This is a genomic window from Nocardia transvalensis NBRC 15921 (assembly GCF_000308875.1).
Classification (GTDB): Bacteria; Actinomycetota; Actinomycetes; order Mycobacteriales; family Mycobacteriaceae; genus Nocardia; species Nocardia transvalensis.
The window spans coordinates 112,717-168,259 of record NZ_BAGL01000070.1; the positions used below are offsets into that span (position 1 = coordinate 112,717).

56 protein-coding genes and 1 pseudogene (1 of these 57 cut by a window edge) are annotated in these 55,543 nt (G+C 68.4%); 29 read left to right on the forward strand and 28 right to left on the reverse strand.

The annotated features are described in order from the left end of the window. Positions 1–339 precede the first annotated feature (339 nt). From ON41_RS26035 to ON41_RS26050, 4 genes are read left to right on the forward strand one after another with little or no spacing between them, the layout of a single operon-like run. The gene (locus ON41_RS26035; RefSeq protein WP_218003557.1) at positions 340–657 is read left to right on the forward strand and encodes a hypothetical protein; all 318 of its coding nucleotides are present in this window, start codon (positions 340–342) and stop codon (positions 655–657) included. Next, the gene (locus ON41_RS26040) at positions 654–1,466 is read left to right on the forward strand and encodes a hypothetical protein (protein WP_040750413.1); all 813 of its coding nucleotides are present in this window, start codon (positions 654–656) and stop codon (positions 1,464–1,466) included. Before ON41_RS26035 ends, ON41_RS26040 begins: the two co-directional genes overlap by 4 nt. Positions 1,467–1,517: 51 nt before the next feature. Beyond that, complete coding sequence (locus ON41_RS26045) at positions 1,518–1,934, forward strand: roadblock/LC7 domain-containing protein (RefSeq protein WP_040750414.1); 417 nt, start codon at positions 1,518–1,520, stop codon at positions 1,932–1,934. A gap of 35 nt (positions 1,935–1,969) precedes the next feature. After that, positions 1,970–2,341: a hypothetical protein gene (locus ON41_RS26050; RefSeq protein ID WP_040750415.1), complete on the forward strand. Its 372-nt coding sequence runs from the start codon at positions 1,970–1,972 to the stop codon at positions 2,339–2,341. A 107-nt stretch (positions 2,342–2,448) separates the two neighbouring features. Here ON41_RS26050 and ON41_RS26055 read toward each other — a convergent pair whose 3' ends face one another. The 3 genes from ON41_RS26055 to ON41_RS26065 form a co-directional block, all read right to left on the reverse strand. Beyond that, entirely contained in the window at positions 2,449–3,297 is an 849-nt protein-coding gene (locus ON41_RS26055; RefSeq protein WP_051162492.1) for a carbohydrate ABC transporter permease, read from the reverse strand. A gap of 74 nt (positions 3,298–3,371) precedes the next feature. Then, entirely contained in the window at positions 3,372–4,298 is a 927-nt protein-coding gene (locus ON41_RS26060) for a carbohydrate ABC transporter permease (protein WP_051162493.1), read from the reverse strand. Then, the gene (locus ON41_RS26065; protein WP_040750416.1) at positions 4,295–5,593 is read right to left on the reverse strand and encodes an ABC transporter substrate-binding protein; all 1,299 of its coding nucleotides are present in this window, start codon (positions 5,591–5,593) and stop codon (positions 4,295–4,297) included. Before ON41_RS26065 ends, ON41_RS26060 begins: the two co-directional genes overlap by 4 nt. 497 nt (positions 5,594–6,090) lie before the next feature. Between ON41_RS26065 and ON41_RS26070 the strand changes: the two genes are divergently transcribed. The 4 genes from ON41_RS26070 (at position 6,091) to ON41_RS26085 (ending at position 11,008) form a co-directional block, all read left to right on the forward strand. Further along, entirely contained in the window at positions 6,091–8,379 is a 2,289-nt protein-coding gene (locus ON41_RS26070) for a carbon starvation CstA family protein (RefSeq protein WP_040750417.1), read from the forward strand. Then, complete coding sequence (locus tag ON41_RS43490; protein WP_040750418.1) at positions 8,376–8,609, forward strand: YbdD/YjiX family protein; 234 nt, start codon at positions 8,376–8,378, stop codon at positions 8,607–8,609. The genes ON41_RS26070 and ON41_RS43490 overlap by 4 nt, the downstream gene beginning before the upstream one ends. Before the next feature lie 366 nt (positions 8,610–8,975). Then, a complete protein-coding gene (locus ON41_RS26080; protein ID WP_040750419.1) occupies positions 8,976–10,484 on the forward strand; it encodes an AlkA N-terminal domain-containing protein in 1,509 nt (502 codons plus the stop codon). Then, entirely contained in the window at positions 10,481–11,008 is a 528-nt protein-coding gene (locus ON41_RS26085; protein WP_040750420.1) for a methylated-DNA--[protein]-cysteine S-methyltransferase, read from the forward strand. Before ON41_RS26080 ends, ON41_RS26085 begins: the two co-directional genes overlap by 4 nt. Before the next feature lie 261 nt (positions 11,009–11,269). Here ON41_RS26085 and ON41_RS26090 read toward each other — a convergent pair whose 3' ends face one another. Genes ON41_RS26090 through ON41_RS26100 form a run of 3 tightly spaced genes read right to left on the reverse strand, consistent with a single transcriptional unit; the run spans position 11,270 to position 16,534 of the window. Beyond that, positions 11,270–11,680 carry an ester cyclase gene (locus tag ON41_RS26090; protein WP_083905644.1) on the reverse strand — a complete coding sequence of 137 codons (411 nt, stop codon included), beginning with the start codon at positions 11,678–11,680 and terminating at the stop codon, positions 11,270–11,272. Between the two features lie 46 nt (positions 11,681–11,726). Further along, entirely contained in the window at positions 11,727–15,362 is a 3,636-nt protein-coding gene (locus ON41_RS26095) for an AAA family ATPase (RefSeq protein ID WP_040750421.1), read from the reverse strand. Next, positions 15,359–16,534: an exonuclease SbcCD subunit D gene (locus ON41_RS26100; protein WP_040750422.1), complete on the reverse strand. Its 1,176-nt coding sequence runs from the start codon at positions 16,532–16,534 to the stop codon at positions 15,359–15,361. Before ON41_RS26100 ends, ON41_RS26095 begins: the two co-directional genes overlap by 4 nt. A 280-nt stretch (positions 16,535–16,814) precedes the next feature. Here ON41_RS26100 and ON41_RS26105 point away from each other — a divergent pair, with 280 nt between their 5' ends. Further along, positions 16,815–17,951 carry a DNA recombination protein RmuC gene (locus tag ON41_RS26105; protein WP_040750423.1) on the forward strand — a complete coding sequence of 379 codons (1,137 nt, stop codon included), beginning with the start codon at positions 16,815–16,817 and terminating at the stop codon, positions 17,949–17,951. A gap of 58 nt (positions 17,952–18,009) precedes the next feature. After that, entirely contained in the window at positions 18,010–18,819 is an 810-nt protein-coding gene (locus tag ON41_RS26110; protein WP_184782123.1) for a DUF6542 domain-containing protein, read from the forward strand. 127 nt (positions 18,820–18,946) lie between these two features. Here ON41_RS26110 and ON41_RS26115 read toward each other — a convergent pair whose 3' ends face one another. Beyond that, on the reverse strand, positions 18,947–19,951 hold the full coding sequence (locus ON41_RS26115) for a 4-hydroxy-3-methylbut-2-enyl diphosphate reductase (protein WP_040750425.1): 1,005 nt from the start codon (positions 19,949–19,951) through the stop codon (positions 18,947–18,949). Between the two features lie 207 nt (positions 19,952–20,158). Here ON41_RS26115 and ON41_RS26120 point away from each other — a divergent pair, with 207 nt between their 5' ends. From ON41_RS26120 to ON41_RS26135, 4 genes are read left to right on the forward strand one after another with little or no spacing between them, the layout of a single operon-like run. Next, on the forward strand, positions 20,159–20,815 hold the full coding sequence (locus tag ON41_RS26120) for a lipid droplet-associated protein (RefSeq protein ID WP_040750520.1): 657 nt from the start codon (positions 20,159–20,161) through the stop codon (positions 20,813–20,815). Continuing rightward, positions 20,812–22,104, forward strand: coding sequence for an exodeoxyribonuclease VII large subunit (gene xseA, locus ON41_RS26125; RefSeq protein ID WP_040750426.1), 1,293 nt, complete (start codon positions 20,812–20,814; stop codon positions 22,102–22,104). Before ON41_RS26120 ends, xseA begins: the two co-directional genes overlap by 4 nt. Then, entirely contained in the window at positions 22,101–22,322 is a 222-nt protein-coding gene (locus ON41_RS26130; RefSeq protein ID WP_040750427.1) for an exodeoxyribonuclease VII small subunit, read from the forward strand. Before xseA ends, ON41_RS26130 begins: the two co-directional genes overlap by 4 nt. Before the next feature lie 2 nt (positions 22,323–22,324). Beyond that, entirely contained in the window at positions 22,325–22,669 is a 345-nt protein-coding gene (locus ON41_RS26135) for a VOC family protein (RefSeq protein WP_040750428.1), read from the forward strand. Here the strand turns inward: ON41_RS26135 and ON41_RS26140 are convergent. Both ON41_RS26140 and ON41_RS26145 read right to left on the reverse strand, forming a co-directional pair. Next, positions 22,666–23,559: a phosphotransferase family protein gene (locus ON41_RS26140; RefSeq protein ID WP_040750429.1), complete on the reverse strand. Its 894-nt coding sequence runs from the start codon at positions 23,557–23,559 to the stop codon at positions 22,666–22,668. The genes ON41_RS26135 and ON41_RS26140 overlap by 4 nt on opposite strands. A gap of 153 nt (positions 23,560–23,712) precedes the next feature. Then, the gene (locus tag ON41_RS26145; RefSeq protein ID WP_051162495.1) at positions 23,713–24,255 is read right to left on the reverse strand and encodes a DUF4245 domain-containing protein; all 543 of its coding nucleotides are present in this window, start codon (positions 24,253–24,255) and stop codon (positions 23,713–23,715) included. Between the two features lie 162 nt (positions 24,256–24,417). Here ON41_RS26145 and glpX point away from each other — a divergent pair, with 162 nt between their 5' ends. The 4 genes from glpX to ON41_RS26165 all read left to right on the forward strand — a co-directional run bounded on the left by glpX (position 24,418) and on the right by ON41_RS26165 (position 28,287). Continuing rightward, positions 24,418–25,461: a class II fructose-bisphosphatase gene (glpX, locus tag ON41_RS26150; RefSeq protein WP_040750432.1), complete on the forward strand. Its 1,044-nt coding sequence runs from the start codon at positions 24,418–24,420 to the stop codon at positions 25,459–25,461. Between the two features lie 5 nt (positions 25,462–25,466). After that, complete coding sequence (locus ON41_RS26155; protein WP_040750433.1) at positions 25,467–26,504, forward strand: phosphotransferase family protein; 1,038 nt, start codon at positions 25,467–25,469, stop codon at positions 26,502–26,504. A 51-nt stretch (positions 26,505–26,555) separates the two neighbouring features. Further along, on the forward strand, positions 26,556–26,804 hold the full coding sequence (locus ON41_RS26160; protein WP_083905645.1) for a TFIIB-type zinc ribbon-containing protein: 249 nt from the start codon (positions 26,556–26,558) through the stop codon (positions 26,802–26,804). A gap of 76 nt (positions 26,805–26,880) precedes the next feature. Then, a complete protein-coding gene (locus ON41_RS26165) occupies positions 26,881–28,287 on the forward strand; it encodes a class II fumarate hydratase (protein ID WP_040750435.1) in 1,407 nt (468 codons plus the stop codon). Positions 28,288–28,690: 403 nt separating this feature from the next. On the opposite strand, the gene ON41_RS26170 is transcribed toward ON41_RS26165, so the two are convergent. Further along, positions 28,691–29,893, reverse strand: a complete 1,203-nt coding sequence (locus ON41_RS26170) for an FAD-dependent monooxygenase (RefSeq protein ID WP_040750436.1) — start codon at positions 29,891–29,893, stop codon at positions 28,691–28,693. Positions 29,894–30,001: 108 nt separating this feature from the next. On the opposite strand from ON41_RS26170, the gene ON41_RS26175 reads away from it, so the two are divergent. Together ON41_RS26175 and ON41_RS26180 are read left to right on the forward strand one after the other, a co-directional pair. Further along, entirely contained in the window at positions 30,002–30,718 is a 717-nt protein-coding gene (locus ON41_RS26175; RefSeq protein WP_040750437.1) for a TetR/AcrR family transcriptional regulator, read from the forward strand. Positions 30,719–30,744: 26 nt separating this feature from the next. Continuing rightward, positions 30,745–31,185, forward strand: a complete 441-nt coding sequence (locus ON41_RS26180; protein WP_040750439.1) for a limonene-1,2-epoxide hydrolase family protein — start codon at positions 30,745–30,747, stop codon at positions 31,183–31,185. Positions 31,186–31,200: 15 nt separating this feature from the next. Here the strand turns inward: ON41_RS26180 and ON41_RS26185 are convergent, their stop codons facing one another. The 4 genes from ON41_RS26185 to ON41_RS26200 all read right to left on the reverse strand — a co-directional run bounded on the left by ON41_RS26185 (position 31,201) and on the right by ON41_RS26200 (position 35,018). After that, complete coding sequence (locus ON41_RS26185; protein WP_040750440.1) at positions 31,201–32,058, reverse strand: acyl-ACP desaturase; 858 nt, start codon at positions 32,056–32,058, stop codon at positions 31,201–31,203. A gap of 117 nt (positions 32,059–32,175) precedes the next feature. Beyond that, a complete protein-coding gene (locus tag ON41_RS26190) occupies positions 32,176–32,733 on the reverse strand; it encodes an LGFP repeat-containing protein (protein WP_040750521.1) in 558 nt (185 codons plus the stop codon). Positions 32,734–32,914: 181 nt separating this feature from the next. Further along, a complete protein-coding gene (gene phoH2 / locus ON41_RS26195) occupies positions 32,915–34,207 on the reverse strand; it encodes an RNA 5'-3' helicase PhoH2 (protein WP_040750522.1) in 1,293 nt (430 codons plus the stop codon). 439 nt (positions 34,208–34,646) lie between these two features. Further along, positions 34,647–35,018 carry a DUF488 domain-containing protein gene (locus ON41_RS26200; RefSeq protein WP_040750441.1) on the reverse strand — a complete coding sequence of 124 codons (372 nt, stop codon included), beginning with the start codon at positions 35,016–35,018 and terminating at the stop codon, positions 34,647–34,649. Between the two features lie 70 nt (positions 35,019–35,088). Here ON41_RS26200 and ON41_RS26205 point away from each other — a divergent pair, with 70 nt between their 5' ends. Together ON41_RS26205 and ON41_RS26210 are read left to right on the forward strand one after the other, a co-directional pair. Further along, positions 35,089–35,361 (forward strand): hypothetical protein, encoded by a 273-nt coding sequence (locus ON41_RS26205; RefSeq protein ID WP_040750442.1) that lies wholly within the window; start codon positions 35,089–35,091, stop codon positions 35,359–35,361. 48 nt (positions 35,362–35,409) lie between these two features. Further along, positions 35,410–36,399: an LLM class F420-dependent oxidoreductase gene (locus ON41_RS26210; protein WP_040750443.1), complete on the forward strand. Its 990-nt coding sequence runs from the start codon at positions 35,410–35,412 to the stop codon at positions 36,397–36,399. Between the two features lie 25 nt (positions 36,400–36,424). On the opposite strand, the pseudogene ON41_RS26215 reads toward ON41_RS26210, so the two are convergent. From ON41_RS26215 to ON41_RS41845, 5 genes and pseudogenes are all read right to left on the reverse strand, one after another. After that, positions 36,425–36,670: pseudogene (locus ON41_RS26215) on the reverse strand (DUF6879 family protein); the annotation flags it as partial. Between the two features lie 92 nt (positions 36,671–36,762). Next, the gene (locus tag ON41_RS41840; RefSeq protein WP_157185625.1) at positions 36,763–37,671 is read right to left on the reverse strand and encodes a hypothetical protein; all 909 of its coding nucleotides are present in this window, start codon (positions 37,669–37,671) and stop codon (positions 36,763–36,765) included. Positions 37,672–37,775: 104 nt separating this feature from the next. Then, positions 37,776–38,255 carry a hypothetical protein gene (locus ON41_RS26225; RefSeq protein WP_040750445.1) on the reverse strand — a complete coding sequence of 160 codons (480 nt, stop codon included), beginning with the start codon at positions 38,253–38,255 and terminating at the stop codon, positions 37,776–37,778. Between the two features lie 201 nt (positions 38,256–38,456). Then, positions 38,457–38,702, reverse strand: a complete 246-nt coding sequence (locus ON41_RS26230) for a hypothetical protein (protein ID WP_157185626.1) — start codon at positions 38,700–38,702, stop codon at positions 38,457–38,459. Positions 38,703–38,712: 10 nt separating this feature from the next. Beyond that, positions 38,713–39,387 (reverse strand): hypothetical protein, encoded by a 675-nt coding sequence (locus tag ON41_RS41845; RefSeq protein ID WP_218003558.1) that lies wholly within the window; start codon positions 39,385–39,387, stop codon positions 38,713–38,715. 215 nt (positions 39,388–39,602) lie between these two features. Between ON41_RS41845 and ON41_RS26240 the strand changes: the two genes are divergently transcribed. Both ON41_RS26240 and ON41_RS26245 read left to right on the forward strand, forming a co-directional pair. Continuing rightward, positions 39,603–40,832, forward strand: a complete 1,230-nt coding sequence (locus ON41_RS26240) for a helix-turn-helix domain-containing protein (RefSeq protein WP_157185628.1) — start codon at positions 39,603–39,605, stop codon at positions 40,830–40,832. A gap of 103 nt (positions 40,833–40,935) precedes the next feature. After that, positions 40,936–41,385 carry a hypothetical protein gene (locus ON41_RS26245; protein WP_157185629.1) on the forward strand — a complete coding sequence of 150 codons (450 nt, stop codon included), beginning with the start codon at positions 40,936–40,938 and terminating at the stop codon, positions 41,383–41,385. Between the two features lie 202 nt (positions 41,386–41,587). Here the strand turns inward: ON41_RS26245 and ON41_RS26250 are convergent, their stop codons facing one another. Then, positions 41,588–42,187 carry a TetR/AcrR family transcriptional regulator gene (locus ON41_RS26250; RefSeq protein ID WP_040750450.1) on the reverse strand — a complete coding sequence of 200 codons (600 nt, stop codon included), beginning with the start codon at positions 42,185–42,187 and terminating at the stop codon, positions 41,588–41,590. Between the two features lie 69 nt (positions 42,188–42,256). Here ON41_RS26250 and ON41_RS26255 point away from each other — a divergent pair, with 69 nt between their 5' ends. Then, the gene (locus ON41_RS26255; protein ID WP_040750451.1) at positions 42,257–43,006 is read left to right on the forward strand and encodes an MBL fold metallo-hydrolase; all 750 of its coding nucleotides are present in this window, start codon (positions 42,257–42,259) and stop codon (positions 43,004–43,006) included. Positions 43,007–43,009: 3 nt separating this feature from the next. Here the strand turns inward: ON41_RS26255 and glyA are convergent, their stop codons facing one another. Then, positions 43,010–44,308 carry a serine hydroxymethyltransferase gene (glyA, locus tag ON41_RS26260; protein WP_040750525.1) on the reverse strand — a complete coding sequence of 433 codons (1,299 nt, stop codon included), beginning with the start codon at positions 44,306–44,308 and terminating at the stop codon, positions 43,010–43,012. 194 nt (positions 44,309–44,502) lie between these two features. Beyond that, positions 44,503–45,702 (reverse strand): hypothetical protein, encoded by a 1,200-nt coding sequence (locus ON41_RS26265; RefSeq protein WP_040750526.1) that lies wholly within the window; start codon positions 45,700–45,702, stop codon positions 44,503–44,505. Positions 45,703–45,925: 223 nt separating this feature from the next. Between ON41_RS26265 and coaA the strand changes: the two genes are divergently transcribed. Next, the gene (coaA, locus tag ON41_RS26270) at positions 45,926–46,858 is read left to right on the forward strand and encodes a type I pantothenate kinase (RefSeq protein WP_040750453.1); all 933 of its coding nucleotides are present in this window, start codon (positions 45,926–45,928) and stop codon (positions 46,856–46,858) included. 7 nt (positions 46,859–46,865) lie between these two features. Here the strand turns inward: coaA and ON41_RS26275 are convergent, their stop codons facing one another. Continuing rightward, positions 46,866–47,462 carry a hypothetical protein gene (locus ON41_RS26275; RefSeq protein WP_051162502.1) on the reverse strand — a complete coding sequence of 199 codons (597 nt, stop codon included), beginning with the start codon at positions 47,460–47,462 and terminating at the stop codon, positions 46,866–46,868. Positions 47,463–47,674: 212 nt separating this feature from the next. Next, positions 47,675–48,454 carry an isoprenyl transferase gene (locus ON41_RS26280; RefSeq protein ID WP_040750454.1) on the reverse strand — a complete coding sequence of 260 codons (780 nt, stop codon included), beginning with the start codon at positions 48,452–48,454 and terminating at the stop codon, positions 47,675–47,677. Positions 48,455–48,703: 249 nt separating this feature from the next. Between ON41_RS26280 and trhA the strand changes: the two genes are divergently transcribed. Further along, complete coding sequence (gene trhA, locus ON41_RS26285; RefSeq protein WP_051162505.1) at positions 48,704–49,327, forward strand: PAQR family membrane homeostasis protein TrhA; 624 nt, start codon at positions 48,704–48,706, stop codon at positions 49,325–49,327. A gap of 121 nt (positions 49,328–49,448) precedes the next feature. Beyond that, entirely contained in the window at positions 49,449–50,951 is a 1,503-nt protein-coding gene (locus tag ON41_RS26290) for an adenylate/guanylate cyclase domain-containing protein (protein WP_040750456.1), read from the forward strand. Here ON41_RS26290 and ON41_RS26295 read toward each other — a convergent pair. The 3 genes from ON41_RS26295 to ON41_RS43160 all read right to left on the reverse strand — a co-directional run bounded on the left by ON41_RS26295 (position 50,935) and on the right by ON41_RS43160 (position 54,313). Further along, complete coding sequence (locus ON41_RS26295) at positions 50,935–51,528, reverse strand: LGFP repeat-containing protein (protein ID WP_246829608.1); 594 nt, start codon at positions 51,526–51,528, stop codon at positions 50,935–50,937. The genes ON41_RS26290 and ON41_RS26295 overlap by 17 nt on opposite strands. 182 nt (positions 51,529–51,710) lie before the next feature. Continuing rightward, positions 51,711–53,765, reverse strand: coding sequence for a thioredoxin domain-containing protein (locus ON41_RS26300; RefSeq protein WP_246829609.1), 2,055 nt, complete (start codon positions 53,763–53,765; stop codon positions 51,711–51,713). A gap of 119 nt (positions 53,766–53,884) precedes the next feature. Further along, positions 53,885–54,313, reverse strand: a complete 429-nt coding sequence (locus tag ON41_RS43160) for a hypothetical protein (protein ID WP_246460889.1) — start codon at positions 54,311–54,313, stop codon at positions 53,885–53,887. Between ON41_RS43160 and ON41_RS43165 the strand changes: the two genes are divergently transcribed. Beyond that, positions 54,312–54,518: a PASTA domain-containing protein gene (locus ON41_RS43165; protein ID WP_246460890.1), complete on the forward strand. Its 207-nt coding sequence runs from the start codon at positions 54,312–54,314 to the stop codon at positions 54,516–54,518. The genes ON41_RS43160 and ON41_RS43165 overlap by 2 nt on opposite strands. Positions 54,519–54,575: 57 nt before the next feature. On the opposite strand, the gene ON41_RS26305 is transcribed toward ON41_RS43165, so the two are convergent. Beyond that, positions 54,576–55,543, reverse strand: partial view of a DEAD/DEAH box helicase gene (locus ON41_RS26305; protein ID WP_218003559.1) — the final stretch only. 1,204 nt of this gene lie beyond the right edge of the window; 968 of the gene's 2,172 nt are visible here — the last part of the coding sequence; its start codon lies off the right edge, out of view; it ends in the stop codon at positions 54,576–54,578.

Genomic DNA, 55,543 nt, shown 5'->3' on the forward strand with positions numbered 1-55,543 from the left:
ATCCACACGATCAACGGAACCACTGCCCAGAGAATCGGCCGCTAGAAAACCGACCGCTACGAATACGCGGCGTCAGTCGTCGGCGAATTTACCGAACCAGGAGCGCAAACTCGTTCGAATACCGCGAAGTATAAAATACTTCCAGGTCTATTTATACCGGACGCCTCGAATATTCCCCCGTTGCCGAGAATTTTCCGCATTCATCTGTACACGCACGGGTAGCGCTGTGTAGCGTCTGGATGCCTGAATCCAAATATGACAAGCGGTGGCACGGTGATCGGTATTGACGGCTGCTTGGAACGAATCATCGAGATTCCCGGTGCGCGAGGTGTGACACTGGTGGACGGCGTGAGTGGTCTCGCGATCGCCGCGGCCGGACGGCACGATCTGCTGGACGAGCACGAGAACGCCGCGGCGACCACGGACGCGGTCCGCGCCGTACTCGCCTGCCCGGCGCTGGTGACCGGCGACGCTGACGACGTCACCGAGATCATCGTCTGCGGACCGCGCGGTTACCACCTGCTGAACCTGGTGAGCGGCGACTTCGAGGGCCGGCTCTTCGTCCATGTGCTGTTCGACGAGGACACCGGGAATCTGGCGATGGCACGATTCCGGCTCCGAGGAATTCTGGCCGACCTGGGTGGACGACAGCCATGAACGTTGAACTCGCGGGGGTCCTGCGGCAACTCGAGAAGGAGAAGCGGACCGGTGTGCTACGCGTGGGCGACGGCTCGTTCCACCTCGTGGAGGGCGTCGTGGCGGCCGCGTCCTGTCACCGCGCGACCGGGCTGGATCAGCTCGCACTCGCGGCGGGGGCGGCGACCGCCGACGACTGGCGGCGGGCCGAATCCGGGGACCCCGCAGCCGTTCTCGGCTCGCCACGCCTCGAGGTCCTGGCGCTGCTGTCGGTCTTCGACGCCGCCTACTTCCTGCTGGCGGCCCCCACGGTCGCGAAATTCCGCCCTATGCCCCCGCATTGGCTCGCCCGGATCTGCCAGATCACACCGGGTGCGCTCGTCCACGAGATCGAGCGGCGCGGCGATCCGGAGACCGGGCTCTGGCCGGCCGGGTGGGTCGACCGCTATCCGATCATCCCGGTCCGGCGCGTCCGCAGGCGACGCGTGGTCCTCACGGCCTCGCAGGTCGAGATGCTCTCCGCCGCGGACACCCGCCGCACCATCACCGTGATCGCGCGCGACCTCGGCCGGACCACCTTCGCCTGCCTCATGGCGGTGCGCGATCTGACGGCGGCCGGGCTGGTCGAACCGCCCGTCCTGCTGCCCGGACCGGCGGACGACGAGGCGGCGCCGGACCATCCGCCGAATCACGCACCGGCACAAGCACCTACGACGCCGCTGCGCCGCCGGGTGCCGTCGATGACGCAGGTCCCCGTCCAGGACCGTTGGGAGCCGGTCGACAGGGACGTGCTCATCCGGCTGCGGGCGGCCCTGGAGGAGCTCGCGTGACCGCGCGGAAAGGCCGCTCGGCACATGATTGGAAGGTTGACCAAGGTGGGGATGACAACCGCGGCCGGGATTTCCGGGCCCGAGACGAATGCGGCCGTACTGGCCGAACTGGAGGGGCTGTGCGATCGGGTCCCGGGACTGACCGGGGCGCTCGTGGCCTCCGGCGACGGGTTACTCCTCGTGCACGCACTGCCCGCGACTATCGAGCCCACCGGGATGGCCGCCCTCGCGGCCTCCCAGCTCGCCCTGTCCTATCGGCTGGTCACGACCGCGCACGGCGGTGGGTTCCGCGAGGTCGTGGTGCACGGGAGCAGCGGTTACGTGGTGATCTACGCGGCCGGCTGGACCTCGCTCACGGTGCTGGCGGACCCCGAGGTGAATGTCGGTCGGCTGCACCTGGAATCGCGGCCGGCCGCCACCGCGATCGCCGACATGCTCGAAGCGACGAAGACAAGACCTCAGAGATGACGAGGCATCGGAAACCGATCGAAAGGAACGAGTACATGTCCAATCTGGATCTCGCACTGAAAGACATGATGGTGATAGACGGCGCGGTCGGGGCGGCCGTCGTGGATTACAACAGCGGCATGGCGCTCGGCATGCTCGGCAGCTCCAAGACCCTGGACCTGCAGGTCGCGGCCGCCGGGAACACCGAGGTGGTGCGCGCCAAGATGCGCACGATCGAGCAGCTGGAACTGAACGAGGACATCGAGGACATCCTCATCACGCTGACCAGCCAATACCACATCATCCGGCCGATGTCCGGGCGCAAGTCGAAGGGGCTGTTCCTCTACCTCGCGCTGGACCGGGGCCGCGCGAATCTCGCGATGGCGCGCCACCGCCTGAAGAATATCGAGGAGCACCTCGAGGTCTGACCTACGCACGTGAGTACCCAGTCGCCGACGCGCCGGACGGCACGTCCCGAAGCCGGGCAACCGTGCGGGGTGCGCCCCTGGTTGCCCGGTCTCGCGCGGGCTCACCCTCAGCGGCCGCCGAGGCCCGATTGGGCGATGCCGCGCACGAAGGACTTCTGGGCCACCGCGTAGACGAGCAGCAAGGGAGCCAGGACGGTGACGGCGGCGGCCATGAGAATGGGCCACTGCGTGTGATACTGCCCCTGGAGGCGCACCAAACCCAGTGTCACGGTAGCGATTTCGTTGCGCTGGATCATGACCAGGGGCCACAGGAAATCGTTCCAGACGCCGATCCAGGTCAGGACGGCCAGCACCGTGACGGCGGGGCGGGCGTGCGGTAGGAGAACGCGCCAGTAGACCTGCCACGTGCTGCAGCCGTCGAGGATGGCCGCCTCCTCGAGTTCCACCGGGAGGGTGCGGAAGAACTGGCGCATCAGATAGGTGCCGAAGGCGGAACCGAACAGGCCGGGCACGATCATCGCCCACGGCGTATCCACCCAGCCGAAGGAGCGCATGAGGATGAACTGCGGGATGGCCGTGACGGTCAGCGGCACCATGAGCGTTGTCAGATAGGCCAGGAACAGCAGCTCGCGGCCGGGAAAACGCAAGCGCGCGAACGCGTATCCGGCGAGCGAGCAGAAGAACACCTGCCCGGCGGTGATACATCCGGCGTAGACGACCGTATTGAGCAGCATGCGCCCCAGCGGGAGGAGATCGAACACCTCGGTGTAGTTCGACCACTGCGGATTCGACGGGATCGGATTCGGATCGCTGACCGCCCCTTCGGTTTTCAGCGAGGCGGCGATCGCCCACAGAATGGGGCCGACGGCGCACCAGGCGATCGCGATCAGCACGGCGTAGATCACCGCACCACGCACCGTCCGCCGCACGATGGCGCGTTGCCCCCGTGCGCTCACGCCGCTGCTTCCCGTCCCGCTCACGCCCTCTCGGTGTCCCGCCGCGCTCACGTCTGCCCCACTCCCCCGCGTACTCACCCCTCCTCCGGTTCCCTGCGCGCGAGCCACAGCTGTATCAGGGTGAGGATCAGGAGGAGGGCGAACATCACCCAGGCCAGGGCTGCCGCGTAGCCGATCTCGTAGAAGCGGAAGGCGTTCTGGAACAGCATGATTCCGAGGACGTAGGTGCCGGTCTCCGGGCCGCCGTTGCCGTCGGTGAGGGCATAGGCCTGGTCGAATGCCTGCACCGAGTTGATGATCGTGATGACGAAGACGAACGACAGCGCGCCCCGGACCAGGGGCAGGGTGACCGAGCGGAAGCGCCGCCACGCGCTCGCGCCGTCGATGCGCGCCGCCTCGTAGAGATTCTCCGGAATGCCCTGCATGGCGGCGAGCAGGACGACGGTCGCGAACGGCACGCTCTTCCACACGGTCACCACCGTCAGCGCGAGCAGGGCCCAGTTCGGATCGCTCAGCCACGGAACGGGTTTCACCCCGACCCAGCCGAGCATCAGATTCACCAGGCCGTCGTCGGTGGTGAACAGGAACCGCCACACCACGGCCATCGCCACCGTGGAGGCGACCAGCGGCAGGAAGGTCAGCGTGCGGAACAGGCCGATCCCCCGCAGTGTCCGGTTCAGCGCGGCGGCCACGGCGAGGCTGATCACCACCGTCGGCGCCAGCGCCAGCACGGTGAACACCGCCGTATTGCGCAGGGCGATAGAGAACAGCGGATCGTCCAGGAGCTGCCGGTAGTTGCCGAGTCCCGTGAATCGCATGGGCCCGAACAAGTCCCACGAATGGAAGCTCAGGTAGAGCGAGAAGCACAGTGGGAAGAGGAGGAACACCACGACGGCCGCCAGATTGGGGGCGACGAACGCGATCCCGGCCCGCATCCGGCGACGCTCGAGGTGCGAGCGGCGTCGGGTGGGCCGATCGCTGGGCGACACCGAAGCGCTCATGTCCGTGCCCGCAGCAGCGCATCGATATCCGCGGCCGTATCCGCCAGCGAATCCGCCTGCGCCGCACCGCGTAACACCCGGTTGCAGGTGCGGGACAGCAGGGACTCGACCTTTCCCCAGGCTGGTGTGATCGCGAACTGGCGAGAGTGCACGGGCCCGTCTGTCAGCACCTCGAGATTGCCGATCGCGCGGTGCGCGGCGGCGAATTGCGGTGAGTGCACGGCCGATCGCAGCACCGGGACGAACAGCCCCGATTCGGCGATGATCGCCTGCCCCACCGGCCCGGTCGCGAATTTCACGAATTCCCAGGCCTGGTCGCGCCGGGGGCTGTCGGCGGCGATGCTCAGCCCGGTGCAGCCGACATCCGTCATCGCCCCCGGCCCGCCGTCCGGGCCGACCGGCAGCACGGTCACGTCGAAATCGAGGTCGTCGCTGTCGGCGAATTCCGAATACAGCCAGTGCCCGCCGAGCAGCATGCCCGCTCGCCCACCGGCGAACAGGTCGTACGCCGACACCGACTGCTGATCGGCGACATCTGGCGCCACCCGGTGCCGCAGCGCGAGATCGGCGTAGAACTGCACGCCCGCCGCGAACCGCGGATCGCCGATATTGGTGCGGGCCGGCGCCATCGGCGGACTGAACCATTCGGCGCCGTTGTTCATCCCGAAACAGGCCGCGGAGTAATAGGGCACCCAGCCGTCCACGAATCCCCACCGGCGGACCCGGCCGCCCTCGCGATGGGTCAATTCCCTTGCGGCGGAGAGGAATTCGGCGAAGCTCCAGGCATCCGCCCAGCGGCGGGGCGGTCGAATACCGGCTCGCTCGAACAGCTTCCGGTTGTAATAGAGGAAGACACCGGACCACTGCTCGGGCAGCGCGAACTGCCCGCCGCCATAGGTGAACGTGTCGTACAGCGGCGCGTAACCGTCGCGCCGCAGGGATTCGCCGTACTGCGGGTCGCGATCGAGGATCGTGCGCAGATCCAGCAGCACCCCGCGCTCGGCCAGGCCCGCGTACAGCAACTCCCACGCCATCAGCACATCCGGGCACTTGCCGCCCGCGCAGTAGGTGAGCATCTGCTGCAAGGGATCGGGGCCGGACATGACCGTGCGAATGCGGATATCCGGCCGCCGCCGATGGAATTCGTCGATGATCCGCAGCCGCGCCCGCGCCTCCTCCGGCCGCGCCTGAAAGAAGAAGGTCACCGCATCGTCGGAATCCCCACAAGCCCCCGCCCCCGCCGCCAGCGGCAACGCCAGCGCGGACCGAAGCACGGAACGCCGCGTCGGTGCCACGAACCTCCCTCCGCGCAAGAACGACCCGAACTCCCGGCGCTTCCCGGCACGCCCACAGTTCTCCCCGGCACGCCCACAGTTCACCCGGCACGCCCACAGTTCACCCGGCACGCCCACAGTTCACCAGGCAGGCCCACACAGTTTTCCCGGCATGCTTTTGGCCGGGACCAGCACCGGAGCTTACGGATCCGCCGCCGCGCACAGCGGTATGACACGCGCACTGCTCCCCGTTCCCACCTGGCGAGAATCGACCGCGCAGTATGTGGGATCGGCGTGGGAGCATACAGTCGGACGAGCGACCGTGGCCGACGCCGAGACCACCGCCGAACCGCCTCTGCCGGGCCGTGACCAGCGGACTCCGGTAGCCCGTCCGAAGGGGAACCCCCGTTCGGAATATATGTTCAGACTTCCTTAAGTCCGGTTCGCGAGCGCCTCGGTTCGGCTACGTTGTGTCCGTTTCCGCAAGACCAGTGAGAAAGCACGGGAGAGTAGCTCGCATGGCGACCATCGAATACCTCCGAACGGATCCCGACCTACCTCCCGTGGGAGTCGTCGATCGTTCCCCGATCACCCCCGCGAAGAAGGGCATCTTCCTCGCGATCGCCATTTTCGGCGCGGCCGCCTGGGCCGTACTCGGTATCGCCCGCGGCGACGACGTCAACGCGGTGTGGATCGTGATCGCCGCGGTCTGTACCTACATCATCGCCTACCAGTTCTACGCGCGGCTGATCGAATGGAAGATCACCAAGCCGGACGACAAGGTCGCCACTCCCGCCGAGGAGATGGAGAACGGCAAGGACTACATGCCGATGGACCGGCGGGTCCTGTTCGGCCACCACTTCGCCGCCATCGCGGGCGCCGGGCCCCTCGTCGGTCCCGTCCTCGCCGCGCAGATGGGCTATCTCCCCGGCACGCTGTGGATCGTCGTCGGCGTGGTGCTGGCCGGCGCGGTGCAGGACTACCTCGTGCTGTGGGCGTCGGTGAAGCGCCGCGGGCGCAGCCTGGGCCAGATGGCCCGCGACGAGCTGGGCGTGGTCGGCGGCGCCGCCGCGCTGATCGCGGTGCTGGTCATCATGGTGATCCTGCTCGCGGTGCTCGGCATCGTCGTGGTCAACGCGCTGGCCGCCACCAAGGGCGCGGACGGGCAGTTGCACGGCGGCAGCCCGTGGGGCGTGTTCTCCATCTCGATGACCATCCCGATCGCGCTGCTGATGGGCCTGTACCTGCGGTACCTGCGGCCGGGCAAGGTCGGCGAGATCTCGATCGTCGGATTCGCGCTGCTGCTGCTCGCCATCATCTCCGGCCGCTGGGTCTCCGAATCGGGCTGGGGCCGTGACCTGTTCACGCTGTCGGGCACGACCATCGCGTGGATGCTGATCGTCTACGGCTTCATCGCCTCGGTGCTGCCGGTGTGGCTGCTGCTCGCGCCGCGCGACTACCTCTCGACGTTCATGAAGGTCGGCACCATCGTGCTGCTCGCGGTCGGCGTCGTCATCACCATGCCGGTGCTGAAGGCTCCGGCGGTGTCGCAGTTCGCCGGTAACAGCAGCGGTCCGGCGTTCGCGGGCAGCCTGTTCCCGTTCCTGTTCATCACCATCGCCTGCGGCGCACTGTCGGGATTCCACTCGCTGGTGTCGTCGGGCACCACGCCGAAATTGCTGGAGAAGCAGTCGCAGGCGCGGATGATCGGCTACGGCGGCATGCTGATGGAGTCGTTCGTCGCCGTGATGGCGATCATCGCCGCCAGCATCCTCGACCAGCACCTGTACTTCGCGATGAACGCGGGCGCGGGCGTCACCGGCGGGACCGCGGAGAAGGCCGCCACCTACACCAACAGCCTCGGGCTGAGCGGCGATCCGGTCACCGCGGGTGAGCTGACCCAGGCCGCGAAGGATGTCGGCGAGGAGAGCATCGTCTCGCGCACCGGCGGCGCGCCCACGCTGGCCGTCGGCATGGCCGAGGTGATGCACAAGTTCATCGGCGGCACCGGGCTCAAATCGTTCTGGTACCACTTCGCGATCATGTTCGAGGCGTTGTTCATCCTCACCACGATCGATGCCGGGACCCGCGTCGCGCGGTTCATGCTGTCGGACACCCTCGGCAACCTGGGCGGGCCGGCCGCCAAGTTCAAGAATCCGTCGTGGTGGCCCGGGGTGTTCGTGTGCTCGTTCATCGTGGTCGCCGCGTGGGGTTCGGTGCTGCTGATGGGCGTCACCGATCCGCTGGGCGGCATCTACACGCTGTATCCGCTGTTCGGCATCGCCAACCAGCTGCTCGCCGCGGTGGCGCTGACCGTGGTGCTGGTCATCGTGATGAAGAAGGGCCTGGTCAAGTGGGCCTGGATACCCGCGCTCCCGCTGATCTGGGATCTCGTGGTCACGATGACGGCGTCCTGGCAGAAGATCTTCTCCGCGGACAAGAACATCGGCTACTGGAAGCAGCACAGCATCTACAGCGACGCGCGCGAGGCGGGCAAGATCGTCGCGCCGGCGAAGACCATGGCGGATATGGACAAGGTGGTCCGCAACACCTTCATCCAGGGCACGCTGTCGATCGTCTTCGCGATCCTGGTGCTGATCGTGGCCGTGGTGGGATTGCTCGTGTGCATCCGGGCGTTCCGCAAGGGCGGCGGCCCGACCACCGAGTCGCCGGAGGCGCCGTCGAAGATCTTCGGCCCCACGGGCTTCCTCACCACCAAGTCCGAGAAGGAGACGCAGCGGGAATGGGAGGAGCGGGAGAAATCGGCCAAGGCTCCCGGCGCGCCACACGCCATGGCGACGGAATGACCTCCGCGGGCACACCGCGCGCCGCGCACGTCGGTCCCCTCCGGGCCGTCGTGCGCGGCGCGCGTGCCGTCGCGGGGTACATGAACGCGGTCCTGGGCGGCCAGGACTACGCCCGCTACGTCGAGCATCTCCGCCGCAACCACCCCGACACCCCCATCCCCTCGGAGCGGGAGTACTGGCGTGAGCGCCACGACGCCGCCGCGCGGAACCCAGCCAACCGCTGCTGCTGAACGGCACCCCCTGCACAGCACCCACCTCTAAACGCCCGTGAACTCAACCCACAAACCCAGGACCTCTCGTTTTCCGGCGCGCTTTTGGCCGGAATCTCGCCTGTGGATTCCGGCCATAAGCGTGCAGGAAACGAGGGGGGAGTCGCGCCGGAAGAAGGGGAGCTGCGCCGGAAGGAGGGGAGAGTTGGGCTGAAAGGGAGGGGGAGAGTCGTGCTGGAAGGGAGGGGAGTCGCACGGGAAGGCAGGTAGAGCATCCCGGGCACACATCCGGCAACCTTCTCGATAGCCAAAAGGCATCGCTGTGCAACATTCACACCCGGGGGGTAGGTGTCGTATTTCCGCTAGCGCAGATCGCCGCGGACTGACATGGTGGACTGCGTGAGTGCGAACGGTCTGGACTTCGAGCGCTGTTACCGTGCCGTGGCGACCCGCGATGCCCGCTTCGACGGCCAGTTCTTCACCGCTGTGCGGACGACCGGAATCTACTGCCGCCCATCGTGTCCGGCTATCACTCCGAAGCGCGCGAACGTCACATTCCTACCGACCGCCGCCGCGGCGCAGCAGTCCGGCTTCCGCGCGTGCCGCCGCTGCCTGCCCGACGCCGCGCCCGGATCGCCGCTGTGGAACACCCGCGCCGACCTGGCCGCGCGGGCGATGCGGCTGATCGCCGACGGGGCCATCGAGCGGGGCGGCGTGCCCTCGCTGGCCGGCGCGCTCGGCTACTCGCAGCGGCAGCTGACGCGGGTGCTGACCGCCGAACTCGGCGCCGGGCCGCTGGCACTCGCCCGCGCGCACCGCGCGCACACCGCCCGGCTGCTCATCCAGACCACGCGAATCCCGATGTCCGACATCGCGTTCGCCGCGGGCTTCGCCAGCATCCGGCAGTTCAACGACACCGTGCGCGAGGTGTTCGCCGTGAGCCCGACGACCCTGCGCGAGGAGGCGCGGCGGCTGCGCGGCGATACGCTGCCGGCCACCAACGGCATGCTGACGCTGCGGCTGCCGTATCGCGAACCGCTGGATCGATCGTGGCTGGAGTGGTTCCTGTCCTCGCACGCGGTGCCCGGCCTGGAGCTGTGGGAGGACGGCACCTACACACGCAGCGTGCGCACCCCGCACGGGCACGCGACGGTGCGGCTGAGCGTGCAACCCGGGCACGTGCGCGCCGGGCTGGCGCTGCACGATATGCGCGATCTGGCGCCGACCGTGACGCGGCTGCGCCATCTGCTCGATCTGGACGCCGATCCGATCGGCATCGACGAGGCGCTCGACGCCGGATTCCGCACGGGCCCCGGCGCGGTGAGTCCGGGTATCCGGGTGCCGGGTTGCCTCGACGGGTCGGAATTGTTGCTGCGCACCATGATCGGGCAGCAGATCTCGGTGTCGGCGGCGGCGACGCATACGGCGCGGCTGGTCGAGGCGCTCGGCGACACCGTCAACGGGCCGGTGCCGCGGCTGTTCCCGACCGCGGAGACCATCGCCGAACGCGGCGCCGAAGTACTGACCGGACCGGCCAGGCGCACGGGGTCGATCCTGTCGGCCGCGCGGGCGCTGGCGTCCGGGGAGCTGTCGCTGCATCCCGGGCGCACGGCGGGCGACGTGCGGCGGGATCTGCTGGCGCTGGAGGGCGTCGGACCGTGGACCGCCGACTACGTCACCATGCGGCTGCTCGCGGATCCGGACATCCTGCTGCACACCGATCTGGTGGTGCGCCAGGGCGCGGCCCTGCTCGGGATCGACCTCACCGATACCGGGCGCTGGGCGCCGTGGCGCTCCTACCTGTCCATGCACCTGTGGAAACGTGCCCTGGCCGAGCGGACGGCGGTCCCCGCGGCGGTGTCCCACGGCGGCGTGAAAGTGGGTGTGCGGCAATGAGCGTCGCCGAGTACGCGACCACCCCGACGCCGATCGGGCCGTTCACCACGCTGGTCGACGCGGAGGGCGCCGTTCTCGCCTCCGGGTGGACCGAGGACGCGGAGGGGCTGCGCGAGCTGATCCATCCACGGCTGCGGCCCGCCGAGCTGCGGCGGCGAGAATCCCTGGGCGAGGTGTCCCGGACGGTCGAGAAGTACCACGCGGGTGAGGTTTTCGCGATCGACGACATCGCGGTGCGGCAGATCTCGGGCCCGTTCCTCGTGCACGCCTGGGAGGTGCTGCGCAAGGTCCCGGCCGGAAACCCCCTGACCTACACGGCCTTCGCCGCCCGCTCCGGCCGCCCCGAGGCCGTCCGCGCCGCCGCCAACGCCTGCGCCCGCAACGCCGCCGCCCTCTTCGTCCCCTGCCACCGCATCCTCCGCACCGACGGCACCCTAGGCGGCTTCCGCTGGGGCCTCCCCGTCAAGCGCTGGCTCCTCGACCACGAGTTCCCGGCCAAAAGCACGCCGGGAACAGGAACCTGACCCACGCCGGAAGCAGGAAACCGACCCCCACGGGAAGCACGGCACTGGCCCACGTGGGAGCAGGACACTGGGCCACACGGGGAGCAGGACACTGGGCCACACGGGAAGCAAGACACTGGGCCACACGGGAAGCAAGACACTGGGCCACACGCGGAGCAGGACACTGGGCCACACGCGGAGCAGGAGACTGGCGCACCGGCTGATCTATCTTCCGGCACCGCGCGCCCATCTCTTGTTTCCGGCGTGCTTTTGGCCGGAAACCTAAAGGGGCGAACCGATCTGCTGGAGGAGGCCGTGGAGGTCCAGCTGGCCGTAGTGCTCTACGAGTAGACCGTTGTCGAAGTGGTCGATGTGGATGACGCCCACGGAAACGGCGGTTCCCGTGGGGGCGTGGGCGCCGAAGGAGCCGATGTGGGTGCCCTCGAAACGGCAGCGGGAGACGAAGCGGGCGCCGATGACCAGTACCTCGTCGAGGATGTGACGGCCGTCGGGGAATCCGCGGTAGAACACCTCCTGATTGCGCCGCCACGCCGCTAGGCCCATGGGTGGTCCGCTGCCCACTCGGACGACCAGGTCGGGTGAGACCAGCGCGCCGATCGTGGACCAGTCCTGCGCGTCGAGCACCTGGTACAGACGCTCGCCGGTTGTTCTCGTGGTGTCCTCCACGCTCATGAGCACCAAGGGTAGGTCGGAGTCCGCGATACTTCTCGCGGAAGGCTCAGGCGACGACCGTCCGCAGCCGGGAACCGGTGGGCTCACGGATGACGTGCAGGCGGCTCGGGATCCGCTGCCGCATCTCGTCCACGTGGCTGACCACGCCGACCACGCGTCCGCCGGACCGCAATTCGTCGAGGACGCCCATGACGGAATCGAGGGTGTCGGCGTCGAGACTGCCGAAGCCCTCGTCGATGAACAGGGTGTCCAGCACCAGCCCGCCGGATTCCGCGGCCACCACATCGGCCAGGCCGAGTGCGAGGGCCAGCGAGGCCATGAACGTCTCACCGCCGGACAGGGTCTTCGCCGGGCGGACGGCGCCGGTGTAGTCGTCGCGGATGTCCAGACCCAGCCCGCCGCGGCGGCCGCGCGGTCCGGCGGCGTCGCTGTGCACGAATTCGTAACGGCCGCCGGACATGCGGCGCAACCGCACCGATCCCGCGAGCGCCACCTCCTCCAGGCGCGCGGCAAGCACGTAGGAGCGCAGCGACATCCGGCGATTGTTCTCCCCGCGGCCGGCCACCACCTCGGCGAGTCCTGCCAGTTCCTCGTGGGCGCGCTGCATGGGGGCGATGCGATCCACGGCCGCCCACAGCTGGCCGCCGAGTTCCTCCAGCTGCGCCACGCGCCGGGCCGCCTCGGCGTGTGCGCCGACGGCGGCGTCCAGGCGGATACGAGCCTGGGCGACACGGGATTCCAGCTCGTCGAGGTCGACCGGTTCGATATCGGCCGCCGCCCGGATCTCCGGTTCGGCCAGGACCGCCTCGGCGTGCGCGCGGGCCCGGTCGGCGGCGACCAGTTCGGTCTCCATCTCGGCCTGCTGCTCGGCGGTGCGCGTGGCGGCGCCCACGACCTTGGCGTAGGCCGCCAGGGCCGCGTAGTCCGGATCGGAAAGGCCCTCGGCGGCAACGGTGTCCGTCGCCGGCGCCAGCTCCGCCGCGCGGGCCAGCTGTTCGACGCGGCGGGCCAGGACCGACACCTGCTCGCGAGCGGCGGCGGCCTCGGCGCGGGCATCGCGGAGATCGGCGGCGTCGCGTACGAGCGCCTCCAGGCGGGCGCGGCGGCGTTCCACCGTGCCGTCGGCGCCCGCGGCCTCGCGCAGCCGCTCGGTGAGTTCGGCCAGTCGCCGGTCGGCGCCCAGGATGCGTTCCTGGACCGCGCTGCGGCGGGATTCGAGGTCGCGCAGCTCGTCGTGCAGCCGGGTCTCGGCGGTGCGCAGGCCGGCCAGTTCGACGGTGAGATCGTCGTGCCGCGCGGCCGCGCGCCCGGCGGCCTCGTGGCGTTCGGTGGCGGCGTTCAGGGCGGCGGCCAGTTCCGCCTTGTCGCCGTCGCCGCCGCGGTCGACCAGAACCTCGATGCGGCGGTCCAATTCGGTGCTGCGGGCCAGTGCCCGGTCGCGGACGGCCTCGGCGGCGCGTTCGGCCGCTACGGCCCGTTCCTCGTCGGTCCTGGTGGCGGCCGACTCGGCCGGGCGAGCCGGCACCGGATGTTCGGTCGCGCCGCAGACCGCGCACGGCTGCCCGTCCGCGAGCGCGCCCGCGAGTTCGGCGGCCATACCCGCGAGCCGCCGCTCGCGCACGGTCAGGGTGTGTTCCCGCGCGTCGGTGTGCGCGGAGCGCGCCGCCTCGTACTCGGTGCGGGCCTGCGCCGATTCCGTGCGGCACCGCACCAGCTCCACCGCGGCCGTCGCGGCCGAGCGCAGCCGCTCGCATTCGGCGGCCATCCCGGCCAGCCCCGCCATCGCGTCGGCGGCCTCGCGCAGCCGCACCTCGGCCGTCCGGATCGTCTCGGGCAGTTCCGCCCGCCGCACCGCCATCTTCTCGATACGCCCGGCCAACTCCGCGGATTCGGTGCGCAGCTCGGTCAATTCGACCGTCAGCGCACTGGCCGACTCCGCATCGACCCGAACCTCGTCCAGCCCCCCGATCTGCGCCGTCCACCGCTGCACAGCCAGCCCGATCCCGCCCTCGGCCACGGAACCGGACGTGTCCGCACGGTCGGCCACGACCGAATCCTCAGCTTCACCAACGGAAGTCACACCCTCAGCTGAACCACCCCCGTCACGGGCGGCAGTCAGACTCTCAGCCGAACCGTCCTCGTCACGGGCGGCAGGCACACCCTCAGCCGAACCATCCCCGTCACGGGCGGCAGGCACAGACTCAGGCGTATCGCCCGCGTCACGAGCGTCGGTCGTATCCTCCGCAGCACGAGCGGCGGACGGGGCCGCGTTCTTGGGCAAGAAGCTCTCGATCGAGAACAGCTCCAGCTCAACGGGTTCCGTCAGATCGACGACTACCGCCTCATCGCCATCCGGCCCGGCGTCGAGGGACGACGGTTCGGCCCGCAACGGCGGCTCCGCGGTCAGAGATTTCCCGGCCCCCGGCAGCGACTCGACTCCTGCCGAGTCCTCAACTCCGGACGGCGATTCGGCACCGGACATCGGCTCGATGTCGGACGGCGTCCCAGCACCGAATACCGAGGTGGCGGCGTCCGGAGCCAACTCCGCGAGAGCGGTGGCGAGGTCGGTTTCCCAGAGTTCCCCGGCGGCGAGATCGGCCGCGGCCCAGGCGGTTCCGGAGAGTTCGGCGCTGGGGGGTTCGAGGAGGCGGGTGGCCAGGCGTTCGGCGGCCGCGCGGGCGTCGTCGTCGCGGCGGCGCAGGGCGACGGCGGCCGCACGCGCTTCGGTGAGGGCGGCGGCGACGGGTTCGGCGCGGCGGGCTCGGTCGAGTTCGGTCGTCAGGCGGGTGCGGTGGTCGGCGCGGGCGGCGTGGTCGGCGAGCCGGGCGCGAGCGGCCGTCAGACGGCGGCGGAGTTCCTGCAAGCGCCGCTGTTCCTCGGCGGCGGCCTGGGTGCGGGTCGAATCCTGCTGGCAGCGTTCCAGTTCCGCCGTCGCGGTGGTCAGATCGGTGCGCGCGGTGGCGAGCAACCGCTGCGACCACTCGACGGCTTCCAGCGGCCCGACGGTCTCCGTGGCACCGGCCCCCGCGGCGACCCCGACCTGCGCGACGGACCTATCGATACTCTGCCGCTGCGCCTCGAGGTCGGCGCCGCTCTCGCGCCGCCGCTGCGCGAGCCACTGCTCGGCGGTGCCGAAACGCTCGGTGTCGAAGAGCTTTTCGAGCAGCTTCTCGCGATCCTCGTTGTCCGCGCGCAGGAATCGCGCGAAATCGCCCTGCGGCAGCAGCACGACCTGGAAGAACTGGTCGGCGCTCATACCGAGCAGACGATTCACCTCGTCGCCGATATCCGGTATGCGCGAGAGATTGTGGCCGCGACCGTCGAGCCACTCCAGCGTGGCGGAGGCCTGCTCGGTGGCCCATCCGGTGCCGCGCTTCTTGGGGCGCTGGAACTCCGGCGAACGGATCAGCCGCAGCCGCCGGCCGCCGAGCGTGGCCTCCAGCATCACCCGCGGCGGGGTCTGCGGGTCGGCGTGATCGGAGTGCAGCCGCTTGCTCTCGCCCCGCGCGCCGGGCACCCGCCCGTAGAGCGCGAACGCGATCGCGTCGAGCACCGTGGTCTTGCCGGCGCCGGTCTGCCCGTGCAGCAGGAACAGCCCGTCGGCGCCCAGCTCGTCGAAATCGACGGCGGTGGTATCGGCGAAGGGGCCGAACGCGGTCATCTCCAGCCGGTGCAGCCTCATGCCGTCAGCTCGTCGGGGACGGCCGCCGCGGTCTCCCCCTCCGGTTCGGCGGCCGCGGCCACCAGCGCGCGCTCCATCCACTGCATCTCGCCCGGGGACGGTTCGCCGCGGACGTCGTCGAGGAAGCTGCGCGCTATGTCGGTATCGCGTCGGCCCTGCACCCGCTCACGGTAACGCAATTCCGGATTGCCCTCGGGCCGAACCCATTCCACGTGTACGGCGTGCGGGAAACGGGTGCGCAGCCGACGCAGCGCGTCCACCGGGCGGGCGTGGTCGGTCAGCGTCGCCGAGACGTAGTCGTCCTCCGCCGCGGCGTGCTCCGGGTCGGCGACCAGGTCGTCCAGGGCGCCGGTGAGCTGGCTGAGCCCGCGCACCTCGGGCAGATCGCGGCGCGTGACCTCGGTCAGCCCGTCCTTGCCCAGATCGACGATCCAGACCGCCTTGCGGTGCGAGCGCTCGGCGAAGGAGTACGGCAGCGGGGAGCCGCTGTAGCGCACGGCCTCCGACAGCGTCTGCGGCGAATGCAGGTGGCCGAGGGCGACATAGTCGACGCCGTCGAAGGCGCCCAGCGGGACCGTCTCCACCCCGCCGACCGAGATGGTCCGCTCCGAGCCCGTCGCCTCGCCGCCCACCACGAAGGCGTGCGCCAGCACCACCGATCGCGGATTGCCTCGCGCGTCGAGGTCGGCGCGGATACGGGCCATCGCGGCGTCCAGGATCTCCGCGTGCGAACGCGCCTGCGGCACCTCGAGTTCGGCGCGGGTGATCTCCGGTTCCAGATAGGGGATGCCGTAGCAGGCGATCTCGCCGAACTCGTCGGACAGCAGCACGGGATTCCGGACATCGGCCACGCTGGTGCGCAGGTGCAGCCCGCCGGCCGCGGCGAAACTCCCCAGCGCGCCGAGCCGGGTCGGCGAATCGTGGTTGCCGGAGGTAGCCACGATCACCGCGCCTGCCGCCCGGATCGCCTCGAATCCCCGGTTGCACACCGCGATCGCGTCGGCGCTGGGAATGGACCGGTCGTACACGTCGCCCGGCACCAGCACCACCTCGACGCGCTCCTCGGCCACGATCTCGGCGAGGGACTCCAGCGAACGCGCCTGGTCGGCAAGCAGATCCACACCGTGGAACGTGCGCCCTATGTGCCAGTCCGACGTATGCAGCATCCGCATGCCGCGAAACCGTAGACGCTCCCACCGACATATCCGAAACCGCCAGGCCGAACACGTTCCTGAAAATTCCCTTCGCCCAGCGTGTCGAACGGACACGCCACCGTGTTCGCTGACGACATGCCGGTGGGCCGACCCCTATACGGCAATTCCCGTGATCACGGCCTCGGGTGGTGACTCGACGCTGATCGTTCCCGGGACCACGGCCTCGGGTCGTGACTCGACGCTGATCGATAGCCGGGGTGGTCGTACTTGTCGGTGGGATGGGGCACTATCTGCACTCATGACCGCACCGATGCTGTTTGCGCTGCTGTTGGTGTTCGCCGCCGGGGTCGGGCTCGGGTGGCTGGGGCATGCCGCGCGGGCGGGGCAGCGGGCAGCGGCGGCCGAGGCGCAGCTGGCGGCGCTGCGGGACAACGAGAGGCTGCTGCGGCAGTCGCTGAGCGCGGCCAACGAGGATGCGGCGCGGCGCAATTCGACCGCGCTGGGCACACTGGTGGATCCGCTGCGCGAGGCGGTCGGCGCGCTGAACCAGCACCTCCGCCAGGTCGAGCACAATCGCATCAACGCCTACTCCGGCCTGCGCGAACAGGTGGCGGGCATGCAGCGGGTCTCGCATCAGCTGTCCACGCAGACCGGCCAGCTGGTCTCCGCGCTGCGGGCCCCGCAGGTGCGCGGGCGCTGGGGCGAGATCCAGCTGGAGCGGGTGGTGGAGCTGGCCGGTATGGCGCGGCACTGCGATTTCGACACCCAGGTCAGCCGGTCCGGACAGGACGGTGGGGTGCGGCCGGATCTGGTGGTGCGGCTGGCCGGCGGGCGGCACATCGTCGTGGACGCCAAGGTCCCGCTGGCCGCCTACCTGGACGCCACGGCCGAGGACGATCCGCGACTGTGTGGCGAACACCTCGCACGGCATGCCAAACACCTGCGCGGACACGTCGATCAGCTCGCCGACAAGGCGTACTGGACCGCGTTCGACCCCTCACCGGAATTCGTGGTGCTCTTCGTTCCCGGCGACCCGTTCCTCGACGCCGCGCTGACCGCGGATTCCGGCCTCCTCGAATATGCCTTCGGCCGGAATGTGATTCTCGCTACACCCACGACGCTGATCGCCCTGTTGCGCACGGTCGCGTACGGCTGGCGGCAGGAGGCGCTGTCGCGGGATATGGCGACGGTTCAGCAATTGGGCCGCGAACTGTACGCGCGGTTGGGCACCACCGGCCGCCACCTGGATCGTCTGGGCGCTCAGCTGGGAAAGGCCGTCGACGCGTTCAACCAGACGGTGACGACGGTGGAGTCGCGGGTCATGGTCACGGCCCGCCGCCTGCACGAGTTGGACGTGGGCGATCGGGAGGTACCGGCGATCGGCCGGGTGGAGTCCTGGCCGCGCGCCGCGGGGGCGGCCGAGACCACAGAGTAGAGCGGACATCCGCCCGGCCTCGAGACACGTTTCGGCCTAGGCAGATAGTGTGCTTTACGTGGCAGCTACCCAACGCGAGCGATCCGAGGTGCCCGCATCGCACCGCTCGATCATCCCGTCGGTGCCCGGCGTCCCCGCCGGCGCGGCGGTGTTGATCGCGGTCGCGTGCACTTTCATCGGGTTCTTCATCGATGCGGGCGGCAGTGGCAAGGAGCTGACCCTCACCTTCGCGGCCTGCTACATCGTGGGATGTGTGCTGGCGGCTCTCGTGGTCCGCTACCGGGGACTGTTCACCACGATGGTGACGCCTCCCCTGCTGTTGTTCGTCTCCGTGCCGCTCGCCTACCAGCAACTGACGGGCCGGAGTTCGACCTCGCTGAAGGACATCCTGCTGAATCTGGCGATCCCGCTGGTGAACAGATTTCCGACGATGGCGATCGCCACGGTCCTGGTGTTGCTGATCGGCGGCGGCCGCGTCCTGATGCATCGCCAGGAGCAGCAGCCGCGACCCGGCGGTGACCGTTCCCGCCGAGGCGGCTCGCGCAGCCCGCGCCCCGGCGACAGGGCTCGCCGCAGCCGTACCTCCGGCTCACCGGATACCTTGCGCCGCCGCGCCCGCTCGTCGGCCTCGTCATCGGCCGCCGATGCCGATCCGGAGCCCGCCCCACGCTCGAATCGACGATCCGGTGGACGTGTCGCCGAACGTCCGCCCCGCGTCTCCCCGGGCAAGAGCTACCCCCGCACCTCCGAGCGCGCCGCAGCCGAACCGACGCCCCGGCGCAGCCGTCCGCAGCCCGGCGACGTCCCGCCGCACCCGCGCCCGAACGTCCGCTACCGCGACCGCGATTCGGGCCGCGTCGAACGCTGACGCGCCGCGCGGGGTGCATGGTGCCCACGCCCGTTCACATCGAGTGAGGGGCGAACATCGTTACGTGGCAAGCGCATTCGCAAGCCGCCGAGCAACCTCCCGTTTGCGTCCGGGGACGAGAATTGCGTCAGCGGCGGGCGGGGCGGAGTTCCCGGGGGAGAGAAAAGACGAGGGTTTCGTTGGCGGTGGTGACCGGCTGGACCTCGCCGTAGCCGTGGTCGGCCAGGAGGTCCAGGACGCCGCGGACGAGGATGTCGGGGACCGAGGCGCCGGAGGTGACGCCGACCGTGCGGACGCCCTCGAGCCAGGCCGTATCCACCTCGTCGGCGAAATCCACCAGGTACGACGCACGGGCGCCGGCGTTGAGGGCGACCTCGACCAGACGCTGGGAGTTGGAGGAGTTGCGCGAGCCGACCACGATCACCAGATCGCATTCCGGCGCCATCGCCTTGACCGCGGTCTGGCGGTTGGAGGTGGCGTAGCAGATGTCGTCGCTCGGCGGATCCTGCAGTTTGGGGAAACGCTCGCGCAGCCGCTGCACCGTCTCCATGGTCTCGTCGACCGAGAGGGTGGTCTGCGAGAGCCAGATCACCTTGTCCTCGTCGCGCACGGTGACGCTGTCGACCGCGTCGGGGCCGTCCACCAGCTGGACATGGTCGGGCGCCTCACCGGCGGTGCCCTCCACCTCCTCGTGGCCCTCGTGGCCGATGAGCAGGATGTCGTAGTCGCTGCGGGCGAAGCGCTTGGCCTCCTGGTGCACCTTGGTCACCAGCGGGCAGGTGGCGTCGATGGCGTGCAGATTGCGCGCGGCGGCCGATTCGTGGACCGCGGGCGAGACGCCGTGCGCGGAGAACACCACGACCGCGCCCTCGGGCACCTCGTCCGTCTCCTCCACGAAGATCACTCCGCGCTCGCGCAGCGTCTCGACCACGTGCCGGTTGTGCACGATCTCCTTGCGCACGTAGACGGGGGCGCCGTGCTTCTCCAGCGTGCGCTCGACGGTCTCGACCGCGCGATCCACGCCGGCGCAGTACCCGCGCGGCTCGGCGAGCAGCACGCGTTTGGCCGAGCCGGACGACGCCTCGCCGGCCGACCGGGCGATTCCGACATTCAACGGGATAGCCGAGGACATGGCCCCAGCTTACGTGCGCCCATGACGACGCGCCCGGGCGGCGGGCCACGCACCGGCCCCGACACGCCTCCCGACGAGCCGAATCGCCGCGGTTTCCGGACACACCCCGACATCTCCGCGAGCCCCGGCGGCTGATTAAGTAAGGACATGGGTAAATCACGCGGCCCCACCCTTTGCATCACACCGCGTTTCGGGCACGCTATGACCATGTTTCGACCGCCGTTCATCGCCCGCGTCGCCGCCGGGGCCGCCGTGTACGCCATCGAGGAAACGCGCCGGCTACCCACGGCGGCAGTGAATTTCCCGATCACCGCCATCAGCCAGCTGCTGCAGACCACGATGCACGCGCAGCAGTTCGTGACCAGCCTCGCTCTGAAGGGCGACGCCGTCTTCGACCGCCTGGCCAATCGCCCCGTCGAGCAGCCCGAATGGGCGACCTTCGACGAGGACACCGAGTTCGAGCACACCCCCGGCAATGCCGCGGACCTCGCCCGGGTGAGCGCGTTCGATCGCTATTTCGACCCCGAGCCGCCGGCCGCGGAACCCGAACCCGCGCCCGTTGCGTCCGAACCGGAAGCCGCCGCGGCCGGACTCGAGGCCGCCGTCGCCGGATCCACCCCCGCCCCGGACGAATCCGATACGGCCGCAAAGGCTTCCGGCAACGGCGCGGTCGAGGTCACCGAGCCCGAGGTCGCGACCCGCTACGACTACACCAATATGACGCTGGCCCAGCTCCGCGCCCGCCTGCGCATGCTGACCGTCGACGACCTCGCCGCCCTGCTCGAGTACGAGCAGCAGACCCGCGACCGGGCGCCGTTCGTGACCATGCTGGCGAACCGGATCGCCACCGTGCAGGCGAAGTGACGGAGGCCCGATCCGGCGCCCCGGCCGGCCGCTCGGAGAACTCGGCCGAGCAGCCGTGGCCGGTGCGCTCCATCGCCGTCAAGGTGGCGCAGTGGATCGACCGCCTCGGCAGCGTCTGGGTGGAGGGCCAGATCACGCAGATCTCGCTGCGTCCGGGCGCCCGGACCGCGTTCCTGGTGCTGCGCGATCCGGCCGCCGATATGTCGCTGTCGGTGACCTGCGATCCGCAGCTGCTGCGCGGCTCCCCGGTGCCGCTGCAGGAGGGCAGCCGGGTCGTGGTGTACGGCAAGCTCTCGTACTTCACCGGCCGCGGCTCGATCTCGTTGCGCATCACCGAGATTCGCCCCGTCGGCGTCGGCGAACTCCTCGCCCGCATCGAGCGGCTGAAGGCGCTGCTGTCCGCCGAGGGCCTGTTCGACCCGCGCCTGAAGCGCCCGATCCCGTTCCTGCCCCGGGCGGTCGGCCTCATCACCGGCCGGGCCAGCGCCGCGGAACACGACGTGCTGACGGTGGCCCGGCAGCGCTGGCCCGCGGTCCGGTTCGAGGTCCGCAACACCGCGGTGCAGGGGCCGACGGCCGTGCCGCAGATCCTCGACGCCTTGACCGAACTCGACCGGGATCCCGAGATCGAGGTCATCGTGCTGGCCCGCGGCGGCGGCAGCGTCGAGGACCTGCTGCCGTTCTCCGACGAGACGCTGTGCCGCGCCATCGTGGCCGCGACCACCCCGATCGTCAGCGCGATCGGCCACGAACCCGACAACCCGATCTCCGATCACGTCGCCGACCTGCGTGCTGCCACCCCGACCGACGCCGCCAAGCGCGTCGTCCCCGATGCCGCCGCCGAACTGGCGCTGATCCGCGAGTTGCGGGAGCGGTCCGCGGCGGCCCTGCGCGGCTGGGTCGAGCGCGAGTCCCGCGCGCTGGCCCAGGTGCGCTCCCGGCCGGTGCTGGCCGAACCCCTGCGCCTGCTGGAACAGCGGCACGAGGAGATCGAGCGCCTGCGCCTGGCCGCCCGCCGCGCCGTCGACCGCGGCCTGGACAACCAGTCGACCACCGTCCGGCACCTACGCGACAAGCTCACCGCCGTCGGCCCCGCCGCCACCATGGCCCGCGGATACGCTGTGGTGCAACGGGTTACGGGCCAGGAGCGCCAGGTGATCCGCACCGTGGCCGACTCCCCGCCCGGCACCCAGCTGCGCATCCGGGTCGCCGACGGGGCGATCAGCGCGGCCGCGCTCGGCAGTCAGGAACTGGGTGGCACCCCGAGCAGGAAGGACACCGGCACATGACCGACAACGACCTCGCCGAGATCGCGACATTCGGCTACGAACGCGCCCGCGACGAACTGGTCAACGTCGTGAAGATGCTGGAACAGGGCGGAATGGACCTCGACGACTCGCTGACGCTGTGGGAGCGCGGCGAGGCGCTGGCGACCCGCTGCGAGGAACACCTCGCCGGGGCCCGCAAGCGCGTCGAGGACGCGCTGTCCCGCCGCGAAGAGGAGTGAGCATGGACATCCGTCGCGTGGTGCCGGATCTGCGGCCCGCCGATATGGAACGCACGCGCGCGTTCTACCGGCAGCTCGGCTTCGAGGAGGTGATGGATCTCGGCTGGATCGTCACTCTCGCTTCGCCCTCCAATCCGACGGCCCAGATCCTCCTGATCGGCGCGAATGCCGAGGGGCCGCAACCGGATATCAGCGTCGAGGTCGACGACGTGGACGCCGCGCACGACACGATGGCCGCCGCCGGGGCCGAGATCGTCTACACGCTGCGCGACGAACCGTGGGGCGTGCGAAGGTTTTTCGTGCGCGATCCGGACGGCACCGTGGTGAACGTCGTCAGCCACCGCTAGCTCAGCATGCGCACCAGGCGGTCGTGCACGGTCCGCCACAGCTCGGGGCCGAGATCGTGCTCGGCCAGCATCTCGAGCATCCGCACCATCTGAATGGCCCGGACCCGGGGCACCAGGCCGGGCTCGCGGGGACTGATGCCCACGCCGTCCAGGAAGGCGGGCCAGGCCGCGGTGAATACGGCCGGTCCGGCGAAGCTCACCGACCACGCCCACCACGCCACGTCGTACAGCGGATCGGCCATCCGCACGGATTCGAAATCCAGCAGCCCCGTGACCGAGGTGTCCTCGACGAGCACGTTCACCGGCGCGAAATCGCCGTGCGCGAGCACCGAGGGGCGGCCGTCGAACAGGGCCGGAAGATCGTCGAGCACATCCTCCAGCGTCTCGCTCTGCGCGGCGGACAGTGCGGGCGAGAGGCATTCGGCCCACGCGTCGGCGCGCGCCCGGAGGTACCGGGGGCGTGCCCAGGAGTCGTCGAGGTCCAGCTCCTCGAAATCCAGGTCGTCGCCCGACAATTCGGAGAAATCGGCCAGCAGGGCCCCCATCGACCAGGCCACCAGCGGGAACCGCGGATTGTCCAGTCCGGTGTCCGGGACGGGGACGCCGGGTAGGGCGTCGTACACGATCCACGGCGGCTCCGCGTCCAGGTCCGAACCTCGGACCGAGGGAATCGCAATACCCTTGTCGGCGGCCGGTTTCCGCAGGGCGTCCATGATGCGCACGCGCCGCTCGGCATCGGCTCTTCTGCGGTAACGCTGCAGGACCACGCGGGTATCGTCGGCGAGGGTCACCATATCGGTGCGATCCTGAGAACCCCATTCTGCCGGTACCGCACCGCTGATCGGCTGCCCCACCGTCTGTTCGAGCCAGCCGATGTCCGTGCGTTCCACTTGCTTGAGGTTAGCGGGACCACCCGCTGACACGCCACGAAACGGCGGGGCCGATCGACCGGACGCTTCGGCCTGGGTACCTTGTGACACATGCAGCCGGGTACCACATTTCCGGTCCGCGCTAACCGCGCGACGGCGATCGTGATCCGGTGACTACGGCGATACCGGTTGCGCCACACCGACGGCGCCCGCCAGCGCCTTGTAGGCGTCCTGGTTGCCCGCGCCCTTGACCAGCGCGCGGACCGAACCGAGGTCGGTGATCCACGCGGGTTCGCTGCCCTCGACGTGATAGACCGTCCAGGTGTGGTCGCCGATCTGCTGGGTGCCGCCGCGGGTGCGCGAGCCCAGGACGTGGTTGGCGAGCGCGTCGGCCGTGGCGTCGGTCTGGCTCAGTTGCATATAGGTGCCCTGCGGAGTGATGTAACCGACAGTGCTCACCGCTCCCCCGCCCGCTCCGGTCACGGTGTCGCGGCTGCCGGAGTTCGGCGTCCAGTCCCCCGGCAGGCCGGGATCGCGGATCGGGAACGGCAGGGTGTGCGCATCTGTCCGCAGGGCGGCGTGCACGTCGAAATCCGGGATCTTCCCCGGTGTCGGCCCGTTCGCCGAGAAGCTGCACTGGCTGGCGATGGCGGCGATGGCCACGCAGATCAGCACCAGCGGGATCAGCGACCAGAACAGATCCCTGTAGTCGTTCATGATCCGAGGCTTTTGGTACGACACTGTGTAATTGTGCCTCCGCTTCGCTCCGGCGGGGGACGCGGGCCGTCCTTACGGAAATGGAACAGCAGTACATGATTGGGGGAAACGGGCTGTCTGCGACAATTAGCGCGCAGCAGACAACTCGAGGAGGCACTCCCCATGACGGCACCCACGCCCGTACCCAGCCGCCGTGAGGCCCCGGATCGCAACCTCGCCCTGGAATTGGTCCGGGTGACCGAGGCCGGGGCGATGGCGGCGGGACGCTGGGTCGGCCGCGGCGACAAGGAGGGCGGCGACGGTGCCGCGGTGGACGCGATGCGCCAGCTCGTCTCCACGGTGTCCATGAGCGGCGTGGTCGTGATCGGCGAGGGCGAGAAGGACGAGGCGCCCATGCTGTACAACGGCGAGGCGGTCGGCGACGGCACGGGGCCCGAGGTCGACTTCGCGGTCGATCCGATCGACGGCACCACGCTGATGTCGAAGGGCTCGCCCGGCGCGATCTCGGTGCTGGCGGTGGCCGAGCGCGGCGCGATGTTCGACCCGTCGGCGGTGTTCTACATGGACAAGATCGCCGTCGGCCCGGAGGCCGCCGACGTCATCGACCTGTCGGTCCCGATCGCGGAGAACCTGCGCCGGGTCGCGAAGGCCAAGAACTCCTCGGTGTCGGATCTCACCGTCTGCGTCCTGGACCGGCCCCGGCACGCGCGCCACATCCAGGAGGTACGCGACGCGGGCGCCCGCATCCGGCTGATCTCCGACGGTGACGTGGCCGGCGCCATCGCCACCGCCCGCCCCGATTCCGGCACCGACGTGCTGATCGGCGTGGGCGGCACCCCCGAGGGCATCATCGCTGCGGCCGCGTTGCGCTGTATGGGCGGCGCGTTGCAGGGCAAGCTGGCCCCGAAGGACGACGAGGAGCGCCAGAAGGCCATCGACGCGGGCCACGACCTGGATCGTGTCCTGTCGACCGAGGATCTGGTCTCCGGTGAGAACGTCTTCTTCTGCGCGACCGGCGTCACCGACGGCGACCTGCTGCGCGGCGTGCGGTACTTCAGCGGCGGCGCCTCCACCCAGTCCATCGTGATGCGGTCGAAGTCGGGCACGGTGCGCATGATCGACGCGTACCACCGCCTCACCAAGCTGCGCGAATACGCCTCGGTCGACTTCTCCGGCGACGAGCACGCCGTCCCGCCCATGCCCTGACCCGCATGCCGCTCGACGGCGACTGGTTCGCCGTATTGACGCGCGTGGCCCGGGAGGCCGGCGCCGAGGGTGTTCCCGAGGTGCTGTCCGACCGGGCCGACGGGCCGGTCGTCCGCCTGGGCGAGGTGGTTGCCAAGGCCCACGCCACCGACACCGACATCCCCGCCCTGCGAACCCGGGTGGCCATAGCCGCCGATCCCCGCCTCCGGACCGTCCTCCTGCCACCCATCCCGATCGGCGACGACCTCCTCCGCCTCTCCTCCGACCGCCCGATCACCCTGTGGCGCTACGGCATCCCCGTCGACCCGGATACCCCCGAAGCCGCCCCGTGGGAAGAGGCCGCCGCCCTACTCGCCGAGCTGCACAGCATCTCGACACACAACCTCGGCCGAGCGTTGCCGAAAGCCGGTGGCCCGGAACGGGTACGGCATGCCATCGCCCGGCTGCGGTCGTCACCGCACGCGGATTCACCCGCCGCCGAGGTGATTCTTCGCGCCTACGACGCACTCCCCGACCTCGAACCCAGTCCCGATTCCCCAACGCCCCCGTCCTTCTTCCGGCATGCTTTTGGCCGGAATCCACCTGAACCAGCGATGGATCCCGGCCAAAAGCATGCCGGGAAAAGGAAGATGCCGGAGTCGGATCAGGCCGGGAAAACATTGGCGCATGGGGACTTTCACCTCGGGCAGCTGGTCAGGGTGCCGAATTCCGGTGGTGCGGGTGAGAACCCCTGGCGGCTGATCGATGTGGACGATCTGGGGTGGGGTGATCCGGTGTGGGATCTGGCGCGGCCTGCGGGGTTCTTCGCGGCGGGGGTTCTGGATCCGGTTGCGTGGCAGCGGTTTCTGGGGGCGTACCGGGCGTGCGGCGGGCCCGCGGTGCCGGGCGACGGTGCGGAGTGGGGGGTGCTGGACGGGCCGGCGCGGGCGCTCGTGGTGCAGGCGGCCGCGCGGGCCGTGGCGAAAGGGCGGGTGCTCGACGATCTCGACGTCGCTCTGATCGATGCGTGCTCGCGCATGACGGCGCTCACGTATGGTGGGTGACGCATAGGGCGCGGGCCGAATTCGCGCCGCGGAGGCAGGGAGTATTCGGCCATGCAATGCCCGAAATGTCACGGTTTCATGCAGACCTTCAACCGCAACGGTGTGCAGATCGAGCAGTGCACCAACTGCCGGGGAATCTTCCTGGACTACGGCGAGCTGGAGCACCTGACCAACTTCGGGGCCGCCTACGGCGCGCCGCCGCCCCCGGGCGCCGCTCCCGCATGGGGCGCCCCGCACTACGGCCACGGGCACGGCCATCACCACAAGCGCGGCTTCGGAAAGATGCTGTTCTCGTCCTGATTCGAGCGGCCGCGTGTGCGGAAGCCCTCACGCGTGGCGGCCCACTCCGGCCGGACGCGGGCATAGGGTCGGAAGTATGAGCGACGACCAGACGCAGTACCGCATCGAACACGACACCATGGGCGAGGTCCGCGTTCCGGTGAACGCGCTGTGGCGCGCGCAGACGCAGCGTGCGGTCGAGAACTTCCCGATCAGCGGCCGCGGCCTCGAGCGCGCCCAGATCCGCGCGCTCGGCCTGCTGAAGGCCGCCTGCGCGACGGTGAACAAGGATCTGGGCCTGCTCGACGCCGCCAAGGCCGATGCCATCGTCGCCGCCGCCACCGAGATCGCCGACGGCCGCCACGACGACCAGTTCCCGATCGACGTCTTCCAGACCGGGTCCGGCACCAGCTCCAACATGAACGCCAACGAGGTCATCGCGAGCCTGTCGGCGGGCAGCGGGATCACCGTGCACCCCAACGACGACGTCAACATGTCGCAGTCCTCCAACGACACCTTCCCCACCGCGACGCATCTGGCCGCCACCGAGGCCGTGGTGAAGGATCTGATCCCGGCCCTCGACCACCTGCGGCTGCGGCTGCTGGACAAGGCGACCGAGTGGCGCACGGTGGTGAAGTCCGGCCGCACCCACCTGATGGACGCGGTGCCGGTGACGCTGGGCCAGGAGTTCGGCGGTTACACCCGCCAGGTCGAGGCCGGGATGGAGCGCCTGTTCGCGACGCTGCCGCGGCTGGGCGAGCTGCCGATCGGCGGCACGGCCGTCGGCACCGGGCTCAACGCACCCGCCGGTTTCGGCACGAAGGTCGTCGCGGAGTTGCGGAAGTCGACCGGACTCGACGAACTGTCCGAGGCGCGTGACCATTTCGAGGCGCAGGCCGCCCGCGACGGCCTGGTGGAGGTGTCCGGCGCGCTGCGAACGATCGCCGTCAGCCTCACCAAGATCGCCAACGATATCCGCTGGATGGGTTCGGGCCCGCTGACCGGCCTGGGCGAGATCCAACTCCCGGATCTGCAGCCGGGCTCCTCGATCATGCCCGGCAAGGTGAATCCGGTGCTGCCCGAGGCGGTGACGCAGGTGGCCGCGCAGGTGATCGGCAACGACGCCGCGACGGCGTGGGGCGGCGGCAACGGCGCCTTCGAATTGAACGTCTACATCCCGATGATGGCGCGCAATGTGCTCGAATCGATTCGCCTGCTCGCCAATGTGTCCCGGCTGTTCGCCGACAAGTGCGTCGCCGGCCTGACCGCCGATGTCGAGCGCCTGCGCCGGCTGGCCGAATCCTCGCCGTCGATCGTCACGCCGCTGAATTCCGCGATCGGTTACGAGGAGGCGGCCGCGGTGGCGAAGGAAGCGCTGAAGGAGCACAAGACTATTCGGCAGACGGTCGTCGATCGCGGGCTCATCGGCGAGAAATTGTCCGAAGCCGAATTGGACCGCCGACTGGATGTGCTGTCGATGGCGAAAGTGGACGACGAGAATTAACAGACGAGTGCGCGGGCACGACATTCCGTCGTGCCCGCGCACATTTCGGCCTCAGAGGCCGATTACACCCAGCAACCCACCGAAGGCCGCGAGGCCCACTGCGATGAGCGCGGAAACCGCTGCGATGAGCATCGATCTCTCCTAACGCTGACGTCCGCCGACCGGCGAACAGTGGTCTATTTTCCGGCACCCGAGCTGGGGGTCCGGCGCGGGCACACCTCAGACGCCGACCAACCCTCTCAGGAAGCCGTAGAAACCCGCTCCGAAGTCCAGAAGTGCGCTGACGATGTCGAGAACCATGAGGTTTTCCTTTCTTGCCACCACTCAATGAGCAGATACTGGCTAATCGCAGGCAACCTGTGGTCTGTTTCACATCGTTGCGAACTTTTTCTACACTCGCCGGTCAGCGGCACGTCGACTGCTCGGCGGCGAACCGGCTTGGATAATCCTGCAGCTCGATATCGTTCTTGGCCGACTCGGCATATTTCAGCATCATGTCGAAACCGCGCGATTTCAGGAACCGATTGCGAAGGTGGATCCCGTATCCCCGCTTGGGGGCTAGGAAACGGCCCGGACTCGCATCGTCGGTCTTGCGCGAGTAGCGCTTCATGATGTCCTCGTAGCGCTCGAATGCCACGGCATGGTCGCCACCGGCCAGCGCCAGCTCACCGGCGAGGACGTAGGCGCCGACGACCGCCAGCCCGGTACCGAATCCGGCGAGGGTGTGACCGTAGGCGGAATCGCCGACGAGCGCGATCCGGCCCCGCACGAAATGCTTCATCGAGACCTTGCTGATCGAGTCGAGGTAGAAGCCGTCCAGGCCGGGCAGTTCGACCAGCATGCGCGGCACCTCCCAGCCCATACCGGCGAACTTCTCCGCCACGATGCGCCGCTGGGCGTCGATGTCGTCGCGCCCGTAGTCCAGTTCCGGCGACGCGAACATGTACAGCTGGGCGGCCTTCGAACCACCGGTCATCGCGAGCAGCCCCGGGGCGTTGCAACCGAACGAGCGCGCCCGCTCCCGCGACCCCTCCGGCATATCCTCCCAGTGCGAGGCGCCCGCGATCGCGTAGTAGTACCCCGAGTGCCGGACGAATTCCTTCTCCGGTCCGAAGGCCAGCCGCCGCACCCGCGAATGGATGCCGTCGCAGCCGACGACCAGATCGAAGGTGCGGGCAGGGGCGTGCTCGAACTCGACGTGCACGCCGTCGGCGGTCTCGGTCAGCGCGGTGACCGTATCGCCGAAGAGGTATTCGCACTCGCCGGCCGTCCGCTGGTAGAGCACCTCGGCCAGGTCGCCGCGCAGGATCTCGATATCCCCGCCGATGAAATCGCCCGGCAGGACGGCCTTTTCGCGGCCGTCCTCGTCGACGAAGACCCAGTCGGTCTTGCCCGTCTGCCGCCGCTGGATGTCGGCGAGCACATCGCCCATCCGCTCGAGCACCGTCATATGGGTCTCGCCGGTGAAGTCGATCGCCTGGCCGCCCGGGCGCAGGCCCGGAGCCTTCTCGACGACCGTGACCCGGAAGCCGTAGCGGTGCAGCCAGTAGGCGAGAGCCGGGCCGGCGACGCTGGCGCCGGAGACGAGAACGGTGGTGTTGCGCATGGCGGTGACTCCTCGAGTTAACTGCGTCCGACGGACGCTGTTGATGTTTATCAGCGTATGCTGGACGCAGATTCACGTCAAGTCGTTCTTTCGGGAAGGATGAGGAGCATGTCGGCACCGACCACCCTCGAACTGCTGTGGGGCGCCCCGCAGCGGCCCAAGCGCGGGCCCAAGCCCTCCCTGACGCTGGAGCGGATCGTCAGCGAGGCGGTGGGCCTGGCCGATGCCGAGGGTCTGGCCAACCTGTCGATGCAGCGGCTGGCCGAGCGGCTGGGCTGCGCGAAGATGGCGCTGTACCGCTACGTGCCGGGCAAGGCCGAACTCACCGCGCTGATGCTGGATACGGCGTTGGGCACGCCGCCGCCGGCCGCGCCGACGCCACTGCCGCATCCCGATGCCTGGCGCGATCACCTACGGATGTGGGCCGAGACCGTCTTCGACCGGATGCGCGCCCACCCCTGGTCGCTGGAGCTGGCCGGCGGCATCCGCCCGATGGGGCCCAACGAGATCGGCTGGCTGGAGAGCGCGCTGACAGGGCTGTCCGGATCGGGCCTCACCGGTCCCGAACGGCTCGATACGGTCGTGCTGCTGCTCGGCCACGCCCGCGGCCTGGTCCAGGTGACACGCGCGGCCGACGAGGACCTGGAATCCCGCCTCGGCGAGGAGATCGCCACGGTCATGGCGGCGCACGCCGACCGCTATCCGGAGGTGGTCGCGGCCTTCGCCGAGCAGGCGACCGGCCCCGAATCGGCCCGCGACAACGCCCTGCGTTTCGGCATCGATCGAATTCTGGACGGCGTCGCGGCGCTCATGTCCACCCGCTGACCGACCGAACGGCTTACAGTCGGACCATGTCCGAGCTACCCGAGCTACAGCAGGATGCGATCACCACGGTGCGCGAATTCTTCGCGGCGCTGGAAATGGGCGCGGTCGAGGAGGCCCTGGGCCTCCTCGATCCCGGCATCGTCTGGAAGAACACCTCACTCCCCGACGTCCGCGGCATCGGCCGCGTCGGCGGGCTGCTGCGGGGGTTGGACCGGCCGTCGTTCGGATTCCGCGCCGATATGAACCACATCGCGGCGGAGTCCACCGGCTCCCCCATCGAGGAGGGCAGCACGGTCCTCACCGAGCGCGTCGACTACCTGCGCGCCGGTCCGGTGGAGATCGCCTTCTGGGTGTGCGGCACCTTCGAGATCGTGGACGGCCGCATCACCCTGTGGCACGACCACTTCTCCTGGGAGAACTTCCTGCGCGGCACCGCCGCAGGCCTCTGGCGAGCCATCCGCCGCTGAGGCCCTGGCCCGGTGTCAGCCCTGCAGGTGGGACAGCTCCCCGCGGGCCGCTTCACCCTCGGCGCCGAAGTTGGTGCGAGAGAAGACGTTCCAGCGGTCGAGCAGGGGCTTGAAGACGAGTTCCCCCTCGCGGGCCGGATCGTAGACGCCCGCCTCGGCGAGGGCCTCGGTGCTGTTGCGGCCACCCGGCAGTTCGACCTCAGGGACGCGGAAGTCGGCGATCCGGTCGGCGATGGCCCGCATCGTCTGGTCCGGGGCCAGGTCGAGGGCGGCGGCGACCAGGTTGGCGAAGAAGACCGCCTGCAACTCGTCGTCGGCGGCGATGCGCTCGGCGATCGCGGTGACGAGCGGATTCTCCTGCAGCGCGGCGATATTCCGGTGGCGGATCGCGGCGGCCTGCTCCTCGAACGCACACGCGGCGAGCACGTCCAGCAGGTGCAGGGCGGGGCGGCGGAAGCCGGCGGTCATATGCGCCATCCGCATCCGCTCCAGCTCCACCGGATCCACCGCACGCTTCACCATCAGGTAGTTGCGGATGAGGATCTCGTGCCGGTTCTCCTCGGCGGTCCACCGGCCGACCCAGCGCCACCAGGGGCCGGTGCGCAGGTACTTGCCCAACTCGCGGTGGTAGGAGGGCAGGTTGTCGGCGATCAGGACGCTGACGGTCAGCGCGGTCCGCGCCACGTCGCTCAGCTCGGATTGGTCCTGCTCCCAATCGATTCCGCCGAGGAAGGCGAAGTTGCGGCCGTCGGCCCACGGCACGTACTCGTGCGGCTGCCAGCCGTCCGCCGCGGCCGTGTGCCGGCGCAGGTTCTCTTCCACCTCGAACGCGAGGGATTCCAGCAGCTCACGGTCGGTCAACAGAGTTTGCACCCCGACAACCTACCGATTCGACGGCCGGAATGGGGAATGTACCGGCAACACGCAGACAATCCACAGCAACGGCCCCGGAAACCTTAGGAGGTCTCCGGGGCCGCGCTCGAGGGGTTGCTACTTCTCCGTCACCGTGGTCTTGCGGTCCACGGAGGTCCAGCTGATGGTGCCGCCGGTGAAATCGCTCTCCTTGCCGCCGGCGATGTCCTTCTCGTCGGTGGTCGGGTAGCCCAGCTTGCTGTTGACGCCGCCGCTGTTCTCCCACTCCTGGCGGATGTCGCCCCACACCACGTGCGAGCCGGTCTTCTCGCTCGAGCAGATCAGGCCGGCGGTGAACTCCTGGCACGAGCCGCCGTCGGGCCCGCTCACCGCGGCGCCCGTCGGCTCGCCGAGCGCACCGGACGCCCCGCCCATCTCCGTGTACTTCGCGAGAACCGCGCCGGACACGGTGACCTCGCCGTTCTGCGTGGCGATCTTGGTCTCGGTCGCGGCGCCGCTCGCGCCGGTCTCGCCACCCATCGCGTGTTCCGAGGTCATACCGGCCATGGTGGTGGTCGTCGAGGCGGAGGAACTGTCGGAATCGTTGTTGTCGTCGTTGCTGCAGGCGGTGAACAGGAAGGTCGCCGCCGCGAAGGTCATCGTGCAGGCAGCCGTGCGTCGAGCGAAGTGGTGCATGTCCATCCTCTCGAAAATGGTTGCCGGTGGCGCCACTACGACGCCACCGGCAACTAAGGCCGATGAACGGCTATGTTCCGGCGAATAGAGGATCATCGTCCGAAACCACGCCGAACAGGTATCCCGTAGAAATATACCCGTTGACCTGTGAGGTGAAACACATGCCAGCCGTTTGCCCGAATCAGGCGTTCGGGCCGTACTCCTCCAACATCTCCGTGACGAGCGCCGCGATCGGCGAACGCTCGCTGCGGGTCAGCGTGACGTGCGCGAAAAGCGGGTGACCCTTGAGCTTTTCGATCACCGCGGCCACGCCGTCGTGCCGGCCGACGCGCAGGTTGTCGCGCTGGGCGACGTCGTGGGTGAGCACCACCCGCGACCCGCTGCCCAGCCGGCTGAGCACCGTCAGCAGCACGTTGCGCTCGAGCGACTGCGCCTCGTCCACGATCACGAACGAGTCGTGCAGCGAGCGGCCCCGGATGTGGGTGAGCGGCAACACCTCCAGCATGCCGCGCGCGAGGACCTCCTCCATGACCTCCTGGCTGGCCAGGCCGTCGAGCGTGTCGAACACCGCCTGCGCCCACGGGCCCATCTTCTCGCTCTCGGAGCCGGGGAGGTAGCCCAGTTCCTGCCCGCCGACCGCGTAGAGCGGCCGGAAGACCACGACCTTGCGCTGGGATCGCCGTTCCAGCACGGCTTCCAGGCCCGCGGTGAGCGCCAGCGCGGACTTGCCGGTACCGGCCTTACCGCCCAGCGAGATGATGCCGATGCTCTCGTCCATCAGCAGGTCCAGGGCGATGCGCTGTTCGGCGGAGCGGCCGTGCAGCCCGAACGCCTCCCGGTCGCCACGCACCAGTTGCAGCCGCTTGTCCGGGGTCACCCGGGCGAGTGCGCTGCCGCTGGCCCCGAGCAGCCGGATGCCGGTGTGGCACGGCATGTCCCGGACCTCGTCGAGGTCGATGACGCTCTCGGCGTAGAGCCGGTCGACCGCCTCCGGGGCGACCTCCAGCTCGGCCATGCCGGTCCAGCCCGACGTGATGACGTCCTGGGCGTGATACTCGTCGGCCTTCAGACCGACCGAACTCGCCTTGACGCGCATCGGAATGTCCTTGGACACCAACGTGACCGAATGACCCTCGGCCGCCAGATTCAGGGCGCAGGCGAGGATCCGGGAATCGTTGGTATCGGTACGGAACCCGACCGGAAGCACCTCCGGATCGGTGTGATTCAGCTCCACCTGGAGCGTTCCGCCCTCGGTGCCGATCGGCACCCGCTCGTCCAAGCGGCCGTGCACCAACCGTAGATCGTCCAGCATGCGCAGGGACTCCCGCGCGAACCAGCCGAGTTCGTGATGGTGACGTTTGCCTTCGAGTTCGCTGATCACGACCAGCGGAAGCACCACGTGATGCTCACCGAAACGCGTGACGGCCCAAGGGTCCGACAGCAGCACGGAGGTGTCTATCACGAAGGTTTTCAGCCCGGATTTGTGGGCGGATTGCGAGGCGTGAGCTCCCTTTCCGGAGCGTTCGCTCTGAGTAGAGCGGGCTTTCGCCGAGGGAGCGATGACGGAGCGTGCATCAGTCACGGTGGGCTCCTTTGTTGCTCGTGCGGCACCCCGCACGAACGTTCTCGCTGGGCCGGTCCGCCCTGGGGTCAAACAACCCGAGGGCCGGGGGCCGGCCCTCTCGTACTGAGTAGCTCAGCCACGATCAGGACCTCCCGTACGAGCCACACCGCCGCGGCCCGCACATCCGACGTTACTGCCGATCCCGGATTCCGGCTCAGGAGATTGCAGGCGTGTCGGTGAATATGTCGTTAACGTCGCCGCCGAATACCCACGCCGATGAAAGAACATGCTGTGACACACATCTCATTTTCGAACGGAGCGGTCACAGACTTCCGGCGCGGACGAATAATTAGCGCTCGAGTTGCTCCAGCAACACCGCGACCTGGCTGTGCTCCGGATCCCGGACCGCCGTGACCAACGTGACCGGCCCCCGCGCCGCCAGCTCGCGCAACCGCGCCAGCCCCTCTCGCGCCGCCGGTTGAGCCAGTTCGTCCAGGTATTTGCGACGGAACTCCGCCTCCCGGTGCTGCGGGTCGGCGTGGAACCAGCGCCGCAGCTCGGTCGTCGGCGTCACGTCCTTCGGCCACTCGTCGATGCGCGCCCGCTGTTTGCTGATGCCGCGAGGCCACAAGCGGTCGACGAGCACCCGCGTACCGTCTCCGGACTCGGGTTCGTCGTAGACACGTTTCACCCGGAAGCCGGACCTCGGTTGCTGTGCCATGACTCCATGGCAGCACATCCGGGGGCCGGGATACGGGGTCCACGCCGGGGCAGCGGATAGAGTCGATGCCATGGCCGATGTCGAGCATCTGGAGCAGCTGTCGTCGAAGGAGTTACACGACCGCGCGGTGAAGTACGCCGTCCGGCACGGCGATGTGCGGTTCCTGTGGCGGCTACTCGAGCAGATCCCCGCCGCCGAGGCCGCGGTCGGCGATATCGGCGAGAGCGAGGCCGACATCAAGTACGTGCTGCCGATGCTGGACGACTACGTGCATTCCGGCGACGGCAAGATCGCCGAGGTCCTGCGCCCGCTCTACATCGAATATCTCGCCGAACACGACTGACCGCCGGCTGTTGACTTGGAGTGCGCTCCACGTCTTAGCGTTTCCGGCATGAGCATTCGACTCGGCTACCAGATGCCGAACTTCAGTCATGCGACCTCGCCGCGCGATCTGTTCCCCTCGGTCGTCGCGCAGGCGAGGGCGGCGGAAGCCGCCGGTTTCGACGCCGCCTTCGTGATGGATCACTTCTATCAGCTGCCGGTGATCGGCTCGCCCGACGAGCCGATGCTGGAGTCCTACACCGCCCTCGGCGCGCTGGCGACGGCCACCGAGCGCATCCAGCTCTCGACGCTGGTGACCGGCAACACCTATCGCAATCCGGCCATGCTGGCCAAGACCGTCACCACCCTGGACATGGTCAGCGGCGGGCGCGCGGTGCTGGGCATCGGTGCCGGGTGGTACGAACTCGAACACCTCGCCTACGGCTACGAGTTCGGCACCTTCACCGAGCGCTTCGAGCGGCTGGAGGAGGCGTTGCAGATCATCCGGCCGATGCTGCGCGGGCAGCGCCCGACCTTCGACGGGAAGTGGTATCACACCCGCGAGGCCATGAACGAGCCCCGCATCCGCGACGATCTGCCGATCATGCTCGGCGGCGGCGGAGAGAAGAAGACCTTCGCCCTGGCCGCCCGCTTCGCCGACCACCTCAACATCATCTGCAACGCGAGCGAACTCCCCCGCAAGATCGAGGCGCTGCACCAGCGCTGCGAGGAGGCCGGCCGCGACCCCCAGACCCTGGAAACCAGCTTCCTCGGCTTCCTGATCGTCGACGAGGACGGCGACCGAGCCCGCAAACTCCAGGACGAACTCCTGGCAAAACAAGCGGCCCAAGACTTCTCCAGCGTCCCCACCGAGAATTTGCGCGCCAGCCAGTCCGACCGCCACTTCGTAGGCACCCCCGACGACGTCGCCGACCAGATCCAGCGCCGAGTCCTCGACCACGGCGTCGACGGGATCATCGTGAACATGGTCGCCAATGGGCACGAGGAGGGGGTTTTGGAGCTGGCCGGAAAGGCATTGAGCCCCTTGGTTCACGGCTGACCCCGGCCTGCGAGCCTTCTCCTCGTCACGAACTCGCCCGCACGTATTCCGAATACGGTGTTGCCGAAGCCTGGAGACGGGCACTGACGCTTCGGCAGTAGGAGACGATTCCGGGATCCGTCGTCACCGCCGAACCACCGACCGCGCGTCCGTCCTCGCCGACAAGGTTGAACGCAACGATCTCGTTGTCGATCAGCCACCAATCATCCAGCGGCACCTCGCCTGCGAGATGGCGGGGGAGGTAACCAATCGCCTCTCCCGCCTCCACATTGAGGGCGGAGCTCGCTTCGGCTGTCCTGGAGAACCTCTATCGTCGGCCGGAATTCCACTGAAGTATTTCCTCTCCCTTTTCAGAACCTCGATCTACCGGCGGCCCCGCTCGACGCCTCGTTCCCTACCGCGTTCTTCACGGCCGCCGCGAGTCGAACCCGCCGACGGAGGCTCCCGAAATGGCGACTCCTGCCCAGGTGCCGGACGTCCCTTGAACAGCAGATCTGTCACATCCGGAGGCAGCCGCGAACGCAGTCGAGCATCAGCGACTTCGCGTTGCCGCCGAGCCCTCTCGGCATTGTCGGCTGCTTCACGAGCGGCCCGCTCGCCGGCCTCCCGTTCCTCACGTCCGCGGGCATCCCACGCGTCCCGAAATTCTCTGACTACGCGCTCTGCTGCCTCTCGCTCGACTCGGCGCCGCTCGTCGCGTTCGCCCTGCTGTCGTTCCTGCTCCCGCAGGCGTTCGGCTGCTTCGCGTACCTTCGGCAGCCGCTCGGCCGCGCGTTGACGCCGTCGCAGCGCTTGAGCATTGACCAGTTCCAGTTGCCGACTGTCCTTTTCCCGTTCTTGACCCATTGCATAGATCTGCGCGGCCTGGTCGCGCGAGATGATCTGGTGCGTGAATCGGTCCGGGAAGTCGCGGGATAGTTTGTCTATCAGCTCCTGCGTCTTCTTCGAGATCTTCTCGCCCTCGACCGTGCGGAGTCGGTGACTGTGGATGATGCCCTTCTGGAGGAGGTAGTAGTCCTTGCGTAGCTGGTTCTCATCTTTCTTGCCCTCGACTCGCCCTGACTTGTCCTCGAGGCTGTCTGTGCGGTCACGGCCCTCGTTCTTGGCCTTGTCGAATTTCCTACTGCCGAATGGTGTCGAGTACGAGCGCGGTTGCTTCACATAGCCGTTCTCGCGGTCGCGGAAGTATTTTTCGGTACCGTTCTCGAAAATCCGGCCGCGAGTATTGCTGTCATGGCCGTGTCGGATGTCGTCGTAGCTGTCGCCGGGCATGGCGCACTTACCCCCCGTATTCGAAGTGGGTTGTCGGGGTGCGCCGGATCTATTCGACTGTCAAAGTGGCAGCGGATCGAGCTGTCACACAGAGGTTTTGGGATCTATCGACGGTCGCGGCGCAGACAGTCGTCGAGAATCGAGAGCACGGCACCGAATTCGCCTGTTGCGGCAAGTTCCGCCATATGCGTCATGGAAACGATGCTGGGCTGGTCACCCGCGAACTGCACGCAAGGGCCGAAGTGCTCGTAGAGCAGTTCACCCCACTCCGGATTGTTCACCCAGATCATTCCGGTGCGGCGGATGAACGCCTCACCGAGGAACCTGACCAGCTGATCGGCGATATCGTGGTTCTCCGGCGCGGTCAGGGTCTCGCGGTCCGGGAACACCGCAGAAATCGGTTCACCGAGCTGATCGAAAACCATTGGCTCCCACCAGTTCTCTGCACGGACCGGCGGCTCCAGGGTCTCGATGAGGAAGGTGTGTACCGCCGCGTTCATGCGGCCGGGATCGAGCCAGTCCAGCCACGCCTGCGTCTTCTCGTCGAAGTCGATGTCGAAACCGATCTGCTCGGCGTCGCTCATGTCGGGCTCCCCTCCTCGATTGGTTGCTGGTCAGCCTATCCGGGGTCACTGTCAAAGTTCGTCGTCCTCTTCGTGCTCGATGCGCTGCCGTATCTCCTCCACAGACCGGCCTTTGGGGGATGCGGCGCGGCCAGCACCACACCACCGCGCCGACGATGCCCAGCACGCCGAGCGCCGTGGCGCAGAAGATCCAGAAGTCGGTCACGGAAGCGTCCACAGTCGTTCACAGGGCAGCCTCGGGCACGTCGGGTCGGGTGGCTCGAACGTGACCGTGTCGGGCCGGTAGTAGGCGATCCAGTATTCGGCGAACCAGCGGGCAGCCGACTCGCAGGCCACGAACCTCAGCTCTTGCTCGCGCAGGAGGCTGATGTGGACGCGTATCAAGACGTCCGGTTCGTGCGGCAAAGGCGATTCGGGTTGAGCCGCAGAAGGTTCCGCGAAGCTCATCGCGGGCTCGCTAGTTCGGGCCGACGGGACCTGGACCGAGCCGTGCCGCCAGGCCCCGAGGGTCGGCCTGCCGGTTTGCGAGACCGTCCAGCACCTCGAGCAACGTCTGCGTGGTCACCCCCACAGGTAGCCGCACGTCGCTGTTGTTCTTTCGCGGGAACTTGATCCCGCGAGCTGCGGCCCGAACGCGTTGCGACTGGGCAGGAGGCACGACCTTCCCTGCCTTCACCAAGGCGCTGTACGCACTGGACTTCAACGGGCATTCGAGCATGTCGCACTTGATGTGTCGTTGCAAGACCCGGTGCGCTTCCACAACCGTGAGAGGCCGGTCGGGGTGAGCGTGAGCCCGGTCGGCGATGCCGGGTACCGACACCGTCCATGTCTCCGGCGGAGACACTGTTTCCAGGTCGAACAGCTCGCACGCTCTGCTCGGGGTGTGGTCGAGTGTCACGAGATCGTAGACAACCAGCGCGGCTGCATCGAGGCCAGCGGCCAGCCCGAGCGCGTACCCGATCGGATCGGTGTCGTCCGCCGGGGGCCGCACCGTGGACACGTATCGATACCCGAGTAGTTCGGCGTGACGCCGGATCAGCGCCGCGTGCCGTTGCTCGTCGGGTCCGGACACGTCGACACGTATCAGCCCGACCGCTACCGGTGTCTCGATACTTCGTTTCCCGGAATCCATGCCCTGTCCTCTCAGCTCGTCAGAAGGAGAGGCCCGCCGTCGGAGCGATCGATCGGCCGGGCGTCACAACTTGGGTTGGCCAACAAACCGCTGAGGACACTTCATGGACCGACGACGGGCCCGCGTTTAGGTTGACGGCTGAACCCGGCGGGACTGTCCCGCAGCGGGACACTCCCGATACCATGGGGTTTTGGTGCCGTCCAGGGAGTACGCACATGTCCGAACTTCAGCCCGACGACGGCCGATACGTCGGCAGTCAGGTGCGAATGATTCGCCGTCGGCGTGGCATGTCCCAACAGGTGCTCGCCGACCTCGTGGGCATGAGCAGGGGCGCCATCGCCAAGTACGAGGCCGGCGAGCGACCCGTCGATTCGCGCAAAGTGCTGCACGGCTTGGCGGGAGCGCTCGGTGTCGCAGTAGGTGACCTGACCGGGCACGAGCAAGAACGGCTCGACCCCTCCGCCGCCGGATTCCACACTGCCGTCCCGGATATCGAGACCGCCTTGTGGACAGAGGGCAACACCACGCCGAACGGCGCACCCCCCACGCTCGATGAGCTGACGGCGGCGGCACAGCGCGCGGCGCGGCTGCGGATCGCCTGCGACTACGCGACATTGGGGCCGATGCTCGCCCCGCTGTTGAACCACACCTACCGCTATCTGCGGGATGCGCAGGGTGCCGACCTCGACCGCGCCTGGGATGTGATGGCGACCCTCGCGCACACCACCGCGGCAGCGTTGAAGGCCCGCGGCTATCCCGCGCTGTCCTGGACTGCTGCACAACAGGCAGAGGGGGCGGCCGAAAAGATCGGCGGCACAGCAGCTCTCGCTTCGACGGCGTTCGCCCGAAGCCAGGTGTTGCTGGCGCGACCGGGCTCCCTCGTGTCGGCCTTGGATCACGCCGAGGGCATGGCCGAGAGGGTCGCGCCGGACGTCCGCACGATCGGCGAAGTCGAGACGCTAGGGATGCTGCACCTCCAAGCATCGCTCGTAACGGCCGCGCTGGGTGGAGATCCTGAGTCTCATCTGACGGAAGCGGCGGTACAGGCCAAGCGACTGCCGAAGGCGGAGGCCGGCACGTCGATCTTGCGGAATCCGACGTTCGGCCCGGCCAACGTCGCGCTGTGGCGGATGTCCGCGGCGATGGAGCGGCGGGAGCCAGGCGAGGTCCTGAAGCTCGCTCCGACACTGTCGCCGGACCAGTTGCCTGCCGAGGGCAGACGGGCGCAGTACTTCGTGGAGATCGGACGCGCGTACGCCATGCAGCGCAAGTACAGAGATTCGCTGTACGCGCTGCTGCGCGCGGAGCACGCCGCGCCTCAACATGTTCGGCAGATGACGCATGTGCGTGAGTTGGTCGGTCACATGATGCGTTCGGCGCGTAGGGATCTCACCACAGGTGAGCTGGGTAGGCTCGCTCAGCGCGTTGGCGTGGTCCCGGCCTGACCTAGTAATGAACACAGCACAGTGGGCGCTCATACTATCGATATTTGCTCTGGGCTGGACGATATTCACTACCTGGATCCGATGGCCGCGGATCGGCGTCGTCATGCGACAGGGTGTCGAGATCAGAGTTTCGTTTGGGGCCGCGGACAGCACCCCTGCGCGCGATACTTTCCATCTGATCGTGGTCAACAACGGCGCCGAGGCAGCTTCAATAGCGAATGCGGGCATTCGGTCGGGAGATGGATCGGTGACGTTCGACATCGAGAGTCAGCGTGACCGGGGTGCCAGCGTCGTTGGACCGGAGCTACCCGCCAGAATTGAGGCGCATGGTGCCCTGGCCTGGGTGCTTCCGCAAGAATTGCTCGGCAACTTCAAGCCCGGCACCCCGATTGTGGGGTATACGCACCGCTACAAGACACTCTGGATGGTTCCGGGTTGGATCAAGAAGCTTGCCAACAAGATGGATCGCAACGGGCGGGTATGGAAGTTCATCAGCAAGCGAGAGTCCCCGGTCCGGGAGTACGTGACCAAGAAGCGGTACACGAAGAATTGACGTAGGTCGTCGGCGCTTGACTCTTGCTGTAGCCGTACAACCACGGGCGTGAGGGCCAGCCCTGGAACCAGCCGCGCGACCGATAATCAGCCGTCGGCGCCGGGCGCCCAACCGTAGGGATTCCGTTGGGGTCTTCGTAGTTGCGGTGTTTTGGCCGGAGCGGACGTCGAGACCGGCACGCCGACCACAGCCGACGGCCGTACTATCGCGCGGCGGCGACGTGGGCGGTGATCAGGGTGTCCAGGAGGACATCCAGGTCTTGCCAGGGGAAGCTTGGGCGGTCTTGGCGGAGGGTGATCAGGCCGTGCATGGCTGCCCAGAGGCAGGTGGCGGTGGCGGTGGGGTTTGCGCTGCCGCAGGCTGCGGATGCGTCGACGAGTAGCTGGAAGGTGGTCAGGCCGGGGAGTTGGTCCTGCGTGGGCTCCCAGCCGGGGGTGCCTGCGGTGCCGAACAGGACGCGGTAGTGGCCGGGGTTGTGCAGGCCGTAGTCGCAGTAGGCTCGGCAGATTGCCGAAAGTCGTTGGGGGGCATCGTCTTCTGCGGATGCTGCTGCGGAGAGGGCTGCGTTCAGTTCGGCGAAGCGGAGGCGGTAGACCGCGGTCAGTAGGTCTCGGCGGCCTTCGAAGTGCAGGTAGACGCTTTGGGGAGCAACGCCTGCGGCGCGGGCGACAGCGCGCAGTGAAAGAGCATCCTGGCCGTCGACGGTCTCCAGCAATCGGCTGGCGGCGTGGACCAGTTCCTCGCGTAGCCGCTCCCCCTCGCCGCGGCGGTTGGGACGGCGGCCGGTGTCTCCTGAACTCACCTTGACAGGGTAACAAGACAGGCGTCTACTGACAGCCATCAGTAGACACCCGTCTTCCTAGGAATCGCCATGCTGAGCGTTACCCGCGTCGTCCATGCCAGCGTCCTGCTCGATTTCGGCGGCGCCCGGATTCTGACCGATCCCTGGTTCTCCGAGCGCCGCTTCTATCACCCCGGGGAGCCGCGCAGCGTGGCCACCGCCGCAGACCTTCCGGAGCTGGCGGGTGTGGTGATCAGTCACGCGCACTACGACCATTGCGATCTGGCCGCGCTGGCGGACTACCCGGACAAGTCGGTGCCGTTCGCGGTCGCGAAAGGTATTGGGGCGCAGGTACGTGCGGCCGGGTTCAGCAACGTGACCGAACTCTATGCGTGGCAACGGACGCACCTCGGGCCCGTCGAGGTCACCGCGACGCCCGCCGATCACGGCGTCCCCGAGGTCACCTTCATACTGCGGATGGACGGGCACACAGCCTATTTCGGCGCTGACACCCGGCGCATCGGCGAACTGGACGAGATCGCCGAACTGTTTCCGGAGGTCGATCTCGCTCTGCTGCCCATCAACGGCCTGCGGGTGCGCCCGCTGCTGAACCGGCAGGAAGTGATGGACGCCGAGGAGGCCGCCGAGTTCACCGGCGTGCTGCGGCCCCGCCTGGCCGTGCCGATCCACTACGCCTTCACCGGCGGGCCGATCGGAGATCGCCTGATGATCAAGACGATTCGCAACCGGCCCGACCTGTACCGGGATGCCGCAGGCGAATTCGCCCCCGACACCACCGTGCACGTGCTACCGACAGGGGAAACCCTTGTCGTGCAGTAGAACTCAGCCCAGCAGGCGCCAGTCCTCCAGGCCCTGATACAGCGGGAAGTCCTGGGCCAGCTTGGTGACCCGGCCGCGCAGCGCCTCGATGTCGGCGTCGCCCTTCAGAGCGGTCGCGATGATGTCGGCCACCTCGGTGAACTCGGTGTCGCCGAAGCCGCGGGTGGCCAGAGCGGCGGTGCCGATGCGCAGGCCCGAGGTGACCATCGGGGGGCGGGGGTCGAACGGAACGGCGTTGCGGTTCACCGTGATTCCGGCCTCGTGCAGCAGATCCTCGCCCTGCTGGCCGTCCAGCGCGGAGTTGCGCAGGTCCACCAGCACCAGGTGCACGTCGGTGCCGCCGGTGAGGACGGTGACGCCCTTCGCGGTGACATCGGCGGCGGTGAGGCGCTCGGCCAGGATCTTCGCGCCCGCGATCGTGCGCTCCTGACGCTCCTTGAACTCCTGGGTCCCGGCGATCTTGAACGCCACGGCCTTGGCGGCGATCGCGTGCATCAGCGGGCCGCCCTGCTGGCCCGGGAACACCGCGCTGTTGAGCTTCTTGGCGTACTCCTGCTTGGCCAGGATCACACCCGACCGCGGACCGCCCAGGGTCTTGTGCACGGTCGAGGAGACGACGTCGGCGTGCGGCACGGGCGACGGGTGCAAACCGGCGGCGACCAGGCCGGCGAAGTGCGCCATATCGACCCACAGGTACGCGTCCACCTCGTCGGCGATCTCGCGGAAGGCCGCGAAGTCCAGCTGCCGCGGGTAGGCCGACCAGCCCGCCACGATCACCCGCGGGCGCACCTCGCGAGCTTGCTTGCGGACCTCGTCCATATCGATGCGGTGGTCGTCCTTGCTCACCCCGTAGGCGTGCACCTCGTAGAGCTTGCCGGAGAAGTTCAGCCGCATGCCGTGGGTCAGGTGGCCGCCGTGGGCCAGGTCCAGGCCCAGCAGCCGCTCGCCCGGATTCATCAGCGACATCAGGACCGCGGCGTTGGCCTGCGCACCCGAATGCGGCTGCACGTTGGCGAATTCGGCGCCGAACAGCTCCTTGACCCGCTCCCGCGCCAGGTTCTCCACCACGTCGACGTGCTCGCAGCCGCCGTAGTAGCGGCGACCGGGGTAGCCCTCGGCGTACTTGTTGGTCAGCACGCTGCCCTGTGCCTGCAGCACCGCGCGCGGCACGAAGTTCTCCGACGCGATCATCTCGAGCGTGTCGCGCTCGCGGGCGAGCTCGCCCGCCATGGCCGTAGCCAGCTCGGGATCGAGTTCGGCGAGAGACTGGGTGTTGACAGAGGCGGCGGTCGTCTGGGTCACGATCACAGTCTAGGTGCCGTGTGTCGAGCCCTCGAACGGTGCTCACCATCTGTGGATAAGGCCGGCCGTTTCCGCGGCAGACGCCCTCGTTTCCCCGGCATGCTCTTGGCCGGGGGTCCTCGTCGGCGCCGGTAGTTTCCGGCCAAAAGCATGCCGGAAAACATAGGGGGCGCTGCGATGCGGGAGGGGTTGCGTCAGGGCATGCGGCGTATGGCTCCGGGGGTGAGGGGTTCGTCCAGCAGGCGGCGGAAGCGGTCGGAGCGATCATCGGGGTCGGGGGCGCGGTCGAGCCAACCTCCGAGGAGGCGGTAGCCCTCGACGTAGGTGCTGATGTAGGCCCGCCACAGGGGTGAGGAGAGGAAGCGCAGGGACTGCCGGGCGCGCTCCGGCGTCGCGAGGCTCCAGCGCTGGAGGAATTCCGCGACCTCGTCGGCGTCGCGGCCGCGGTCGTGCAGCAGCAGCGCCGCGTCCTGGCGGACGCCGAGCAGTTTCGCCGAGGCGGTCGAAAGGCGTTGCGCGCGTTCGCCGTCGAAACGCAGGCCCAGATCGGCGTAGATCTCCTGCGCCCACGCGCCCCAGTCGGGGCCGACGATCGACCGCAGCGCCAGGTCCGCGAGGCCCTCCGCCATCAGGCACTGCGGGGTGTTCACCACGAACAGCGTCTGCTCGTCCTGACCGGACGCCACCAGTCCAGCCTCCTTGCGGCAGTGCTCGGTGTGGTGGCCCGGATACGCCTCGTGCGCGATCAGCGCCGGCAGGTGCGCCATGTGCTGTTTCAGGTCGGAGTTGATCGCCACCCGCGAGCGATAATTCCCCAGGTAGTAGTTGAATCCCGACCACGGCTTGTCGCCGACCACCTCGTATTCGACGGTCTCGTGATCGGGCAGCGGATAGCGCTCCCGCACCCGCTCGCGCAGGGCGCCGGAGAACGCGTTCACGCATTCGCGCAGGCGCTCGGGCGGGATCTCGTCGGCGCGACGGTGCGCGGCGACCCGCTCGGGCAGCGGACCGTCGCCCGGCAGCACCTCGTCCATCCGCCGGTGGGCCTCGCGGTAGTCCTCGACGTCACCGGGCGCGATCTCGACGTCGAAATAGGCCTGCACCTCCTCGACGAAGGAGATCCGTTCCCCGGCGAACTTGCGACCGGAGCATTCCAGGGCCCGCAGATGCACGTCGAGGAATTCGGTGCGCTCGGGCGGCAGGCCCGCCTCCGGGAGTTCCTTGCGCAACGCCGCGGCCCGCGTCGCCAGATCCCGCGGTTCCGGCGGGGGCGCGTTGTCCACCGCACGGCGCAGCGCCGGATCACCGGTGTACGCGTCGACGAAGCCGGACTCGAGGCGGTCGAATGCCAGCCCCAGCCGCAGGTATTCGGTCACGAGCGGATGCGCCTGCATGACCACCGACCTTATCCCCTGATCGACGCCCTGTGCGCGACTACCGCGAGAGAAACATCACGGCAAGTTACCGGCGAGTAATAACACCCCGCGTACGGCGCCCCGTTGACCCAGAGGACAATTCGCCTATGCGAGGACAGTGGACCGGTTCTCACCGGGCCGGGCACGGCAGCTGTGAGAACTCCTCCGAAGCGCCGTGTTTATCGACCCGAGGACGTGGGTAATGGCGCGCATGAGTGAGCCGAGTCCCTATGTGGAATTCGACCGGAAGCAGTGGCGCACGCTGCGGAAATCGACTCCCCTGGTACTCACCGAGGAAGAACTGATCGGTCTGCGCGGACTCGGTGAACAGATCGACCTGGAGGAAGTGGCGGAGGTCTACCTGCCGCTCGCGCGACTGATCCACCTGCAGGTGGCGGCCCGCCAGCGGCTGTTCGCCGCCACCGCGACATTCCTCGGCGAAACCCATCCCGACCATCAGGTGCCATTCGTGATCGGCATCGCCGGCAGCGTCGCGGTCGGCAAATCCACCACCGCCCGCGTGCTGCAGGCGCTGCTCGCGCGCTGGGATCACCATCCCCGGGTCGACCTGGTGACCACCGACGGATTCCTGTATCCCACAGCGGAACTCACCCGCCGCGGGATCATGCATCGCAAGGGTTTCCCGGAAAGTTACGACCGCCGCAAATTGCTGCGATTCGTGACCGAGGTGAAAGCCGGCGCGGCCGAGGTGTGCGCGCCGATGTACTCGCACATCCTGTACGACATCGTGCCGGGCGATTTCCATTGCGTGCGACAGCCCGACATTCTCATCGTGGAGGGGCTGAATGTGCTGCAGACCGGCCCACGCCTCATGGTGTCGGACCTGTTCGATTTCTCGATCTACGTCGACGCGCGGATCGAGGATATCGAGAACTGGTACGTGAAACGTTTTCTGTCGCTGCGCAAGACGGCATTCGCGGATCCGAAATCACACTTCCACCATTATTCCCGGTTCAACGACAAGGAAGCCACGATCGCCGCGCAGGAGATCTGGAACGCCACCAACCGGCCCAACCTGGTGGAGAACATCCTGCCCACCCGGCCGCGCGCCACGCTGGTGTTGCGCAAGGATTCCGATCACACCATCAACCGGATCCGCCTGCGCAAGCTGTGATTTCCCGTCAGATCTTCCACGCGGCGTCCAGGCGCGCCGCGACGTCGATATCGCGCACCGCGGCGATATGCGGCTTCCGGATCTCCTCTGCGACGTAGCGGGCGACGAACCGCCGGATCTCGTGATCCACGCTGGCCAGAATCCGCAGCAGCTGACCGCGCCGGGTGGCCGTGGCGACATTGATCCGCACATCGCCGGAGCGCGGCTCGGCGATATCGATGATCACCCGCAGCGGTTCGGCGGTCCGGACGGTCAGATGGACGTGGACGTAGCCGTCGACCTGGAATCGGTGCCGGTCCACGGCGAGATCCAGCAGCAGGTCGACCGCGAGCGGGATGGCCAGGTCGAAGGTGATGTGACCGTCCACCGAACGTTCCAGCTTCGGCTCGCCCAGCTGCACCTGCGCCGACACCTTGGCCAAGCGCCCCGGCCCGACCCCGATCGGGCCGAAATCGAAAGCGGCGCCGGTCAATTGGCCGAATGCGCCCGCGATGCGCTGTTCCGAGGCCGCATACTCCAGGAACTGCCGCCCGAACTCCTCGTAGCTGATGTAGTCCGCCGGCGCCTCGACCGTGCCACGCTGCCCGGTCCGGATCTCGCTCATATTCGCGACGGTACGCGAGCGACAGGGCCCGGGTGGGACGCGATCATGGAATTGAAACGGAGCTGTGTTCGATTAGATCCCGGCCAAAAGCATGCCGGGAAAGAGCAAGCCTGCACACCGGGAAACGAGCAAGGCCTGCGCAGGGAGGGAAGGGCACCGGCCGTGCGTGCCAGGAAGGACGGCGCGCAAGCCGGGAGAGGGGGCGGGCGGCCTCAGATCCCGTAGCGGCGGTGGCGGGCGGCGTAGTCGCGGAGGGCGCGCAGGAAGTCGACGCGGCGGAATTCCGGCCAGTACGCCTCGGTGAACCAGATTTCCGAGTAGGCGCTCTGCCAGAGCAGGAAGCCGGACAGGCGTTGCTCGCCGGAGGTGCGGATGACCAGGTCCGGATCGGGCTGGCCGGAGGTGTAGAGGTGCTGGCCGATGGCGTTGACGGTGATCGACTGCACCAGATCCTCGCCGGTCTCGCCCGCGGCCATCTCCTGGCGAACCAGTTTGCGGACCGCGTCGGCGATCTCCTGCCGCCCGCCGTAGCCGACCGCGACATTGACGTGCACGCCGCGCCGGCCCGTCGTCGCGGCGGCCGCCTTCTCCATGCGGCGCGCGATATCCACCGGCAGCCCGTCCAGCGAGCCGACGAGGCGCACGCTCCAGTTCCGCTCCGGCGCCGACAACTCCTCCACGACGTCCGGGATGACCTCGAACAGCGTCTCGAGCTCGTCGCTGTCGCGGCTGAGGTTCTCGGTGGACAGCAGGTACACCGTGACCATCTCGATGCCCTGGGCCTGACACCAGTCGACCAGTTCGGCGATCTTCAGGGCGCCGACCCGGTGCCCGTGGCTGATGTCGTCGAAGCCGTTCTCGCGCGCCCAGCGGCGATTGCCGTCACAGACGACCGCGACGTGACGCGGATGTTGTTTGCCCGCCAGTTGTTTCGACAGGCGCGCCTCGTAGATGCGATATGGCAGGCCACGCACCCGACTAGCAAGTTCCACGAACAGCCACCCTACGCCCGTCCGCGTCGCTCCCCTGCCTCACCGGGTGGTTGATCGCGCCGAACCGGCCCGCGCATCCGCCCGAGCGGGCACGCTGGCCGATGTCCGCGCGGCCCGCACCGTGCCGCCGACACCAACCTACGGTACCGTAGGTTACTGAGGAGGTAACTTGTGACTGAGACGGTACGACCCGGAAATCCGGTGCTCGGAGCCCTCGGCGACCTACGGGATAAGCCGCTCAAGCCCCGGATGCGGGGGTGGATTCACACTTATGCGGTAGGCATCGCGGCGGTGGCGGTGGCGGCGCTGGTCATCGCGGCGGCGACCGTCTCCGCGACGGCCGTGTGGTCGACACTCGTCTACGGGTCGACCGTCTGCGGCCTCTTCGGCATCAGTGCGGTCTACCACCGGGTGACGTGGCGCACCGTACGGACCCGCACCCGCATGAAGCGGGCCGACCATTCGATGATCTTCCTGTTCATCGCGGGCAGCTACACGCCCTTCGCGTTGCTGGGGCTACCGCGCGAGACGGGGATACCGCTGCTGATCGTGGTGTGGGCGGGGGCGCTCGCCGGGGTCGCGCTGAAACTGCTGTGGCCGACCGCGCCGCGCTGGGTCGGCGTGCCGCTGTATCTGGTGCTGGGCTGGGCGGTGGTGCCGGTCGCCGCGACCCTCACGCACAACGTGGGCGTCCTGCCGATGGTGCTGCTGCTGATCGGCGGCCTGGCCTACAGCGGTGGCGCGGTGCTGTACGCGACGAAATGGCCCAACCCGTGGCCGACCACCTTCGGTCATCACGAGTTCTTCCATGCCGCAACGGTTCTCGCCGCGATCTGCCACTACGCCGCCATCTGGCTGGTGGTCCTCGGCTGACCGTCCGACGTGACGCAGTAGACAAGATCGCTCGGAACGCGGCGGCGGTCACCGCACGGGTTCTATGCTGCTCGTTCGTGTTCCCCGAACCGTTCCACCCGCTCGCCGCCGGTCCGCCGCCATGACGAACCGGCTGATCCTGTGGGTGCTGCGGGCGCGCTGGGGCCTGTCGTTCGTGGTGATGGGGTGCAATCTCGGCGGCCTGGGCGTCATCCTCGTCGAGCTGTGGCTCAGCGGATTCCTCGGCCGCCTCGGCCACGACTGGGTGCCCGCGATGGCACAGGCATCGATCTATCCGGCGATCGGCGCCCTCCTGGGGATCGGCTTGGCGGTGCGCGACCGGTTCCACTACTTCAGCTGGCTCGACCAGGGCCGGCGGCCCGGCACCGCGGAGGCCCGGCGGCTGCTGAAACTGCCGATCGCGATCACGGCACGCGCCCTGGCCATCTGGCTGCCGGGCGTGGTCATCGCGACGATTCTGTTCGCGCACGTGGTCCCCTCGCGGTCGACCGCGGTGATCGCGGCGATGTTCACGCTGGGCGCGTTCGAATCGGCCGGATTCACCTTCCTCGTCGTCGACCGGCTGATCCGGCCCACGGTGCCGACCGTCTCGTCCGTGCTCGGCGGCACCATGCACTGGAGTTCCACGGTGCTCAACCGGCTGGTGGTGTCGTGGGCGGTGGCGAGCGCGATGCCGCTGCTCATGCTGATCACGGTGCTCGCCGATCCGGTGGCGACCGCGGACGACCGCATCCGGACCGCCGTCTACATGTCGATCGTGGGGCTCGGCGTGGGCGCGCTGACGACGGCCACGCTGGCACGTGCGGTGGCGGCGCCGATGCGGACGCTGCGCCGGGCCCTGGATCGCATCTCACGGGGCGATCTGGACGTGCGGGTGCCGGTCGGCAGTGCCAGCGAGATCGGCCGGCTGGAGAATTCGGTGAACGAGCTGGCCGCGAACCTGTCCGAACGCGAACGGGTGCGGGCCGTCTTCGGACGCCACGTCGGCAACGAGGTCGCCGAACGCGCCCTCGCCCGGGGGCTCGACCTCACCGGCGATATCCGGCCGGTCACGGCGCTGTTCGTCGACGTCGTCGGTTCGGTGGCGCTGTCGACCGGGCTGGAGCCCAGCGAGTTCGTGGCCAAGCTGAACCGGCTGCTGTCGATCGTGGTGTCGGCCACCGAGGAGAACGGCGGTCTGGTCAACAAGTTCGAGGGCGATGCGGCCCTGTGTATCTTCGGCGCGCCGATCGCCTTGGGAGACAACGCCACTCCCGCCCTGCGTGCGGCCCGCCGCATCCGTGACGAGGTCGACGCGGCCGGCGAACTCGATATCGGGATCGGGGTGGCGCGGGGCATGGTGTTCGCCGGCGATGTCGGGACCGACACCCGGCTGGAGTTCACGGTGATCGGGGACGCGGTCAACGAGGCGTCCCGGCTCACCACCGAGGCCAAGCACGTCGACCGCCGGATCCTGGTGAGCCAGGCCGTGATCGACGCCGCCACCGCGGACGAGCGCGCGAAATGGGAGCACCGCGAGACGATTCAGCTCCGGGGCCGCATCGAGCCCACCTCGTGCTGGACGGATGTGCCGCAGACCCTCCCGGTCACGGCTTCCAGGTGATGCGCCCGCCCTGGAAGTCCTGGGCCTTGCCGCCCTGGTAGTCGTATTCGTCGCTGGTCGGGTAGCCGTAGCGGCCCTTCTCGGCGACCTCGGTGAACCAGGTGTCGCGGATCGCGCCCCACACCGCGTGCGCGCCGGTCTTCGAGGACCAGTAGACCGAGCCGCCGTTGAACAGGTTGTAGCGGCCCTGGCCGTCCTTACCGGCCTTCTGCTCGTCGGTGACCGGATAGCCGAGCGCGCCGTTCTCCCAGCCCAGGGCACCCCACTTGTCGCGGATCAGGCCGCCGACGGCGTGCGCGTCGGTGCCCACCGACCAGTAGATCGAGTTGTTGCGCTCGAACGCCTGGAACTTGCCGCCGAGGCCCGCGTCCGTCTCCGGTGAGATCGGGTTGCCGAAGGTGGCGAGCCCGCCCGCCCGGTCGTATTCGGCCTCGATCGCGCCGCCGACGTCGAAGGCGCCGATCTGCCGGGCCTGCGCGCCCCCGGTGCTCGCCACCACGGCCGCCGCGGCGGCGACGGCCAGCGCGCCGCAGCCGAACGAGCGGGCAGGACGGATTCTTCGACGTGGCTGTGTCACGAAAACTCCCTGGGCTGAGTGTTTTGCCTGGCATTTGCTGTCGGCCCCGAACATCCTCCAGAGAGGAGCCGGGGTCGGCAAGCACCGCGTCACGACACGATGTTGATCGGCTATGACCGGCAGCCCGGAAGGCGCGTCGATGCCTCCGGACGCAGATGAAATCGGCGGAAAGTCCGCGATCGTTACCGGTCCGAGACCAAAGCCGACTCGAGCTCCCGCGGATCGCTCACCGGAAGGTCGCACACCGCCCCGCGGCACACGTACGCGGCGGGCCGATCGGCAACCGGCTGGCGATCGGCCAGCAACGGCACGGCGTTCGGGGCCGCGGCCACGACGGCGGCGCCGCCGGGTGCGAAACGTCGGGCGACGACGGTCAGCGCGGCGGTCTCCGCGTCGGTGCCGCGGGGCAACGAGATCGCGACCTGGATGGGACCGCGCACGGCGGCCTCGGCCACGGCGAGCCAGTGCCCGCCCGAGCGCGGGGCGCGGGCCAGCACGATCGCGCCGCGCCGGAGGGTCTGCTCGGCGAGTTCGCGATAGCGGGCGGCGCGGGTCGCGTCGGTCAGCACCGACGCGGTCAGCAGGGTCTCGGCGAAGGACGAGGCGCCCGCCGGAGTCGCGCCGTCGAGCGGGTCGCGGGGCCGGCTCACCAGGGTCTCGGCATCGTCGGCGGTGTCGAACCAGGCGCCGGGTACCGCCGCATCGGCGAAATGGGCTACGGCCGTGTCGATCAGGCGTTCGGCGTGTTCGAGCCAGTCGAGGTCGCCGGTGGCCTGGTGCAGTGCCAGCAGGCCGGTCCCCAGCCAGGCGTAGTCCTCCAGCACACCGGCGGCCGTTCCCGCCACGCCGCCCAGCGAGGCGCGCACGAGGCGGCCGCCGATCAGGTGCTGCGTCAACAGGAATCGCGCGCACCGGGCGGCCGCGTCCACCCAATCCGGACGGGAGAGCGCGGCGCCGGCCTCGGCCAGGGCGGTGACGGCCATGCCGTTCCAGGCGGTCACCACCTTGTCGTCGCGGCCGGGCTGCGGGCGCTCGCCGCGGGCCCGGCGCAGCAGGTCGCGGATGCGGTCGAATCGGCCGGTGTCGTCCGGGTCGGTGTAGCGGGTGGGCACCGAGGCGCCGTGTTCGAAGTTGCCCTCGACGGTGATGCCGAAAACCTCTGCGGCCCAAGCGCCGTCGTCCTCGCCGAGGATCTCGGTGAGCTGCGCCGGCGTCCACACGTAGGTGGCGCCCTCGACTCCCGGGCCGGTCGGCTCCACGTGGGTGTCGGCGTCCAGCGCGGAGGCGAAACCGCCGTGTTCGGTGCCGAGATCGTCGAGCAGGAATCCGGCCGTCTCCTCGGTGACGCGCAGCGGAAGCCGTTGCCGCTCAGGGGTATCGGCTGTATACCTCGCCAGATGTGCGTACGCGCGCAGCAATTGGGCGTTGTCGTAGAGCATCTTCTCGAAATGCGGGACGACCCAGGCGGCGTCGACCGAATAGCGGGCGAAACCGCCGCGCAACTGGTCGTAGATGCCGCCGCGCGCCATGGCCTCGGCCGTCTGCGTCACCACTCGCAGCGTTTGCGCGTCGCCCGTGCGTTCGTGGTGGCGCAGCAGGCCCTCCAGCAACGCCGACGGCGGAAACTTCGGCGCGCCACCGAATCCCGCGTACCGCTCGTCCACATCGCGCAACACCGCGGCGACGGCATGGTGCAGCAGTTCGGGACCGATACTCAGCTCGCTGTCGGGCAGCCCGCCCGTCTGCTCCCGCAGCGCCTGCGCCACCTGCCCCGCGGCCTGATCCACCTCGTCCCGCCGGTTACGCCAGGTCTCCCCCACGGCCGTCAGCAACTGCGTGAACGACGGCATCCCCCCACGCGGCACCTTGGGGTAGTAGGTCCCGCAATAGAACGGCTCACCGTCGGGAGTCAGGAAGCAGGTCATCGGCCAGCCCCCCTGCCCCGTCATGGCAACGGTCGCAGTCATATAGACCGCGTCGAGATCCGGCCGCTCCTCCCGATCCACCTTCACACACACGAAGTTGTCGTTCATCAACGCCGCCGTCGCCCCATCCTCGAACGACTCGTGCGCCATCACATGACACCAGTGACAACTCGCATACCCCACGGACAACAGAATCGGCACGTCCCGCCTGGCGGCCTCCGCCAGCGCCTCGGCATCCCACTCCCGCCAGTGCACCGGGTTGTCGGCATGCTGGCGAAGGTAGGGCGAGGTGGCGTTACCCAAGCGGTTCACCCAGCCAGCCTCCCACACCGCAAGGCGGCATAGCGCGATGACATAGCAGCACAGTGCCTGACCGCGCCACGATTGCGGTCGACATCCAATTCGGCGGACAGCACCCGGGGATGAACCAACTATCGGTTTGTATTGCCCGCCAACACAATACGGAAGATTAGGTGCACCCATGGCGTAGCGTGTGCCCCGTCGTGACCGATGACTGAAACTATGATCGTCGAGAAACCCACACGCTGCGGATTCCATCTGCCCACATCGTTCGCCGGCGGGCCGGACCTCCTATCCCGGCGAGCGGCTGCGTACCTAGCCATCGCCGTCGCGACGGCCTGGGTGAGTACAGGATGTGTTCCCTCTTCCGATTCCGCTTTGGGGACGAGCACCTCGGCTGCAGTGACATCCCAACACACCACGTCGTCGACGCCGCCTGCAATAACAACCACCCCGACGTCGACCGCACCACCAGAGACCGCGCCAGCCGCACCATCACCAGAGACCACACCTGCCGGCGCCACTCGCACCCTTGTACTGATGCCGTCGGTTGTCTGCATGAACCTGCAGGATGCCCAGAACACAATCCAGGCTGCCGGAGTCTTCCTCTCTCGCTCACGAGACGCCACCGGAGCCGGACGGAAGCAGGTCCTCGACCGCAATTGGATCGTCGTCGCTCAGACTCCTACGCCGGGAACGCCGGTCGGCGAGGGTGAAGCGGTGCTGTCGGTCGTGAAGTACGGAGAACCGAACTCCTGCGGATGACGGCGGCTTCGACCGCCGGACACCTTCCTCAGTTGCGAATCGCTACGCCACGGTCGATCAGGACAGGCCCAACCGATGCCGCTCGGCAAGTATGACCCGCTGATCGCGAGGTACGGATTCGTCATCGAGGACGGCCGGACGGTGGTATTCGCCGTCGACCGCTAGCGGATCGGCGTTCTTCGCATCACTCTTCCGGGCGAATTCGTCGAACAGTAGCTGCTTGTGTTCCAGGATCTCGCGAATCCGTTCGTCCACACTGCCTTTTGCCAGCAGCCGGTACACTTGAACCTTCCGGGTTTGACCCATACGATGCGCCCGCGCGACCGCCTGGTCCTCGGAACTCGGTTTCCATTGCGGCTCGGCGATGATGACGACGGATGCGGCCTGGATATTGAGCCCTACACCACCGGCATCGATTTGGCTGAGCAGTGCTGCAGGCCCGTGACGGGCTGTGAAATCGTCGATCATGATCTGACGATCGCTCGGCGCGACGCTGCCGGTCAACGGTCCGACGGTGGCTGTTCCCAGGCTGCTCCGGATTGTCGCGAGGACGTCCAAGAAGTAGGAAAAGATGATGACCTTGCGGCCCTCTTCGAATGCTTCGTCGACGATCTGGGTCAGCCGTTCCAACTTCGCGGAGTCCGCAGCTTCGAAGGCGGCTCGACGCATTCGCATGATGTTGCGTGCGGACACCGCCGCACGATAGTTGTTCTCGTCCGCAGAACTGAGCTGCACCCATTCCTCGACCTCGATCTTTTCCGGCAGTTCGGTGAGCACGTCCTCTTGGTTACGTCGCAGGTAGACGGGTGCGACGGCGCGCCGGAAATGCCTCGCGCCAGCGGGTGCGTCGCTCGGATCGATCTTGGCGGCAAGCGCCGGGTCGAGGTAGCCGACGAGGTTGCGGAACTCTTCGACACGATTCTCCATCGGCGTGCCGGTCAGGAAGAGCAGCCGCTGGGATTGACCACTGACGCGCTTGACGTGCTGAGAGCGTTGGGTGTCCGGGTTCTTGACATAGTGGGCCT

Excerpts from the sequence above, each read along its gene's own strand:
- ON41_RS26040 (WP_040750413.1), top strand. The coding sequence starts at position 654 with ATGAACGTTGAACTCGCGGGGGTCCTGCGGCAACTCGAGAAGGAGAAG.
- ON41_RS26045 (WP_040750414.1), top strand. The coding sequence starts at position 1,518 with ATGACAACCGCGGCCGGGATTTCCGGGCCCGAGACGAATGCGGCCGTA.
- ON41_RS26050 (WP_040750415.1), top strand. The coding sequence starts at position 1,970 with ATGTCCAATCTGGATCTCGCACTGAAAGACATGATGGTGATAGACGGC.
- ON41_RS26060 (WP_051162493.1), bottom strand. The coding sequence starts at position 4,298 with ATGAGCGCTTCGGTGTCGCCCAGCGATCGGCCCACCCGACGCCGCTCG.
- ON41_RS26070 (WP_040750417.1), top strand. The coding sequence starts at position 6,091 with ATGGCGACCATCGAATACCTCCGAACGGATCCCGACCTACCTCCCGTG.
- ON41_RS43490 (WP_040750418.1), top strand. The coding sequence starts at position 8,376 with ATGACCTCCGCGGGCACACCGCGCGCCGCGCACGTCGGTCCCCTCCGG.
- ON41_RS26080 (WP_040750419.1), top strand. The coding sequence starts at position 8,976 with ATGGTGGACTGCGTGAGTGCGAACGGTCTGGACTTCGAGCGCTGTTAC.
- ON41_RS26085 (WP_040750420.1), top strand. The coding sequence starts at position 10,481 with ATGAGCGTCGCCGAGTACGCGACCACCCCGACGCCGATCGGGCCGTTC.
- ON41_RS26090 (WP_083905644.1), bottom strand. The coding sequence starts at position 11,680 with ATGAGCGTGGAGGACACCACGAGAACAACCGGCGAGCGTCTGTACCAG.
- ON41_RS26095 (WP_040750421.1), bottom strand. The coding sequence starts at position 15,362 with ATGAGGCTGCACCGGCTGGAGATGACCGCGTTCGGCCCCTTCGCCGAT.
- ON41_RS26100 (WP_040750422.1), bottom strand. The coding sequence starts at position 16,534 with ATGCGGATGCTGCATACGTCGGACTGGCACATAGGGCGCACGTTCCAC.
- ON41_RS26105 (WP_040750423.1), top strand. The coding sequence starts at position 16,815 with ATGACCGCACCGATGCTGTTTGCGCTGCTGTTGGTGTTCGCCGCCGGG.
- ON41_RS26115 (WP_040750425.1), bottom strand. The coding sequence starts at position 19,951 with ATGTCCTCGGCTATCCCGTTGAATGTCGGAATCGCCCGGTCGGCCGGC.
- ON41_RS26120 (WP_040750520.1), top strand. The coding sequence starts at position 20,159 with ATGTTTCGACCGCCGTTCATCGCCCGCGTCGCCGCCGGGGCCGCCGTG.
- ON41_RS26130 (WP_040750427.1), top strand. The coding sequence starts at position 22,101 with ATGACCGACAACGACCTCGCCGAGATCGCGACATTCGGCTACGAACGC.
- ON41_RS26135 (WP_040750428.1), top strand. The coding sequence starts at position 22,325 with ATGGACATCCGTCGCGTGGTGCCGGATCTGCGGCCCGCCGATATGGAA.
- ON41_RS26145 (WP_051162495.1), bottom strand. The coding sequence starts at position 24,255 with ATGAACGACTACAGGGATCTGTTCTGGTCGCTGATCCCGCTGGTGCTG.
- glpX (WP_040750432.1), top strand. The coding sequence starts at position 24,418 with ATGACGGCACCCACGCCCGTACCCAGCCGCCGTGAGGCCCCGGATCGC.
- ON41_RS26155 (WP_040750433.1), top strand. The coding sequence starts at position 25,467 with ATGCCGCTCGACGGCGACTGGTTCGCCGTATTGACGCGCGTGGCCCGG.
- ON41_RS26160 (WP_083905645.1), top strand. The coding sequence starts at position 26,556 with ATGCAATGCCCGAAATGTCACGGTTTCATGCAGACCTTCAACCGCAAC.
- ON41_RS26165 (WP_040750435.1), top strand. The coding sequence starts at position 26,881 with ATGAGCGACGACCAGACGCAGTACCGCATCGAACACGACACCATGGGC.
- ON41_RS26170 (WP_040750436.1), bottom strand. The coding sequence starts at position 29,893 with ATGCGCAACACCACCGTTCTCGTCTCCGGCGCCAGCGTCGCCGGCCCG.
- ON41_RS26175 (WP_040750437.1), top strand. The coding sequence starts at position 30,002 with ATGTCGGCACCGACCACCCTCGAACTGCTGTGGGGCGCCCCGCAGCGG.
- ON41_RS26180 (WP_040750439.1), top strand. The coding sequence starts at position 30,745 with ATGTCCGAGCTACCCGAGCTACAGCAGGATGCGATCACCACGGTGCGC.
- ON41_RS26190 (WP_040750521.1), bottom strand. The coding sequence starts at position 32,733 with ATGCACCACTTCGCTCGACGCACGGCTGCCTGCACGATGACCTTCGCG.
- ON41_RS26200 (WP_040750441.1), bottom strand. The coding sequence starts at position 35,018 with ATGGCACAGCAACCGAGGTCCGGCTTCCGGGTGAAACGTGTCTACGAC.
- ON41_RS26205 (WP_040750442.1), top strand. The coding sequence starts at position 35,089 with ATGGCCGATGTCGAGCATCTGGAGCAGCTGTCGTCGAAGGAGTTACAC.
- ON41_RS26210 (WP_040750443.1), top strand. The coding sequence starts at position 35,410 with ATGAGCATTCGACTCGGCTACCAGATGCCGAACTTCAGTCATGCGACC.
- ON41_RS41840 (WP_157185625.1), bottom strand. The coding sequence starts at position 37,671 with ATGCCCGGCGACAGCTACGACGACATCCGACACGGCCATGACAGCAAT.
- ON41_RS26225 (WP_040750445.1), bottom strand. The coding sequence starts at position 38,255 with ATGAGCGACGCCGAGCAGATCGGTTTCGACATCGACTTCGACGAGAAG.
- ON41_RS26230 (WP_157185626.1), bottom strand. The coding sequence starts at position 38,702 with ATGAGCTTCGCGGAACCTTCTGCGGCTCAACCCGAATCGCCTTTGCCG.
- ON41_RS41845 (WP_218003558.1), bottom strand. The coding sequence starts at position 39,387 with ATGGATTCCGGGAAACGAAGTATCGAGACACCGGTAGCGGTCGGGCTG.
- ON41_RS26240 (WP_157185628.1), top strand. The coding sequence starts at position 39,603 with ATGTCCGAACTTCAGCCCGACGACGGCCGATACGTCGGCAGTCAGGTG.
- ON41_RS26245 (WP_157185629.1), top strand. The coding sequence starts at position 40,936 with ATGCGACAGGGTGTCGAGATCAGAGTTTCGTTTGGGGCCGCGGACAGC.
- ON41_RS26255 (WP_040750451.1), top strand. The coding sequence starts at position 42,257 with ATGCTGAGCGTTACCCGCGTCGTCCATGCCAGCGTCCTGCTCGATTTC.
- ON41_RS26265 (WP_040750526.1), bottom strand. The coding sequence starts at position 45,702 with ATGCAGGCGCATCCGCTCGTGACCGAATACCTGCGGCTGGGGCTGGCA.
- coaA (WP_040750453.1), top strand. The coding sequence starts at position 45,926 with ATGGCGCGCATGAGTGAGCCGAGTCCCTATGTGGAATTCGACCGGAAG.
- ON41_RS26275 (WP_051162502.1), bottom strand. The coding sequence starts at position 47,462 with ATGAGCGAGATCCGGACCGGGCAGCGTGGCACGGTCGAGGCGCCGGCG.
- trhA (WP_051162505.1), top strand. The coding sequence starts at position 48,704 with ATGCGGGGGTGGATTCACACTTATGCGGTAGGCATCGCGGCGGTGGCG.
- ON41_RS26290 (WP_040750456.1), top strand. The coding sequence starts at position 49,449 with ATGACGAACCGGCTGATCCTGTGGGTGCTGCGGGCGCGCTGGGGCCTG.
- ON41_RS43165 (WP_246460890.1), top strand. The coding sequence starts at position 54,312 with ATGAACCTGCAGGATGCCCAGAACACAATCCAGGCTGCCGGAGTCTTC.
- ON41_RS43160 (WP_246460889.1), bottom strand. The coding sequence starts at position 54,313 with ATGCAGACAACCGACGGCATCAGTACAAGGGTGCGAGTGGCGCCGGCA.